Here is a 56,728-nt window from a genome sequence, read left to right as displayed (position 1 = left end):
TTTTCTTGTGGGATAATTCCCTGAAAATAAGTGCTTTCTATTTCCGTATTCAGTTGTAAGCGGTCATTTGCAGAAGCGTATCAGCAGCTCATCTAAATCCTCGGTCTGTTTATTCTCGGCAATCAAGATGTTCCGCCATTCCGCCAAGGCTCGGATAATGAGCCGCAGTTCAAAATCGTCCACCTTGATTTTAATCTTCCTCATAGATATACTCCCTCATAACGACCTCCTCCGCACGGCTGCGGATGTTATTCATCAGCCCGACCCACTTCATCATCTCGTAGGCTTTCATCTGTTCGGTCACGCCCTCACGCTCGGCGTACTGCCTGGCTAACCGGGAAAAGAGCGCCTCGCAGTCCTCGTCTACACTGTGCAGATACGCATTCAGCGTCCCGCTTGTCCTCAGACTCGCCAGCAGAGCCTTGTGGCATTTCTGTAAGTAACGGAACTTTGCACGACCGAAGCGCCCGAGTTCATAATACTTTTCTTCGGGAAGTGCCAAGTCCGGCAGATAGTAATCTCCGCAGAGCGTATAGCTGATACCTGTCTTTTCGTCTGTGATATGCTTTTCCAGTTCCAAAAAAAATCCCTCCTGTCAGATACATTGTACCCGATAGGAGGGATGTGTGCGAATGTGCGCCGCACAAAAGAACTTGTTGAATTCTGCAAACTGGGAGTTGTCTCACTTACTGCACTGTAATTACTACAGTACTAGTGGACAAAGCATATTCCGACGCATCTGGGAAATTTCCCTTGTCTTCTTCATAAGCTTTTCGATCAGCCTCAAAATAGGCTTCCTCTCCATGGCTATCAAGAATTGACAAGTCGATTTTAAAAGATTCTTCATCATTTACATTACCAATTACCAAAAATCCATCTTGTATACTACCACCGCCGGAACCGATTTCGCTAGCACGCTCCTGCGAAAAAGTATCTATAAACGCATAACTCTCATACAAGCAAAGCTCTTCACTATTTTCTCCAATGTAATCCACAAAACAGAAGAAATCAGGATGAAAGGCATCGCGTTCTCCAACTCGCGTAAATGACGTAAAGACGAAATCCCCATCTTGTGAGACACTTTTCTGATACCCATCATTGCTTTCTCTTGAATATTTTTTTGCATAAGAAGCATCTTTATCGAGCAGTGTACCTTTGTAACTACTGTAGGTATAATTTGACAAGTTGATAACGGAAAATGTATCATAGTTTTCCTCAATTACTTGTTTCCTGCCGGCAGTTAATGCAAGAGTAGTAATTACCGCATAAATTAGCAAGGCTAGAATAATTACTGTTCGAATTACATTTGGAATGTCAATCATGCGCTTTCCTTTTATTTCTCCGCTTGCAATTCTTGCATTGATATGCCGAGAATAAAGCACATAGTACACAGTTACTGCAACAAAGGATATGACTGAAATCAAAACAATGATTAGTATAATACTGAACATATCTTTCCCTCCTTAAATGCCATAATATTCTTTGAATCGACAGTAATAGGTTCTTGTGACATCAACGACGGTACCATTTTTTAATGTTAGATAAAACTTTTGCCCCAAGGTAGGCCGAATCTTTTTTATAGCATTTCTGGCAATTATCACTGAATTGCTAATCCGAATGAATTTTTCTGCAGGAAGCATTCTCTCCAGCTCATACAACCGGATCTTCGTAGAATACTTTTGATTTCCAACATAGACAAATACCAATTTCCCCAGTGTTTCCACATATAAGATATCTTCGATAGGCGCAAGAATATAGTCCTCGTCTTTACGGCAGAGAATCTCACCCTCGCTGTAATTATCTTCTGTTAATATCAAATCGGCATCGTCACAGATTTCTACGCCCAAACCCAGAAGGGTTTTTCGTACCGTTTCTCGCCTATTAGTGTTCAGCTTAAGTCTTACTCGCATATCTTTCAACCTCTCTCGAAAACAAGTATATAGACAGAATCGTGTAAAATCAATCAAATCGGAATACTATGCATTTATTAAGGAATGAATTGCACAAAAAAGTCCGGCTCACAAATGTGAGCTAGACTTTTTGCGATCTACTCAGTATGATATCAAAACTCATATTTCTGCTTCAGATCCACAAATCCGAATTATTTTTCATCTCATTAGGCTTATAAACTTCGATTAGTCGTTCTAGTTTAAGAACATTATACCACAGATTTGTAACTTTTTCTACTTGCAAGTTCGAAATGTTACTTTCAAATTACCACGGTAAAAATTCTCAACGATACATTTTGAATTATTACATCCTTCCTTAATGCCATAATTCGATATTGTCATCTTTATAACTGTGTTTCATTGGCGAACTCGTCCATGAGGAAATGCACCGGCACGGGCAGGCTCCCGCCGTGTTTCCGGTCAGCCGAGTAGAACAGCTCCTGAAAGGTGCTGGCGTACAGAAGGCTCACCAGGAAGTTGAAGCTGGCATCGTTGTCCGGGATCAGCGCAAAGAGCGCCACTTTTTTCTCTCCCATGCTGGACAAATTCAGTTCATCCGTAGCAGTCAAGGCCGCAACCGAGGAGAGGTTGAACTTCTCCAGTCTGGATGCCAGAGTGATCTGGATGGATTTCAGCGTCTTGGCCGAGCCGGAACGATAGTCCTTGTAATACTTCACCGCGATGTGATCGGGCGAGCGCATTTCCAGCCGGTCAAACAGCTCATCCAGCGGAGATTGGTAGGAATCATCATCCTCCCGCACCTCACCGGCCCGAAGCATTTCCATGACCATCGGAAAGTTTTTCTCGTCCTCCGGCGCTTCGTACCAGAGGTAAAAGACAAGCGCCAGAAGGAGCATGGAAGCCGCCGTATCCCAGAAAGGGTCGTTGGACTGGCTGCCTTTTGGCGTGGTGGCCTTAAAAAGATTCGTTACCATCTTCTGCACATCGTTGTCGTTTTTCAGATAGGAGAAGGGATTGTAACAATGGCTTTTCTCCATGTTCAAAAGGTCAACGATGCGGATTTCATAGCCCTGCCGTTCCAGCAGAGTACCGCAGTCCCGGAGCAGTTCCCCCTTACAATCCAACACAAAATACGAGGTATTGGCTTGGCACAGGTTGACTTTCGCATAGAACCGGCTCTTTCCTGCGCCGCTGCCGCCTACCACCAGGGTGTTCAGATTGCGGCGGTGCTTCCTGCCGTCCAGCCCCATGCGGACGTGCTGGGTGAAGATACGGTTTTGAAACGGGTCTTTGGCCCGGTACTTCTTGTTCACGGCTCTGGCGTCGCCCCATTTAGCCGAACCGTGTTCTTCGCCCCGCCTGTAATTGCGCCGGGACGAGAGATAAATCCCGATCCCCAGCCCATAGGCGGCAATAAAAATGAGGACAGTTTTTACACTGTCCTCACACCACATCAGTTTGAATGGATTGTTCATTGCCGCAGGCAAACCGTTCATAATCTCCGCAAGGCCACCGGAAACAGACGGCGCAATCAGAAGGGCAAACCAGATGACCGGGATCAGCCCCAGCGCATAGAGCCAAGGACCACCCGTCCTGTTATCTGGCTTCATCCCGACGCTTCGCTTTCTTGTCTTTTTGTGCAGGGGCGTCAATGGTTTTCAGCAGCACATCCTCCACCGGGCCGGGGTCGCGCTGTTCCTCCAGCATATCGTTGCGCAGTTCATTGAGCGCGCGGATCATGATACCATGCTCATAGCTGTCCAGCGTGAGTACGACTTTATCCTGTCTTTCCATCACTCAAACCTCCTTTACCGTTCCGGTTCCTTCTGTTTGGTGTCGCGGGTCAGCCCCATCGCTCTGGCCATGCGCCCGTTCAACGACTTGAAGGTTTCCCGCATATCACTGAGGGCTGCCGGGACATCCTCTCTGGGGTCTTGGCCCTTGAAAACGCTGTTCAGACGGGCAATGTCATAGCCTTTGGCCTCAATGCCGTATCGCTTGCAGAGCATATAGCTGACGGCGTAGGCTTTGTAGCCGTCCGCTTCTCTGGAATACCCTTCGTTGCTTCTGGCAAGCTGGACATTGGCAATCTCCAGCGAAACACAGCGGAAGATGTCCGGCGCGTCCATTCCTTTCTTGACCAGGATGGCGTTCTGTTCCTCAGAGAACACAGCGCCGCGTCCCTGGGGCAGTTCGTCCACCGCCCGGATTTGCACCGGAGAGCTGGCGATCAGCCCTTTCAAAAGCAGCCGGTCATCATAGGCAACCTGGGGCTGGTGCTGTCCCTGTGCCGAAGTCTGGGAAATGTCATAGACCTCCTTGGCATAGAAGTTCTGGCCGATGGAGCCGTCATCCCTCCGGTACGCTTTGCCCGGTTCCAGAATGATAATGGGCAGACGCTTTTCCTCCTCCAGAATCTCAATGCCCTGGGTACTCCATTCCTTGTAGCCGCCCACACGCTGCGCCTGGGGGCATTGTGCGCCGATCAGAAGGGCGTTACGGGCAGAGTGAAACGGGAATCGGCTCTGGATGTCCAGATACGCCTCCATGTTTCCTTTGCCGTCCGCAAAGTCGGCAAAAATCTTGTCCAGAGAAGCATAGGCTTCCTTGCGCTGCTTCTCCTTGCGGATCTGCCACCACTGGCGCTTGGGGCGTTCCTTCTGTTCCTCCCGCTTCTGGGGTGCGGCCTCCTTTTGAGGCTGCTGTTCAAACAGATCGTCAAAGTTGTTCATAAGCGTTTACCTCTCTTTCGATTTGGGTTTCTTTTTGGGTTTGGGCGGCTGGTGCCGGGTGGTTTTCTGCGCCGGTTTCTTGGATACAGAAGGTTCCTCTGCCTTTGTCACTTCTGCCTCCTTCTTCCGCTGGGCCTGAATGTCCCGCAGCTCCTGGCGGACAGACGGTTTCTCCGGCCCGTCAGAAGTACCCCTTGCGGACTTGCTGCTGCTCTCGGAGATAGGCGCGGACGGATGGGATTTTTCCGCCGCCGGGGTAAAAGAATCCGTTTTCTCCGCCGCAGGGTGTTCCGGCTCTGCCTTTTCCTTTTGGGCAGGTTTCTCCATCAGTTCGTCCAACAGTTTATCGTCCTGGCTCTTTTCCGGGGCGGCCTGCTCCGGCGCTGCCGGTTCGCTGCCGCGCTGTTCGCGGGATTTCTGGATGTCCTCCTTGATGGACGCCGTATCCACCACGGTGAGATTGAACTTCTCCACGATCCGATTGGCTCTGGCCGCATCATCCTCGAATACCAGAATGTCGATGGTGTTGTCATCCTTTTTGACCGGGATGGGCGCATAGAGAATCCCGTAGCCTTTGGCCTGCCGCGCAAACTCCGGGGCATCTTCTTTCTTGATGGTGTAGACTGTCATGGGGCGCTTTTCCCGCAGCATGGTTTCAATGCGGGCTTTGCCTTTGGTCTTTTTCTGGTCTTTCAAAACCGTGTACAGGGCGGCGGCAAGATTCTTTGCAGCAGAACCGCTGATCTTGAGGGCAAATTCGGCACCCTCCAGGCTCATCCGTACAACCTGTTCCGCCGCATCGCCTGAGCTATACATAGAAAATCATCTCCTTCCTGGAATACCCGCACGGCCTTGTTCCGGCCCCTGACGGGTTCCTTGTTCCGTCCGCGCTTCCTCGCGGGCGGCCTTGATCTTTTCCTTGATGGAAAGGGAGCGTACTGCTATATCCTCACATAATCTCACCTCCCTTCGCAGTTCCTTGATCCGCCCGGAAAGGACGGCAATTTCCGCTTTGATCTGCTCCTGCTGTTCAGGGGCAGACAATACCTCTTTGGTACGCAGCCTGCGGTACAGGGCTTTTCGCTGCTCAATGTCCGCGTTCATTTCCGACTCCGCACCTGTCCGATGGGCGGTAAGCTGTTCCAGCGTGTCAATGTGGTGACGGGACAGCAGCCGCGCTTCATCGGTCAATTCTTTTGCCCGGATCAAATCCTCCCGGCAAGCGTGGGATACCTGTCGGGGCTGCCAGTTTTGCTTTTTTGGAAACACTCCCAGCAGGTAGCAGTAATGAAAATAGAGGGCGCGAAAACCTGTCACTTTTCTGGCCTGCTTCAAATCGCCGTGAAGCCTGCACCGCTGTGGCTGCGGCCTGTGTGTCCTTTGAGGATGGCTCTGTGCCAGTATCCGCCTGCGGATACTTTCCAGGGAATATTCCTCTCCCAGATTGCGGCACAGCTTTCTGCCGTTCTCTCTGCCGGGTGCGCGCAGGGTAATGTCCTTACCCACCTTGATGTCGTAACCCATCTGTTTCAGATGATAAAAAAACTGCCGTTCCGTCATTGACTGACGAATGGCAGTATCCACATCTGCTTTGAGAAGGCTCAGATAGGTGGGGCGGCCTTCCTGTTCGGCCCTCCACGCTCCATAGTGCTGGGACTTCCCTCGCTGGGGATTTTCAATTACGGACAACCCATACTCCCGACACAGCCGGTCAGATTCCCGCTGCATATCATAGTAGTCCTTCTCGGTGCGGTGATACTTAATGCCGTCCACAAAGGACACGGTGTTGACCACAAAATGATTGTGCAGGTGATTGGACTTATCCAGATGGGTAGCAACCACCACCTGATATTTTTCACCCCACAGTTTTTTGGCCAGCTTCAGCCCGATCTCATGGGCGGTCTGTGGGTCGGCCTCTCCGGGGGCAAAGCTCTGATAGCCATGATAGGCCACCGTGCCGTCCTCCTTGCCGAACCGCTTTTTGACGGCGATCATCTCATCGCGGGCAGTAGAGGGGCTGCAATTCACCCCGGACACAAACCGCTGCATGATGGCGGTTCCTTCGTCATCGGCTGCGACTTTTTCTGTCTTTTGCTCTTGGACGGCGTATTCGATGACATCCGTGAGGCCCTGGGCGTCGCGCCCCTCCATATCCGGCTTTTCATAGACGGCGGGGTTTTCAGTCTTATCCGGGTTCTCTACATAGATGACCACCTTTCCCAGCCAGCCGCCCACCCGCCAGATGGATGTTGTGGCCATAATCTTACTCCATCGGTCTGGGCAGAATCACAGCTTTGGTGATGTCCCGGACAAGCTGATCAAACTTCCGCATTTCTTCATCATAGCGCCGCTCATCAATGACACCCAGCACATGAGCTTTCTGGGCAATCTGGTTGAGGTTGTTTCCTACGCCGTGCAGCTCCCGCATGAAGTCAAAGTAGTCCGGGGGCGGTGCATCCTGGGGAACTACGCCGCTGATAAGGTGACGCAGATACGCCTCGCGGGAAAGCCTGCTCTTTTTCACGCGCTTGTTCAGGGCCTCGGCCTCCTTGCGGTTGAGGCGCACCTTGATTTCGATATTACGATTGCTCATCGTTATCCTCCTTCCTGATATGGTTGATCTGCACCAGGCACATGAGGGTGACGCCGCTCAGGCTGCCCAGCAGAAAACCGATGACAAAAAACAATCCTTCCATGAAAACCTCCATTCTGCAAAAGGGGTATTAGGGGGCGTTCCCCCTAACAAGCTGCCGTTTGTCCCCAAACGGCGATGCTTGCTGGTACATACACATTCCATTCCCCTGCGGGGAATCCTTCACGGCTAAAAAAGAATCTCACCGCTCGCCCCGGTCACGGCTCCGGTCTTTGGTGCGGAATGTCACGTCCTTGAAGTGGTCGGCATCCAGGATATAGTCGCCGTTCTTCCAGTTGTCTGAGGCGATCTGCTGCGCCTCCTCGCGGCTCTCCGCTTCCACCGCGATGGTCATTTCCAGCGTTTCGGTGATGGTCACTTCATACTCTCTCATCGTTCATGCTCCTTTCCGTTGCTGCACCGAATGGGAATCCCAAGCCGGTGACAAAGGGTGTCATTCACGTCCTTACCGGTGGGCGGCGGGCGGTTTTTTACCTCGTATTCTTTGGGAATGACCGCTATGATCGCCTTCGTTGCCAACCTGCCGGGGCCATCGTTGTCCAGATGCAGATAGATGGTTTTAATGGACGGATGATCCTCCAGAAACCGGGTGAGAGCAACGGGCAGCTTGCTTTCCGCCAGCACCTTTTTCGGCTGATAGATCCCAGCCAGGGATAGTAGATTGTGCCGCTTCCAGTCAATGCCGTCCAGCTTGCAGAGGGTCGCATAGGACATGACATCAATGGCGGATTCACACAGGTGTACCGCTGGATTATCCACGCAGGCGGGCAGGGCAAAGGAATAGTGTTTATCGCTACCGCTCAAGTCACCGTGGAAACGCCCTTCACCGATCCCGCGCAGACAGCCGAACCGTGCTTTTCCGTCCTTGTCAAAGCCTACGAAAACGACATTGCTGTGGCCCTTGTTCCGGCTTTCATAAAGCCTTCCAGTCTGGATGCAGTAGTCGATCACCCCTGGGTCGATTCCTCTTTTTTTGAGGTAGTCCACCATAGCCCGGTTATCGGGCGCGGCCTGCGGTAGAAGCAGATGCTTTGGCTTTTCCTCTTTAGGAGCAGGCACAAAAGAAGGCGGCTTGATTGCCGCCCTTCCGGTGATGGTTTCCATCGCGTCCATAAACGAATAGCCATTGACCTTAATGAGATAGTCCAGGGCGCTGTATCCGCCGATTCCACGGGAGAACCAGCACCACTTGCCGTTGGAAATCCGCAGGCTGTCATGGGTCTTGGTGCAGTAGACATTGCCGGACACATGGACAAGTTCTTGCGGTTCGCAGGTTTGCAGGTAGGTGAGCAAGTCCACCTGCCGCGCTCGTTCAATCGTTTCCGAGTCGTAATAAGGCATAAAAATAGCCCCCTTTCCATAGCCGTAGATTTGCCGTCCGCTTGGGATGGCTGACTATGTAAAGGGGGCTGGCATGAAAAAAAGCCGACTGGATTTCTCCAATCGGCTTTGCTGTTTCCATATTGATTATTCTTTTTTGAATGCCTCGATTTTCTCCAGATAGGAGAAACAATCCGTGTGGCCTCGGAAGTAGATGTGCTTGCGCTCCATGTTGTCGGCCCGCAAATACAGCCGGAAATACTGATTTAAGATTTGATGTTCCTGAGCGGTAAGCTGTACCTCACCGTCCCCCTCCAGCAGCTTCTCGATGAAATGGTGCTGGTGTTTCAGTTCGCTCATCTGCTGTTTGAGGTCGGCATATTCCTGATCGGTGGCAGCCAGCTCAAGAACCATATTGCTGTCGCTCTCATCGTATTCTTCTGAGATGCGCTCTATCATCGGAATATATTGATCGCTCATTCACGCTCACCTCGTTTCCGTTTTTATTATACTATACCCACACAAAAAAATAATATCAAATGTGCGATTTCATTCTTTTTCTGCAAGGTTCAGAACCGGCTTTCCTGTACGCAAAGCATATTTTATTGTATCAAAGGCTCCACCAAAATCGCGATAAACATAGGCTAGAATTTTATCTGCCTGATCTACCATCCAACGATTTCTTTTTTTGATGGCTGCCTTATAGTGGACTCCCATCAAATCCATCGGAATGATAATATCATCAAACCTGGATTCGTAGTAATCCTTATCCCGGTTAATCTGATTGGTCATGTAGGGAAGCACCAGATTTAGGCGAATATTCAAATGTGGATACTTCTTTTTCACTCTCCAGACGGCTGCCTCACACATTATATCAAAATCACCCATGCCGCCGGAATAAAATACATACTCATCTTCTGTCTGTACTATGTCCGATAAAGCCTTGTCTATCTCTTGCTTGACAGAAGATAAGAACACCTCCCGATGACCGGCAAAAGTGCATACGGTCATGAAAATCACCTATTTCCATAATCACTTGGTTTATAGCCGTATATCACGGATATAGATTATTATAATGCGTTCTCTCCGTGGTTACAATATGCTTATGCAAATTATTGAAGCGAAGGGGGCGCGATATGGAACTTGATTATAAAGCAATTGGCAAACGAATCAAGATTGCCCGTATCAAGGCAGATTTAACGCAGGAGCGCCTTGCCGAACTCATTGACATCTCTCCGACACATCTGAGTAACATTGAAACCGGCACCACCCGCGTTAGCCTGAACACCATTATCAGCATTGCAAATGCACTGTCCGTTACCGGTGACGATCTTCTCTGCGACAATATCATTATGGCGAAAGTGCAGTTTGAAAAGGATATTGCGCTGTTGTTGGAAGATTGTGACGAGTATGAAATCCGCATCATCAAGGATATGATCGGTTCTTTGAAAGATACCCTGCGTCGGGATGCAAACCTCCGCACAGCAGACAGAAAAACGCACTAAAACAACAATGGCATCATAAAACCTCCTTATATAGCCAACAATTTGTTCCGACGGGAACCGGCTATATAAGGGGGGCTTTTTTATTATGTACGCACCGATTGGGGTAGTTCCAATCGGTGCTGGGAGAGCTTATCGCTCCAGACCTACAACCTTTCTCACGGGTGGTTCTTCGCCCTCATCGGGAGCCTCGTCGATCAGCGTTTTGTCCTTCTCATCCATATTAAGCAGGATGTTCAATTCTTTCAAACGTGCGGTTTTCTCTGTCAGCTCGTCCTCACGGGCAAATGGTGTGGCCAGTTCGGTGCGGGCATTTTCAAGCTGTACTTTGGCTTCCTCCAGTTTGGCCCGTTCCGCGTCAAGATTTCCTGCCAGATTCTCCAGCGCGTTGTCCAGGCGGGTGATGTTGCCGAACACATCCGCACCCAGCGTCACCGTATGGGACAGGGTACCTTTCAGAGTGATGCGGTACTCGTTGCTCATCCCGTCATAGGCCAGCACCATAGAGAAGCCCTGGTACTGCCCCAGAAGGACAGCATCGGAGCCGGTCATCTTCGTGCAGACGTCGATGATCGCCTTGCCTGCATCCTCTTTTTCGGCATAGTGTTTGCCCTCCACCTCCATGCCGCAGAATCCCTCCTGCGCTTTTGGATGGGCTTTCGCCAGCTCCACATCTTTTTCATAGCCTGCAATTCTCTCTGTCAATCGGGTAATCTCTGCCGGATATTTGCGGTGTACCAATTCCTCCAAAGCATACACCTGATTCAAGTGGCTGGCCTTGAGCATATTCAGCCTTGCCACCTCCATATCCAGATTGCATTTTTCGATAATAAGTGGGTTGCCGGTGGCCAGCGCCTTGATTTCAGAATAGCTCAGGGCGGTTTCGTCCACATCATCCGCCACGCGGACAGGTGCTTTGCTGGTCATGATCTGAGCAATAAATTTCTGCTTGTTCTCGACGAGCTGGTACAAATAAGCATCAAATGTTCCCTCGGTTACATAGCGGAATATCTCCACCTCCTCATTTTCGTTGCCTTGACGGACAATTCTTCCAAGCCGCTGCTGAAGATCGCTGGGCCTCCAGGGGCAATCCAGATCATGCAGGGCAATCAATCTATCCTGGACGTTGGTTCCGGCACCCATTTTCTGTGTGCTTCCCATGAGAACGCGCACCTGACCGGATCGTACCTTTGCAAAAAGCTCTTTCTTTTTGGCCTCCGAGTCCGCTGTGTGGATAAAGGCAATCTCATCCTCTGGGATGCCAGCGTCCAACAGCTTCTTTTTTAGGTCGTCGTAAACACTAAACGAGCCGTCCGTGGTAGGAGTAGACAGGTCACAGAACACAAGCTGGGTGGAGCGTTTTTCTTTCGTCTGTTCCCAGATACGGTAGACATTGCGGGCGCAGACAGCTACCTTGCCGTCCGGGTCATCCGGGGCCAGCGGCTGAATGAGCCGCATATCCAGGGCCAGCTTTCTGCCGTCATTGGTGATGCGGAGCATATTGTCCACATGGGGATCGACGCCGCCACCACGGATTTTTTCCGCCCGTTCCGCCAGCCCTTTTATCATCTCCTGTTGGATTTCCGAAGGTTTGATAACTTCGGTGTGGAAGTTGGCTTTTGGTACGGGAAGGTGCAACATATCCGCTGTCTGAATATCGGCTACCTGTTTAAATACGCTCATAAGTTCCGGTAAGTTGTAAAACTTTGCGAACCGGGTCTTCTCCCTTGTGAGTGAGATTATCGTTCTAAACTGCGCTGACGCTTGCGGTAAAGTTCCAGAGCCTGAACGATGGTATCCTCGATCTTCTGCGCGGGCGTCCCCGGCGCAAAATACTTACTGATCCGATCTTTCGGGATTTTGATTTGTTCTTTTTGATTTGGCTTTTCCTCCTTCATAATGGCGACAAGGGCATCTTTGGCAAGCCGTTCATCGCCGGTCTTGGCTTCGGACATCTGCCGCATTTTGATTGCCTGAGCATGGGACGGCGTGCAGTCCATTTCTTCCATGATGGCAAACAGGTCTGCCTGTTCTTCTTTTCGCAGGTAGGACAGTTCCACCGCAGGACGCATGGCGATTTGCAGCACTTCCGGCTCTCGCAAAACGGAATTATCCACCAGTTCCAGAATATCCGGGATAAGGTGGGTAAGGCGGATATATCTACGAATTTGATCTTTACTTTCGCCTACCTGTTCAGCCAGCAAATCCCTTGATTTCACTCCCTTTAACTTGTGCGCCAGTGGCTCACAAGTTAAATCCGTCCTCTGACCCTGACGTTTCATGGCGTCCAGCTTCATCTTGTAGGCAAATGCCTTTTCTGAGGGCAAAATCTGCTCTCGTTGCAGGTTGGAATCCACCATGATGATCGTGGCTTCATCATCGGTGAGGTTTCGCACAATACAGGGGATTTCCGGGAGCTGCGCCAGTTCCGCTGCCATTTTCCTGCGGTGTCCGGCCACCATTTCATAGCCGCCGCCCTGCTTGGGGCGTACCAGCGCAGGAACCAACACCCCGTATTGCTTGACACTCTCCGCCATTTCCTGCATGGCTGCATCCATCCGCACTTTGAAAGGGTGATCGGGGAAATCGCTGATCTCTGAGGGGTTCAGGTTGACAACTTTCTCCAGTCTGGCCTCCGCACGGCTCTCCTCGGTGGAAAAGAGGTCATCGACTGAGGGCAGATTGAAGTTTAGCGCGTTGTTTCTCGCCATCCGCCTGCACCTCCTTTGAAAATTCCGCATAAGCCTGAGCTACCTTGCTGCCATTGTCATAGGCATAGATACTCTTGCCAGCGGCGCTGATTTCTGCGGCTTTGATGGCAACAGGAATCTCGGAATGATAGATTTTCAAGACGCTCCCATAGCTCTGCCGCAAGGTTTCGGCTGTCTGCTTGGCCAGATTGGTGCGCCCATCCACAAGGGTCAGCAGTACGCCATCCACTTTGAGGGACGGGTTGATCTGCCGCTTGACCTTGCCGATGGTTCGCATGAGCTGGGTCATTCCTTTGGCCGGGAGATAGTGGGCCTGCACCGGGATAATCACGCTGTCCGCCGCCGCCAGCGCATTGATCGTAATCATACCGAGGGACGGCATACAGTCGATCAGAACCGTGTCATAGTTCTTCTTGACTTCATTGACATAGGTTCGCAGCGTGAACTCCCGGCTCATGGCGTTTACCAAGCTCATTTCCATAGCCGACAGCTCAATGTTGGCTGGCATAAGGTCAACACCCTCTTTGTGGTGCAGGATGCCCTCGTCCACAGAAAATGGCTCGTCGCGGATCACCTTCTCCATGATGGTTGCAAGGGTGGTGGGCAAGCTGTCCTGATCCTGCCAGCCCAGGCAAGTGGTGAGGTCGCCCTGGGGGTCTGCGTCAATGAGCAGAACCTTTTGCCCCAGGCGGGCCAGACCAATGCCCAGATTCACCGTTGTGGTGGTTTTGCCTGTTCCGCCTTTCTGGTTTGCCAATGCGATGACGCGGCCATCCTTCGGGCGGCTTCTCTGTTCCGGCATTTTCATGTCCTCCTTTTTAATAGATTTAGCTGCCCGTTGGCAAGACGGACAGCTATGTATGCGGTAAAATGGGCATAAAAAAAGCCGTCTACTCTATGAAAGAATAAACGGCTTGATTCAGTCGGCACAATATGTAGTTTTCAAATTCTCTTGACAGGGGCGCACATGACTTTGAGCAAAAGATCATCCACGCAGCCAGTGTCCCGATTTTCCCGCAGCAGGGTGTTACGCAGATGATTCAGGCTCTGGATCACGATGCTGTTTTCGGCAGGGGTGAGGGTTATCTTGAATTTATGTTTCCTCATAGTGCAGTCCTCCTTTTCGCCTTCATTGTATCTGCTTAAAGACGTGTGGCGCAAATGTGCGAGTATTCACCAGCTTTAAGGGTATTGGACGCCATGAGCAAGAAAAGATAAACCGGATTCGATTTGGTCAAATCCTGACAAATCAGGCCAGCCCTTTCAAAAGAAAAACCATAAAGAAAGGCTCCTAAAATGAGGGGCAAATGACAGGGCAAAAGCACCTCGAAAACGGCTCGATTTTGGCTCTCGGTTGCCCCATTTTTTAATCATAATGGGGTCAAAAAAGGCTGGTTGCCCCATTTTTAATCAAGAAAAACAGGGTCAGAACAGTTCAAATCCTGCCAGAAACAGACAAAGGACAACAGAAGATGTGAAATAGAAAAACCCCGAAAAACCGCAGTTTTTCGGGGTTTTTGAGCATCTTTGAACCAGTTTGAAGTGCTGATTAGCGCTTGCTGAACTGGGGAGCGCGACGAGCGGCTTTGAGGCCGTACTTCTTTCTCTCTTTCATTCTCGGATCTCTTGTCAGATATCCGGCTTTTTTGAGAACTGGTCTGAAATCATCGTCTGCCTGAAGCAGTGCTCTGGCAATTCCGTGACGGATTGCACCAGCCTGTCCGGTGTAACCGCCGCCATGAACATTTACTAATACATCAAACTTATCAGCTGTCTCTGTTGCCACTAATGGCTGACGAACGATAACTTTTAATGTCTCTAATCCTAAATACTCATCAATATCTCTTTTATTAATTGTAATCTTACCTGTTCCAGGTACTAAATATACTCTTGCGATAGATTTTTTTCTTCTTCCGGTTCCGTAGAATTTTGAATTAGCCAATGTTTTTTACCTCCTACTAAAATGTTAATACTTCTGGTTTCTGAGCTTCATGCTTGTGCTCCGGTCCAGCGTATACGTGAAGTTTACCGATCATTGCTCTTCCTAAAGGTCCCTTGGGAAGCATACCCTTAACTGCAAGCTCGATTACTTTTTCAGGTTTCTTTGCTAACATTTCTCTTAATGTAGTTTCTTTCATTCCGCCTACATAGTCTGAATGGTGGTAATAAACTTTCTGATCTAATTTTTTACCTGTAACATTGATCTTGTCAGCGTTTACAACGATTACATAATCGCCTGTATCGATATGAGGAGTATAGATTGGTTTATTCTTTCCTCTTAATACCTTAGCAATTTCAGATGCGAGACGGCCTAATGTCTGTCCATCAGCGTCTACTACATACCATTTTCTTTCAACCTTATCTGGATTAGCCATATAACTGTTCATGGTTTTACCTCCTGTTTTACATATGGATTCAATAATTTTCTAACTTAAAATCTATAATGTAAAATACCTTCGCCGGGGCAGGGACCGGGTATTTTCGCACTACGTCACATTGAAATATTATATTATACTCACCCACGTGTGTCAACAGGTTTTTTGTTTTTTTGCCACATTTTCTGCTAAATTTACCCAGAGAGACCTGTGAGGTGCCCCTGTTCCAGGTCAGCAAGGTGATATCATAACCTGTCTGGGATTTTCAGCCTCTGGTTTCGTCACTAAAATAACGTACTCCAACCAATGTCAGCCCCCGGGCAGGCGCTGTATTGCCGGCCATCTTCCGGTCCCGGGCCTCAAGTATCTCCTTTACATACTCCGGCGGATACTTTCCACATCCCACTTCCATCAGAGTTCCTGCAATAATACGCACCATATTATAGAGGAATCCCATTCCTGTCACCCGGATAATAATCTCATCGCCGTTCTTTTGTATGGTCAGACCGGTAACATTGCGCACTGTAGTTTTCACCTGTGCGCCGGTACCGCAGAAGCTCTTAAAGTCATGCTCACCAATGAGATGTTCTGCTGCTTTTCTCATCTGTTCCACATCCAGGGGAACATACGTAAAATGAGAATAAAACCGTTCCGTTGGTATCGGAAACCTCCGGTTGAGGATTCGGTACTCATACGTCTTTTCACTTTTCTGGTATCTGGGATGAAAATCCAGAGGGACTTCCTTTGATTCCTGAATCCGGATATCCTCAGGCAGTCTCTGATTCAGTGCGTAGGAAACCTTCTCCCCCGGCATTCTGCTGTTAGTATCAAATACCGCTGCATTTCCCAGGGCGTGTACCCCCGCATCTGTCCGGCTGGCTCCCAAGACAGAGACAGGCTCTTTCAGCAGTTCACTCAGATGCCGCTCCAAGACCTCCTGTATGGTAACCCCGTTAGGCTGTACCTGCCATCCGCAGTACTTAGTCCCGTCGTATGCGACTACAATCATAACACGCTTCATAAACTACCTCCCCAGGATCCGGATTACTATACTCCCCGCCAGATAGAGAAGCATAATTCCGTATGCGGCCAGATCCCTGGATGCATATCTTAGCGGTTTCATCTGCGTTCTGCCCTCGCCCCCGTGGTAGCATCTGGCTTCCATAGCCATGGCCAGATCATTGGCCCGGCGGAACGCCGAGATAAACAGGGGGACCAGGAGGGGAATCAGCGCCTTTGCCTTCTTGATCAGGTTTCCGCTCTCAAAGTCTGCCCCTCTGGCAATCTGCGCCTTCATGATCTTGTCCGTCTCCTCCATAAGGATGGGAATAAAGCGCAGGGCAATGGACATCATCATGGCAATCTCGTGAACAGGGACCTTAATCTTTGCAAGCGGCCTCATAAGCTTCTCCAGTCCGTCTGTCAGCTGGTTAGGCGTCGTTGTAAGTGTCATGACAGAAGAGCCGATAATCAGATAAATCAGCCGTATTGCCATCTTTCCCGCCTGCAGACACCCTGCATCTGTTATTTTAAAGATCCAGAACTGCACCAGGATGTTTCCCGGTGTAAGAAACAGATTAAAAGCTACTGTAATCAAAAGAATCATAAAGATGGGCTTAAGCCCCTTTACCATAAATCCAAAGGGCACCTTGGATATTAGAATCATTGCCCCTAAAAATGCAGTAGCCAGCACATATCCCTCCCACTTGTTGGAGACAAAAAGGGATACCAGAAAAATCAGTGTTCCGATAAATTTTACCCGGGGATCCAATCTGTGCAGAATGGAATCTGCGGGATAATATTGTCCAATTGTTATATCTCTTATCATAATGCTCTACTTTCCCAACGCCTTTAATATACTTACCCGGGCTTCTTCCACCGTGGTCGCCGTTTCATCTACCGGTATGCCCTTTTCTTTCAGTGCATGCATAATATAGGTAATCTGGGGAGCTGCAAGTCCCATTCCTTCTAATTCTCTGTAATGGGAAAATACTTCCTTGGGCGCATCGTCAAACGCAACCTTCCCCTTGTTCATAACAATAATCCGTTCAACATATTTGGCTATGTCTTCCATGCTGTGGGATACCAGTATAATAGTAATCCCCCGCACACTGTGAAGTTCTGCAATCTGATCCAGAATCTCATCTCTCCCCTTGGGATCCAGCCCTGCCGTAGGTTCGTCCAGGACCAGTACATCGGGGTTCATTGCCAGTACCCCGGCGATGGCCGTCCTCCGTTTCTGCCCCCCGGACAGTTCAAAAGGCGAGCTGCTGTAGAATTCCTCCCCCAGCCCTACCTGTACAAGTGCCTCTTTTGCCCTTTCTTTTGCCTCTTCCGGGGACAGTCCCTGATTCTTTGGCCCGAAACAAACATCTTCCAGCACACTTTCCTCAAACAGCTGATGCTCCGGGTACTGAAAAACCAGCCCAACACGGCTTCTCAGAGATTTCAGGGGATAATTCTCCCCCCATATATTTTCTCCGTTGTACAGTACAAGTCCTCCCGTGGGTTTCATCAGACCGTTAAAATGCTGAATCAAGGTTGACTTACCGCTGCCTGTATGACCGATAATTCCCACAAACTGCCCGTCCTGGATCTCCAGATTCACATCCTCCAGGGCATGCATCTCATATACAGTACCCGGACTGTAGGTATAGGTTACGTGTTCTAACTTAATTGACATATCGCATTCACCAACTCATCTATTGTTAAAATTCCTTCTGGTATCTGAAGCCCTGACTTCCTAAGTTCATGGGCAAGAAGCGTGACCTGGGGGACATCCAGACGGTAGCTTTTTAATGTATCCACCTGGGAAAATATCTCTCTTGGAGTACCCTGCATTACAATACTGCCCTTATCCATAACTATGACCCGGTCAGCAAAGATTACCTCCTCCATATAGTGAGTAATCAGTATTACGGTAACCCCTTCTTTTTTATTAAGCTCTCTGACTGCCTGCAGGACCTCCTTTCTTCCGTTGGGATCCAGCATCGCCGTAGGCTCGTCCAGGACAATACATTTTGGCCGCATAGCTACCACTCCGGCGATGGCCACTCTCTGCTTCTGCCCCCCGGACAGCTTATTCGGAGAATGATGACGGTAAGCAGTCATTCCCACTGCATTCAGACTTTCATCCACCCGTCTCCAGATATCTTCTGTGGGAACTCCCATATTTTCCGGCCCAAAGCCTACATCCTCCTCCACAACCGTCCCGATAATCTGGTTGTCCGGATTCTGAAATACCATGCCTGCTTTCTGACGAATCTTCCAGAGTTCCTCTTCATTCTCTGTATTCATATGATCCACCCATACAGTTCCCTCCGTGGGTATAAGCAGGCCGTTTATATGCTTTGCAAGAGTAGACTTGCCGGAGCCGTTGTGTCCCAGAACAGCAATAAACTGCCCCGCCTCAACGTCCAGATCCACCTGGTCAATGGCTCTGCTTGTCTCCTCCACCTTTCCCTCATCGTTATATTTCAAATAATCAAACACCAGTTTGCTGGCTTTAATAATACCCATATTAATTCCTCATCTGCTTCTAGGATAAACTTCACTTTATTGTATCCGATTTGCTCTCCCTTTACAAGTGATTTGCACATTCACTGTAATGATTCCCAGGCTGACACAGGCAAGTGCCGCAATATTCTTAAGGGTAAATGCATTTTCCCCAAGAAATACAGAAGACAATAAAATACCGAAGACAGGGATCGTAAACCCATAAATGGATACCTGCCCAACCGAATTATATTTTAACAAAAGCGTCCATACCGAAAATGCGGCGCTGGAGATAAACGCCATATAAAACAATAAAAGTATACCGGGAAGAGTAAATTCCTTTACCTCCCCACCCAGCACCAGACCGAACCCGATCAGAATCAGCCCTCCTGTAAGCAGCTGATAAGCAGTGATAGTAAACGCGTTGTCCCTGTGGGCAAAAGTTTTTACATACACTGCAGCCATTCCGTAAGCCAGACAGGAGATGAGCATAAATCCCTCCCCTGAAAAGGAAAACCCGCCTCCCAGGCCGCCTTTTGAGTAATTTATAATAACAACGCCTGCAAATCCCAGAATACAGCCGAATCCCTTTTTCAGATTCATCCTTTCGTTCCTAATAAAAAAATGCGCCAGAAGAATCGAAAAGAAAGAATTGGACGCAGATAAAATGGCGCCTTTTACCCCGGTAATGTTGGCCAGCGCAAGATAAAAAAATACGTACTGCATTGTTGTCTGTATCAGTCCCAGTACAGCAACCTTTCCCCAAATCTCTTTTTTGGGAAGAGGCAGCTTTCGGGCAGATCCTGCAGCTATCAGCCAGGTCATCACCCCCGCCAGGGTAAAACGATAACCAGCAAAAAGTATCTGGCTCCCTGTGTCATCCCCCGCAATCTGAAACAGCCGGTACCCGTTTTTCACACAGGGGTATGCGCTCCCCCACAGCAGTGTGCAGAACAGAGCCAGAAAACAGATCCCCCAAGGTTTTGTCAGGATGGCAGTATTTCTTTTTTCCATAGTTCCCCTTCTTTCATAAATCCAAGTTTTCGGGCCAGTGCCTCAGAGGCCTGATTCTCTCTGTCAATCCGGCAGAAAAGTTCCTTTATCTCCCGCTCCCGGGCAGCTTCTATGGCTATCCGGCAGGCCTCCCAGCCATACCCCTGCCTTTGAAAGGAAGGACCTATCATATATCCCATTTCAACTCCCATGATGCCCTCTTCCTCCTGGCGGCCGGGTTCAAATCCCACCTGGCCTATGATCTCTCCCGTATCTTTTTTTATAACAGTCCAAAATCCCATGTCACACAGATGATACATATATTCTCTGTAGGAAGGAAATGCCTCCAGTTCTTCTTCCGCACTTTCTTTCATCCGGCATCCCCAGTCTGCCATTCCCGGCTCCTGATACATCTTCCACAGGACCGGAATATCTGCTTCTGTCATCTCCCTGACAGTTACCCTTCACGTTTCCCCGATAACCACTGGCTCCTTTCGGCTTCTGTGATGTACTTTTTCCATAAATCCGCCGTCTATCTCTTCATACCCTTCCACTATGATCTCCGCAGTACTCAGATCCTGTTCCCCTGAGTCAGGATTATAGTATCCCACACAGCAGATCCCTGCGGCTTTGGCAGCACGGCAGCCATTTGTGGAATCTTCCACAACAATACATTCCTCAGGAGAAAGCCCCAGCAGTTCTGCAGTCCGCAGGAAGATATCCGGTGCAGGCTTGGGATTCCTGACACTCTCACCGCTGCAGAGCACCTGAAAGTATGACTGCAGTTCCAGAGACCGAACCACATCCCGAATATAAGGTTCCGGTGACGAGGAAGCTATGGCCAGCCGGTATCCCCCTTGCTTAAGACGTTTGAGAAGTTCCGGCACCCCTTCAATCAGAGGGTATCCTCTCTCCTTCATCACCTTCCATTTGATCGCTTCATGTTCTTCCATCAGCTTTCTGTCATTCCGGTCTACCCCATAGGCCTCACTGAGAAGATCCATGAGAAATCCGGCTGTAGATCCGATACACGGTTTATATATCTCATAGGAAAGATCAACTTTTCTCTCCTTCATTGTCATTTTCCAGATTTCATAATGCACCGGCTCCGAATTAATCAGAACTCCGTCCATATCAAATATAATCCCTTTCAGCATACATTCTCTCCTGCAGTTTATTCTATAATAAAACCGCTTTTCCTCTGTTTTCTCCAGAGGAAAAGCGGCCCTTTTAATTTCTCACTGTCACTCTACGGTTTCACAATCCTTCTTCTCTTCCAGAATAGAATCCATAAGCTCCCAGATCTCGTCTCTTCCCTGTTTTGTCGCAGAAGAAAACGGAATAACCTGGGTCCCCGGAACCAATTCCAGTCCCTGGCGTAACATTTTAATATGCTTTTGTATCTGGCTTCTCTTTAATTTATCCAGCTTAGTGGCAATGATAATCGGCTGATACCCGTTGTAGCGAATCCATTCGTACATGGTTTTATCATTCTTAGAAGGCTCGTGCCGGATGTCTATCAGCAGAAAAACTGCTTTTAACATCTTTGAGCTGTGCAGATACCGTTCAATCAGATGCCCCCATTTTTCTTTCTCAGCCTGGGACACTTTCGCATATCCGTATCCCGGAAGATCCACCAGGTACATACTCTCATTTACATTATAGAAATTAATGGTCTGTGTCTTACCCGGCTGGGAACTGGTTCTGGCCAGTGCCTTCCGGTTCATCAGCGCATTAATCAAAGATGATTTTCCCACATTGGACTTCCCGGCAAACGCTATTTCCGGGCGGTCATTTTCAGGCAGACTGCTTGTCACACCGCAGACAATATCCAGGGATACATTTTTTATTACCATTTTTTCCTCCGTTTTCCGGACTGCTAGTCTTCTTTTCCTGCCAGGGCAATATCCAGAACCTGGCTCATAGTATCCACATAGGCGATGTCCAGGCCCTGAGTAATCTCCTGACTCATCTCTTCTACATCCGGCTTATTCTGTGCCGGCACTACTACTTTCTTAATTCTGGCATTTTTAGCTGCAAGCAGCTTTTCCTTTAGTCCTCCAATCGGCAGAACCCTTCCTCTGAGCGTGATCTCACCGGTCATAGCCACATCGGCCTTCACCGGTGTTCCTGTAATCGCTGATATCATAGCAGTCGCCATCGTGATACCCGCGGAAGGACCGTCCTTTGGAACCGCGCCCTCCGGTATGTGGATATGTAAATCATTCTTCTGGAAGAATTCAGGTTCTATCTTATACTCTGGAGCGATAGAACGGATGTAACTGATCCCCGCCTGGGCAGACTCTTTCATCACATCTCCCAGCTGCCCTGTAAGAAGAAATTCTCCTGTCCCCGGCATCAGGTTTACTTCTATCTGGAGGGTATCCCCTCCTACACTAGTCCATGCCAGACCTCTGACAATACCAACCTCGTCTGTCTTATTTTTCATCTGATACGTATACACCGGTTTGCCCAGATACGTATCCAGATTCTTCACAGTAACTGAGACCTTGTTCTCACCTCTCTCCAGGATCTCCCGGGCTGTCTTTCTGCAGATCTCACCGATCTTTCTCTCCAGACTTCGGACCCCCGCCTCTTTTGTATACCCATGTATTATCTCTTTCAAAGCTTTGTCTGTGAGAGACAGCTGGCTTTTATTCAGACCATGAGCTTTTATCTGTTTGGGAATCAGGTGTTCCTTTGCAATATGCTCTTTTTCATTCTCCGTATAGCTGGTGACTTCTATAATCTCCATCCGGTCCAGCAGCGGCTTAGGTATCGTCTGCATATCATTGGCTGTAGCAATAAAAAGCACTTCGGAGAGATCCAGGGGAATCTCTACATAGTGATCCCTGAACTTATTATTCTGTTCGGAGTCAAGCACCTCCAAAAGCGCAGATGAGGTATCCCCTTTATAATCACTGCTGACTTTATCAATCTCGTCCAGGAGCATAAGCGGATTTTTCACTCCCGCCTGCTGCATTCCAGAAGCAATCCTTCCCGGCATCGCCCCTACATAGGTTCTCCTGTGTCCCCGTATCTCAGCTTCGTCTCTCACGCCGCCCAGGCAGATACGCACATACTCCTTGTCCAGCGCTCTGGCTACTGACTTAGCAATTGACGTCTTACCGGTTCCGGGAGGCCCCACCAGACAGAGAATGGGACTTTCTCCCTTCTGCGTCAGAGTGCGGACCGCAAGAAACTCCATGATACGCTCTTTTACCTTTTCCAAGCCATAATGGTCAGCCTCAAGAATCTCATTTGCTTTCTTAAGATCCCGGTTATCCTCAGACGCCTTATCCCAGGGAAGGCTCAGAAGTGTCTCAATGTACCCTCTCATCACCGTACTCTCGGCAGCGCCGCTGTTCATATTTTTAAACCGGTCTATCTCTTTTATTATCTTTTCCCGGATCTCTTCGGATGCCTGAAGCTTCCTGGCTTCCTCCAGAAATTGCTCCGCATCCGTCTGGGTGTGATCTTCCCCCAGCTCCTCCCGGATCAGTTTAAGCTGTTCCCTTAATATATATTCTCTCTGATTCTTGTCAATCCGCTCTTTGACCTTTGTCTGAAGGTCTATGCGGATCTCCATGATCTGAATTTCATTCGAGAGCACTAGGCCCAGCGCCTCGTACCGGTCCTCCAGAGAAATTCCCTCAAGAATTCTCTGGCGGTCAGTATAAGGCAGGGGAAGGTGGATAGCAATCTGATCCACCAGTCTTTCTATGTCTTCCATCTCCAGCAGCTGCGCTGCCAGCTCTTTGCTAATCTTGGGATTCTCGGTACAGTATGTGATAAATAATTCCTTCAGGTTTCTGAGCATGGCCTCTTTCGCATTATCGCTTAGCGCTGTCAAATCCTGCTGGTCAAAGGCTGCAACTTCTGCTTCCAGATATTTATCATTGTTCTCTAATCCGAGGATCTCTGCCCGTTCTAACCCCTCTACAAGGATCCGCAGGGTATTCTTTGGTGCTTTTACTACCTGCTTAATTTCAGCAATGGTTCCGATCTTGTATAAATCTGCCATTCCCGGGTCTTCTGCCTCCGGGTCTCTCTGGGTAACCAGATATATTACCTGATCCTTCATCATCGCTGTCTCTACTGCTTTAATAGATTTGTCCCGGCTGATATCGAAGTGGACAATCATACCGGGAAGAATCGTGGTTCCTCTAAGGGCGATAGCGGGTAATATTCTCATTAAGTCACTCATTCTCGCACTTCCTATTCTTAAGCGGTTTCGCCTTTTCCTCTTTTCTTTGCGGAAACGGCCCTTCTGGGCGTAGGTGCTCCCTCTCCCCTTGTAATTTCAGGCTCTCCGTTTCCTTCCACTACCTCTTTTGTAATAATGCAGGAACGGATGGTATCGTCCGATGGAGCCGAATACATGATATCCATCATTGTATTCTCCATAATTGCGCGGAGTCCTCTGGCTCCTGTCTTCCGTTCCATGGACTTCTCAGCAATTGCCCGAAGGGCCTCCTCCTTGAAGTCCAGTTCCACTCCGTCCAGCTCAAACAGTTTTTTGTACTGGCGCACCAGAGAATTCTTAGGCTCCTTTAAAATCTTCAGCAGAGCCTCCTCATCCAGCATATCCAGAGAGACAACTACCGGCACACGGCCGACAAACTCGGGAATCATACCGAATTTTACGAAGTCCTGGGGCATTGCCTGCTTCAAAAGCTCTCCCACATTCTGTTTTTCTCCTGTGCGTATCTCTGCGTTAAATCCTATGGATTTGGTATCTTTTCTGGAATCAATAATCTTATCCAGCCCCTCAAAAGCACCGCCGCAGATAAATAAGATATTTGTGGTATCGATCTGGATAAAGTCCTGATGAGGGTGTTTCCTTCCTCCCTGGGGCGGTACATTCGCTACCGTACCTTCCAGAATCTTGAGAAGCGCCTGCTGCACGCCTTCCCCGGAAACATCTCTTGTAATAGAAGCATTCTCAGATTTTCTTGTTATCTTGTCAATCTCGTCTATATAAATAATTCCGTACTGGGCACGCTCAATATCGTACTCTGCAGCCTGGATAATTTTCAACAGAATGTTTTCCACATCCTCTCCCACATACCCTGCTTCTGTGAGGCTGGTGGCATCTGCAATTGCAAAAGGCACATTCAGAAGCTTAGCCAGGGTCTGCGCAAGAAGTGTTTTTCCCGAACCAGTAGGTCCCAGCATCAGAATATTACTCTTCTGAAGCTCCACATCCGTGCTTTTACCTGCCAAAACTCTTTTATAGTGATTATATACAGCAACAGAAAGTACTTTTTTAGCATCCTCCTGTCCGATTACATATTCATCTAAAAATTCTTTTATCTCCTGTGGTTTCAGCAGATTGATGGATGTGTCATCCACCTCGTCATACATCTCGAACTCTTCATCAATAATCTCTGAGCAGATTTCAATGCACTCGTCGCAGATATACGCTCCGTTTGGACCTGCAATTAGCTTTCGCACCTGTTCTTCCGGCTTCCCGCAGAAAGAACATCTGATTTTTGGTTCATTTCCCTTTATTGCCATAGTTATATCCTTTCTCCAGTCTGGCATACCTGTGGGTTAAGAGCTACATAAGACCCCCGCTACTTTAGCAGGAGTCTTATCTGAATGAATTATCTGTGCTCAATCACCATATCAATCAGGCCATACGCCTTGGCTTCCTCAGAGGACATATAATTGTCTCTTTCGGTATCCGCAGTAATAACCTCAATTGGTTGTCCTGTATTGGCAGCCAGAATAGTATTCAATTTCTTCTTGATCTTCAAGATATGTTCCGCCACAATCTCGATCTCAGTTGCCTGTCCCTGTGCTCCGCCCGAGGGCTGATGGATCATAATCTCGGCATTGGGCAGCGCCATACGTTTGCCTTTGGCTCCCCCTGCAAGCAGAAAGGCTCCCATACTTGCAGCCATACCGATACAAATGGTAGATACATCACTCTTAATATAGTTCATCGTATCATATATAGCCAGTCCTGCGGTTACGGACCCTCCGGGACTGTTAATATACAGCTGAATATCCTTTCCCGGATCTTCTGATTCCAAAAAAAGGAGCTGGGCAACTACCAGGCTGGCAGTCACATCGTTTACTTCTTCGCCTAAAAAGATGATTCTTTCTTTTAATAGTCTGGAATAGATGTCGTAGTTTCTCTCTCCCCTGCTCGTCTGTTCAATGACATATGGTACTAAACTCATGAGAACTCCTCCTATTCATATTCAACACGCTTTTAAACCTCTTTTGCAGCCTCGGCAATTAATGTTACGGCCTCCTGAACAGCCATATCTTTCTTCATCTGTTCTTTCTCGTAATCTCCCATTAATTCCTTTAATTTATCAGCTTCCATCTTGTACATCTCAGCCATTTTCTGAATCTCTTCATCTAACTTTTCATCTGGGATCTGGATGTCTTCCACTTCAGCAATTTTCTCTAATACCAGTCTGCTCTGGATACGCTTTAATGCCTGCGGTCTCATCTGCTCCTGAAGCTTTTCGGCATCCAGGCCTGTAAACTGGAAGTACTGTTCAATAGAAAGTCCCTGTGACTGGATTCTTCTTGCAAAATCATCCACCATGTTGCGAATCTGGTTCTGTACCATTGGCTCAGGAATCTCCATAGAAGCATTTTCAATTGCCTTATCTACTACGGCATCCTCTTTTGCGCGTTTTGCAGCTTCCTCTTTCTGTACTGCAAGCTTTGCTTTAATATCATTTTTGTACTCTTCCAGAGTGTCGAACTCGGATACATCTTTAGCAAACTCATCGTCTAATTCAGGAAGCTCTTTTACCTTAATAGACTTCACAGTGCATTTAAATACAGCTGCTTTTCCCTTTAACTCTTCTGCGTGATAATCTTCCGGGAAAGTAACGTTAACTTCCATCTCTTTCCCAAGCTCAGCCCCTACCAGCTGCTCCTCAAATCCAGGAATAAATGCGCCGGATCCAATGGTCAGAGGATAGTCCTCTCCTTTGCCTCCCTCGAAAGGAACGCCGTCCACAGAGCCGTCAAAATCAATGGTTGTAATATCTCCATTCTCCACAGTCCTGTCATCTACATCGATAGTTCTGGAGTTGTTCTCCTGCTCTTTCTTTAATTCAGCTTCGATTTCTTCTTCTTTTACTTCTAAATCAGCCTTCTCTACTTCCAGGCCTTTGTAATCTCCCAATGTCACTTCCGGCTTCACAGCCACTTCTGCTGTAAAGATAAATGGCTTTCCTTTTTCCAGCTGTGTTACATCGATTTCCGGCTGTGATACCACATCCAGTTCACTCTCTTCCACTGCTTTGGAATATGCTTCCGGGATCAGGGCATTGGCAGCATCTTCATAGAAAATACCTGCGCCGTACATCTTTTCAATCATAACACGAGGAGCTTTACCTTTACGGAAACCAGGGATACTGATCTTGTTTTTATTCTTAAGATATGCGCCCTGAATTGCTTTTTCTAACTCTTCAGCAGAAACCTCAACCGTCAGTTTCGCCATGTTCTTTTCTAACTTTTCTACCTGTAAACTCATTTTTAAACAATTCCTCCTTAATTCTATGTGATACGCTTAAAAAGGGGCTTCCAGTATGGCAGCCCCTTTTTTTCGTTACACTTTCCCATACTTACAGTCATTAAAACAGTATAGCACAAGCTTTTCAAAAACGCCAGTATTTTTTCAGACCTAATCGGGAAATTTTTATGAATACTTCTGCCGGAAGCCAGGCAGCTCCCAGTCCTCTATATTGTCCGTCAGCTTTGCATGTCTGCGCAGAACCGCGTACAGCTCTGCATTAGTAGCAGCAATATAGGGATGCACATAGAAAATATTAGCCAGCTGCAGGGTTACTGTCCCCAGCAGGATCCACAAAATGAAGGACAGATCCAGGACAAAAGTATTCCATTTCTGTCCATCCATCATAATTCTGCTCAATTCAAAAGCTCTTCTTCTGTCAATTTTAGGATTCTCACTGAGTATATAGGGTACCATGCGGTACTCATAGCTTTTCACAATACCCGGAACTACCAGAAGCAGGGTCCACAATGCAGTGAACAGGTCTACGCAGAACATGGTTGCCGCAATATTTCCATAGCTGTTTGCAAATCCATATGTAATTTCTCCTACCCGTGTTTCCTGCTGTCGGTTTTTCATGAAATATCTGGTGCATCCCACTTTCAGAGGGTTCCCGATTAATATCCTGAAACAAATCATCAGCACCGAAAATACCAGTGGGACGGCATACAGTATAACTATAAACGGGGCTTTGATAAATTTGGAGACCATCTTCCCCACCGCCCCCATTTTCTCCAGGGGACTTAGTGTCTCGTCTGCCAGCCCCTTGGCGCTGTCAATAAAGGAGTTGTGAAACAGGCTGCTCACAATGCCGGTCGTTCTCTCTGCCTCTCCCCGGAAATGTTCTGCGGCCGTCTCCTGCCTGTGCTGTGCACCTCCTGCGGAGCCAGAATTGTTTCCGAATTCATTTGTAAAAAGAAAAGCTGCAAGGCATACCACGACAGCCCCCCAGTAAAACCGGGAAAATGACTTTTTTGCTCTGCTTTTTAATTCTAATCTCGTCCACATACCACTGTCATTCCTTTACATGTCCATAAATAATGGATTCCTTAATTTCCTGTGCCTTCTCCTCACCAGCCAGCATTCCCGCCAGAGCAAGTGCAAAAGGTATTGCTGTCCCAACCCCTCTGCTTGTAATTATATTTCCGTCTACGGCGACTCTCTCCGTAGTTACAGACGCCCCGCGCAGCCGGTTTTCAAATCCGGGGTAGCAGGCGGCCCTTTTTCCCTCCAACAATCCCAAATCTCCCAGGATACTGGGCGCTGCACAGATAGCACCAATTATTTTCCCTTCCTTATAAAAGTTGCTCAGCTGCCCGGTAAGCAGGCTGCATGCTCCAAGGTTCTTTGTTCCGGGCATGCCTCCCGGCAGTACCAGCATATCCATCTTCGAAAAATCTACACGTTCTATCGTACAGTCTGCTTCTACTTTTATTCCATGAGCCCCTTCTACGGAAAGTCTTCCATGAACGGAAGCCATACAGACATCCTGATCTGCCCTTCTCAGAATATCTACTACCGTCAGGCCTTCAACCTCTTCAAAACCATCTGCCAGGCATACGCATACTTTTGCCATCTGTTTGTCCTCCTTACTTTTTCCACTATTCTATCACGGTGCCGGATAATTGGCAACCGGCGCACTTTCTGTTATACTGGTCAAAAAGCAGAAAAGAGGGATCTAATTTGGAAATAGAAAGAAAATACCTGATACACCACTGTCCGCTTTCCCTGGATCAGTACTCCAGCCACCGGATACAGCAGGCTTATCTGTGCACGGACCCCGTGGTGCGCGTGCGCAGGCAGGACGATTCTTATATCCTTACCTATAAGTCCAAAGGCCAGATGGTTCGGGAAGAATACAATCTCCCCCTGAATCAGGCCGCCTATGAACATCTGCTGCAAAAAGCAGACGGCATTGTTTTAACAAAGACAAGATATGTCATCCCCCTGGATGAGGTTCTAACCATTGAGCTGGATCAGTTTGATGCCCCTTACGAGACTCTGTGCCTGGCAGAGGTAGAATTCCCCTCTGTGGAAATGGCAGAAGCTTTTCTGCCGCCGCCCTGGTTCGGGGAAGACGTAACATTTTCCGGCAAATACCATAACAGCTATCTGAGTGCCCCCGATTCACCCCTTTAATAAAGGATAGGTACCCCCTCACGGGTACCTATCCTTTTTCTGCCAGCCTCCTCTGAATTTGTTCCATGGTCTGCTTTTTCATCCTGTCGGCTTCCTCTTCGGATATCCAGGTTTCCTTTTTCGCCACAGACTCCACGATCTTTCCATAGCAAATTGATATCTTCAAAAATGTAAATGACAAGACTCTTAAAAAAATGTTCTTACTTTTCCTCCATTTAATACCTAATTCCATCAAGCGATACATACGACTCTCCCCTTCCTCAATCTTCTTACGTTCCAATACACCTTTATTCTGTAGAATTATGCTGTTTCTCCTGCTAATTATTACATTTTAGGATTCATTTTGTTGCATTAAAAGAAATCTGCTTTTATTCTTGATACAATTGCTCCTAGATTCCATACTTAACTGGAAGATTTTAGGAGGCTATTATGGATTTTCAAACTAACCTGCGCTGTCTACGCAAAGCAAAAGGACTTACCCAACAGGAGATGGCAGATATCTTCAATCTCCAGCGCCAATCTTATTGTAATTATGAAAATGGGCACCGAATGCCGCCTATGGACTTGCTAGTAGCTATGGCCGATTTCTTCTCTGTATCTTTGGACGTTCTTGTAAGAGGAACCGTGGCTCTGGAGGACCAGCATAACCCTACATTACCCGTACTCACCCGGGAAACTATTTATATTTTGACCGCTTACCAGAAGCTTCCTCCGTCCACTCGAAAAGAATTGATCGATTACCTTACTTTTAAATTAGAACGTCTCTCCGATTAATACTTATTTTATCATCTGTGGAATTAATTTGCAATATAATATATTGCAATTGCATATTTCGACAAACATTGCGTATTTTCTACTTTTTCTTTTTTTTATAGACAATATATCTCATAATATATTATAATGTGACTATCTTAATACTGTTGGAGGGATCTATATTGAAGAACAAGAAGAAGAAAAAGATGATGGCCCAAACTGCATTATTATTTGTGCAGCAATGGAAGGGGGTCTGTTAGATGGAAGCGTTACAAATGCCCCACTTTGGATGGTGGAGTATTCTGCCTCCCCTGATCGCAATTATTCTGGCGTTGATTACCAAAGAGGTTCTTTCCTCTCTGATCATTGGTATCCTTGCCGGCGCTCTAATCTACAGCCACGGAAACCCGATTACCACATTAGTCAACACGTTTACTATTATGGGTGATAAGATCGGCGGAAATGCAAACATCCTTATCTTTTTAGGACTCCTGGGGGCTATCGTTGTTCTGGTAACCAGGGCAGGAGGATCTGCCGCCTATGGGCAATGGGCGATTCATCACATTAAAACAAGAAGAGGCGCAAGTTTGGCCACCGCCGCCCTGGGATGTCTAATATTTATTGACGATTATTTTAACTGTCTCACTGTAGGGACGGTTATGCGGCCGGTTACAGACGAGCACAGGATCTCCCGGGCCAAACTGTCCTACCTGCTGGACGCGACTGCGGCTCCGATCTGCATCATTGCTCCGGTATCCAGCTGGGGAGCATCGGTTGCCACTTATATCTCAGATGCCACCGGGGGCAACGGAATGACTACCTTCGTCAAAATCATTCCTTATAACCTTTATGCACTGGCTACCATTCTTATGATTGTCATTATCTGCACGACACGAATTAACTTCGGCCCAATGGCCAGATTTGAAAAAAACGCCATTGAAAAAGGAGATTTATTCTCCAGTGATGATACCATAAGCGGTGCTGAGGTACAAAAGGGCAATTCCAAAGGAAAAGTAATTGACCTGGTTATTCCAATACTGGCTTTAATTGTTTTTACGGTCCTGGCTATGGTATATACCGGGGGGGGCTTTACCGGCGAAGCTTCCTTTACAGAGTCCTTCGGTAATTGTGACTCCTCCCTGTCTCTTGTACTGGGAAGTTTTTGTGCGCTGATCGTAACTTTCCTGCTGTTCATACCCAGAAAAGTACTGAATTTCACTGAATTTATGGGCGGTATAACGGAAGGGATTAAGTCTATGGTTCCGTCCTTTACGATTTTAATTTTAGCCTGGACCATCGGCGGTGTGTGCAGCAGTGATTATCTTAACACCGGAGGTTTTATCGGAAATATGGTAAATGATTCTTCCTTCCCTGTGTTCATTCTTCCGGCCATTATCTTCCTGGTAGCGGCATTCCTGGGGTTTGCAACCGGGACCTCCTGGGGAACCATGGCTCTTTTGATACCCATCGGAGCTGCCATCTGTACCCCGTCCAATACCGCACACCTGCTGTTCCCTGTATTGGGAGGCATTCTTGCCGGTGCAGTTTACGGAGACCATATTTCTCCTATCTCTGACACCACGATACTCTCATCCACAGGAGCCGGATGCAACCACATTGACCATGTATCCACACAGCTAGTTTACGCATCTATCGTAACTGCCTGCGCCTTCGTGGGCTACCTGGTAATGGGGGTTCTGAACAGCCCGTATATTCCTTTACTTGTTACTTTTATTCTGTTAATCGCTACCCTGTTTGTATGCGATAAGATTGGCAAAAAGAAATATCCTATTGATTATTCTTCCGTAAAATAAACTGATAAAAGGTGGACAGTTATCTGTCCACCTTTTATCAGTCTCCCATTAAAAAACCATATTTCAGAGGGTCATCCTTATCTATAATGACCTGATTGATCCCGGTAATATACGCACTTCCTGTAATTTTAGGTACTATCGCATCATAGGGACCTACCTTCGTTGTCTCAACCGCTTTTCCCCTGAAAAGAGAACCGGTGATACTCTCATAGATGAAATCTTCGTTCAGCCCCAGTCTTCCCTTGGAATAAAGGGCTGCTACCTTAGCACTTGTGCCTGTACCGCAGGGGGAACGGTCCGCCTGCGCGGCCCCAAAGATTACTACATTCTTCAGATTAGCTTCTTCCTGTGAGGAATCGCCATAAAACTCTACCAAATCCACAGAATTAATATCCAGCTCCGGATGTTGAATCTCCATAGTGGCATTGATCTTATTCAAAAGTGCCATTCCCAGATCCTGAAACTCTCGGAGGTTCTCCGGAACAATATCAAGGCCCAGCTTGTCTGCATTTACAAGAGCAAAAAAACTTCCTCCGAAAGAAATATCGAAGGTAATCGGGCCGTATCCTTCAATCTCCGCTGTCACAGCCTCTTTATATAAGAATGCCGGCACATTACGAATAGTTACTTCCACTGCCTTTCCATTCTCAACTTTAATGCTTGTGCGGATTAATCCCGCAGGTGCTTCCAATGTGACCTCCGTATAAGGCTCTTTCACTTCCACCATGCCAGTCTCAACTAAAACTGTGGCAGTTCCGATGCTTCCGTGGCCACACATATTCAGACATCCGCCGCTGTCCATAAAAATGACGCCATAATCTGCTTCCGGATGTACCGGCTTCGTAATCACTGCTCCAAACATATCTCTGTGCCCTCTGGGCTCCAGCATAAGTGCTGTACGGTATTTGTCATAATTTTTTTCTAAGAATTTCTTCTTCTCGATCATCGTCTTTCCTTCCAGTTCCGGAAAGCCTTCCACTACGATTCTCGTAGGTTCTCCCATGGTATGAGAGTCAATTGTTGTAAAAGAAGTTTCAATTCCTGGTATTTTGGATATCCAATCCATAATGTGCCTCCCTCTTACAAAAAGGACATCGAGAAGATTCGACTTTTCGACATCCTTTGTCTTGGACCGTATTCTATACTATAGTCTATATTATGTTTGCTAAACAGCCATTTGTCAATAGTTTTTTCACCTTTTCCAAAGGGTTTTTTTATACTTTTTTTAGAATATTCTTACATGTTTTTTTGTCGTTTTTTTTTGCTTGACACTTTAGGTTTTACATGCTATACTTACGAAGTATTTTGAATTAAGATTGATTTCACATAGTTATGTAATCATTTTTTGATTTACATTACTATGTGTTTTTTTGTTTTAGGATAAATATAATAATAATTTTAAGGAGGTATCTTTCATGAATAAAGGTACAGTAAAATGGTTTAACTCAACTAAGGGATATGGTTTCATCACTAACAACGAGACAAACGAAGAAGTGTTTGTACACTTTTCAGGACTTGCCATGGACGGATTCAAAACACTGGAAGACGGACAGTCTGTAACATTTGATATTACAGAAGGACAGCGCGGTTTACAGGCAGTTAATGTTTGCGTTGCCTAAGTACAGGTAATTGTAAGGGCAGTCATAATTACAGGCCAACGGTACTATGCTTTTTTGAAGCATAAATACCGTTGGCCTTTTTATTTGATGTAGAAAAATGAAGCACAAAAAAACCCTTGAATTAACAAGGGTTTTAGTAAGCAGATAAGGGGAGTCGAACCCCCCTCTCCAGCTTGGGAAGCTAGCATTCTACCGATGAACCATATCTGCATTGACATTTATTATTATAACGCATTTTGCAGAATAGTCAATGGTTAGTTTTTACTATTCTTCCCCTTCTTTCACAATTTCCTCTAAAACCCTGATTAAATCGTGAAGATTATTAATCTGAACATTCTTTTCAAGTATTATATTTTTCAGGTCTACAGACAAAGTCTCAAACTTATCCCTGACCTGGGGTGCCACATAAGACATTTTATCACCTAATCCTTTCTAACATTATTCCCCGCCTGGTCCGTCCTTTCTGGGACGATCGTCTTTTTCTCCGGGGACCAAATCCATTTCCTTTGGAAACTCCGTTACGATTTCCTGTGGATTGCTGCGGTGACAGTCAGTTCCGCCCTGTTCCGGTACCAGATTTATCTCCATCATAATATTCTCCTTTCACTCAGCCAGCCATTGCTGTGCCTTGATACATTTAGTATGTGCAGGATATTTCATTCTATGTTAGGAAAAGAATACAACCCGGGCAGCATATACTGTAAAAAGTCATCTCTCTGCTTGGCAGAGGAAAAGAAGGGTATGTTGTTTAAAAATATCATTATATCAATTTTGGCGGTTATTGCCATGATGCAGACAAATTTCTTTCACCCCAGCACAAATATCCAGGCAGTGGTCACTCCCATTATCTGGTACTTTATTATCGCAGGTACACTTACCTGGCTGGATCTTCAGCGTCTTGCCAGGAAAGAGCGGGAAAAAAACGCCTCAGAAAACCCAGAAAATAAAAAATAGTTCTTTTATTTTTTTAATACCTGTGCTATAATATACAAGCATCGGACTTACGATGGCAATGGGGCATTGGCGCAGCTGGGAGCGCGCCACACTGGCAGTGTGGAGGTCACGGGTTCGAATCCCGTATGCTCCATGTAAATACAGCATTGAATAAAGCTTTCTGCAAAATAAGAAACCGTCCATACTGGGCGGTTTAATTTTTTTGCTATTCCCCTTGCAGAAGAATGGTATTTTGCTTCTGTCACACTTTCTCCCCTTACTCAATATACTATACCAGGAAAGATTTACGGGGGACTGTAATGCATAAAAGGTTAATTGCTATTGTTACTTTGATGGTAACGGTATTAGCTGCTCTAGGCGGATGCCAGAAAGACACTTCTGCAGATAAAGAGGAAAAACTCACAAAAGTTACATTAAATGAAGTTGCTCATTCCATATTCTATGCGCCTCAGTATGTGGCCATTGAGGAGGGATATTTTGAAGAAGAAGGAATTGATTTGGAACTGGTGACAGGTTTTGGCGCGGATAAGACTATGACCGCTGTACTGTCCGGGGAAGCAGATATTGGTTTCATGGGGGCTGAAGCTTCCATCTACGCTTACCAGGAAGGCGCCAACGACCCGGTTGTAAACTTTGCCCAGCTTACACAGCGTGCAGGAAATTTCCTGGTGGCCAGAGAGAAGATGGATAATTTCCAGTGGTCTGATATTAAGGGTAAAAACGTCTTAGGGGGGAGAAAAGGCGGAATGCCGGAAATGGTATTTGAATATGTACTCCGCCAGAATAATATCGATCCCCAAAAGGATGTTGCCATTGATCAGAGTATCGACTTTGGCTCTACTGCAGCGGCCTTCTCAGGAGGACAGGGAGATTTCACAGTTGAGTTCGAGCCCAGCGCCACTGCCCTGGAAAAAGAGGGAAAGGGCTATGTAGTAGCTTCTGTGGGGGTAGATTCCGGTTATGTTCCCTACACGGCATACAGTGCTAAAAACAGCTTTATGGAAAAGAACCCGGAAATTATTCAGAGTTTTACCAATGCACTCCAGAAAGGAATGGTTTATGTCCAGACACATACACCGGAAGAGATTGCCAAGGTAATTGCCCCTCAGTTTGAAGAGACAGACCTGGATACGATTACAACTATTGTGAAACGGTATTATGATCAGGATACCTGGAAAGACAATCTGATTTTTGAGCAGTCCAGTCTGGATCTTCTTCAGGATATTTTGGAAAGCTCAGGTGAACTGGATGCCAGAGTAGACTATAATGATTTGGTTAACACTTCCTTTGCAGAAAAGGCAGCAAAATAGTCAGCGTCCACACTTCATCATCTTTTGCATGCCCTCCGTTCAAATAATGCACGGAGGGCTATTTTTACGCTGTTATCAGTCATTTTTTGCAGGATTTTATTTTATCTCTTTCTTTTTTTGGTATTTTAATAAATATTTAATTGATATTTTTCAAAATGCTAAGTATAATATGTACTATCACTATCTGTTTCGAGATACAGTGACGGTTATCAGAAAGAAACCTTACATTACTTCTTGTGTACTTTCTCAGGGGCTTCTTTCCTTAAAGATTTGCATTTAACGGCATCTTAGTTCTTACATACCCCAAACAATATGCACAGACAATAATGAAATATCCTGAATGTTCTACGGGCAATACTCCTGACCGCCTCGAACTGATTCAATCCTGGGGGGAATGAATCAAATTGCAGGGCGCCGGCAGCAAAGGATGTAGTAGACCTGCAGGGATATTTTTTGATATAGAAAAAAATAATATAAAAGTATGATGGGGTGTAAACTCATGGGCAGCTGCCGGTGATGGTTTACATAATCTAAGGAGGAGAAACATGAATCAAGTAGCAAAAACGAAAGATTTCCGTAAAGTAATGGTGGCAAACCGTGGGGAAATCGCTATCCGCATCTTCCGGGCATGCTATGACCTGGGATTGAACACTGTAGCAGTGTACTCAAAGGAGGACGAATACAACATCTTTCGGGTGAAAGCCGATGAATCCTATATGATCGGCGAAAATAAAAGCCCCCTGGGCGCTTACCTGGATATTGATCTGATGATTGATATCGCAAAAAAGCACCACGTTGATGCCATTCATCCGGGTTACGGATTTTTATCAGAAAACGCCGCTTTCGCCAGAGCATGCGAGGATAACGGAATAGAATTTATAGGACCGCCGTCTGACGTCCTGGCACAGATGGGAGATAAATTAAGCGCCAAAGAAATCGCTAAGCGCTGCCAGGTTCCGACTATACCAGGTTCCAAGGTTCCTCTGGCGAATGCAGAGGATGCCGCAAAAAGGGCTGTGTCCTACGGCTTTCCTGTGATATTAAAAGCCTCCGCCGGGGGCGGGGGAAGAGGCATGCGCCGGTGCGATACCGAGCAGGAAGTGATTGACACCTTCCCGCTGGTCCAGAGTGAAGCCTTAAAAGCATTTGGATGCGGGGATATTTTTATAGAGAAATTCTTGGAAGAACCAAAACATATTGAGGTGCAGATCCTTGCGGATAAGCACGGAAATGTGGTACATCTGTTTGAGCGTGACTGCTCGCTTCAGCGCAGATACCAGAAGGTGGTGGAGTTTACTCCGGCACTTACGCTGAGCAGTGAAAAGAGAGAAGAAATCTGCGGTGACGCAGTCAAAATAGCAAAAGAAGTGGGCTATGTGAACGCCGGTACCGTGGAATTCCTGGTGGATAAACAGGGAAATCATTATTTTATTGAAATGAATCCCCGGATACAGGTAGAGCACACAGTTACCGAGATGATTACAGACATTGACATCGTTCGGGCTCAGATCCTGATCGCCGAGGGAAAGACACTGGCTGAACCGGAGATTGGCATTACCAGTCAGAAGGATGTGAAGGGCCACGGATATGCGATCCAGTGTCGGATCACAACCGAAGATCCTCAGAATAATTTTGCTCCCGATACAGGCAAAATTACGGCCTATCGTACAGGCGGTGGTTTTGGAGTCCGTTTAGACGGGGGCAACACTTACGCAGGGGCTGAGATAACGCCTTACTATGACAGTCTTCTGGTAAAGATAACCACTCATGACAGTACCTTTGAGGGAGCCTGCAACAAAGCCTTGCGCGCATTGAATGAAACCCGTATCCGCGGGGTAAAAACCAATATCGGCTTCATTGATAATATCCTGATACACCCAATGTTCCGCGCTGGAAAATGTCATACAAAATTTATCGATGAAACACCTGAATTATTTATCATCAGAGACTCCAAAGACCGGGCAACCAAGATGCTGAAATACATAGGAAATATCGTAGTCAATGATCCCACAGCGGGACAGCGTATGTACGATACTCCCCGGTTTCCGAAGCTGACCGGGGAGAAGAAGCCGGGATTGAAGCAGCTCCTGGATACCAAGGGTCCTGACGCTGTAAAGCAATGGGTTCTTGACCAGAAAAAGCTCCTGCTCACTGATACAACCATGAGAGATGCCCATCAGTCCCTTCTGGCGACCCGGGTTCGGACAAGGGATATGGTAAAGGGAGCTGACGCTACCGCAGAAGCTCTGGCGGATGCATTTTCCCTGGAAATGTGGGGAGGCGCTACTTTTGACGTGGCGTACCGCTTTCTGAAAGAGTCCCCCTGGGAACGTCTGGATATGCTCCGTGAAAAAATACCTAACATCCCCTTCCAGATGCTTCTGCGGGGAGCCAACGCTGTAGGCTATACCAATTATCCGGATAATCTGATTCGGGAATTTATCAAAGAATCGGCGCGCAGCGGCATAGACGTCTTTCGTGTGTTTGACTCTCTGAACTGGGTGCCCGGAATGGAAGTTGCTCTGGACGAGGTATTAAACCAGAATAAAATCGCCGAAGCCACCATCTGTTATACGGGAGATGTGGGGAATCCAAAAGATGATAAATACACGTTAAATTATTATGTAAACCTTGCAAAACGGCTTGAAAAAACAGGAGCTCACACACTTTGCATCAAGGATATGGCCGGACTGCTGAAGCCTTATTCCGGATATAAACTGGTAAAAACCCTAAAAGAGGAAATTGGACTTCCCATACACCTGCACACCCATGATACCAGCGGAAACCAGATCGCTACCCTGCTCATGGCCGCAGAAGCTGGTGTGGATATCGCAGACGTTGCCATTTCCAGCATGTCCTCTCTCACCAGTCAGCCCTCTATGAATTCTCTGGTAGCTGCCCTGGAGGGGCAGGAACGTGATACCGGCCTGAGTCTTGACCGGCTGCAGGGATTGTCTGACTACTGGTGCGATGTAAGAGATCGGTATGGCGCTTTTGAGGGCGGCATCAAATATCCCGCCACAGATATTTATGAGTACGAGATTCCAGGAGGCCAATATACCAATCTGAAGCCTCAGGTAGAAAGTCTGGGACTCGGACACCGTTTTGACGAGGTCAAAAAGATGTATAAGACGGTAGATACTATGCTGGGAGGTCTGGTAAAGGTAACGCCGTCCTCTAAAATGGTAGGTGACCTGGCAATCTTTATGGTTCAAAATGACCTGACTCCGGAAACCATTGCAGAGAGAGGGGAAACTCTGAATTTCCCAGACTCCGTTGTCAGCTACTTCAAGGGGATGATGGGCCAGCCCGAATGGGGATTCCCTGAAGATCTCCAGCGGGTGGTCCTAAAAGGTGAAGAGCCAATCTCCTGCCGTCCGGGAGAACTGCTTCCGCCCATGGACTTCGAAGCCGCCAGAAAGCGGTTGGAAGAATTTATCCCTTCTCCCAACTGGAGAATGGTAATCAGCTGGTGCTTCTATCCCAAGGTTGTGGAAGACTTCCTGAAGAACCGCAAGGAGTACGGCTATATCACCCGGCTGGGCAGCCATGTATTCTTCCATGGCCTGGCAGAGGGTGAAACCAACAAAGTAAACATTGAAGACGGAAAGACTCTTGTAATTAAATATCTGGGCAAAGGCGATGCAAATCCGGACGGAACCCGGAATGTAATGTTTGAGTTGAACGGGATACGCAGAGAAGTTGCGGTCACCGATCGGAGTGCTAAGGTTACCGTAGAGTCTATCCCAATGGCTGATCCCTCTGATCTCAGCCACGTAGGCGCCTCTATTCCGGGTCTCGTCAGTCAGGTACATGTAAAACCCGGAGACAAGGTTACCAAAAATCAGGTTCTGGCTGTGGTAGAGGCCATGAAGATGGAGACCAATGTAGCCGCCCTGATGGACGGAGTTGTAGATCAGGTATACGTCAAAGAAGGCAAAGAAATCAAAGCCGGAGAGTTGTTGATGACCATCCGGTAAAGATAAGAGACGGGCTTCACAGGGAAGAAGCCCGTCTCTTACTTTTTTCTGCGGATTGTTCCCAGGAACAGTCCAATCAGCAGCAGACAGAACAATACAAATCCCAGGAAACTTACCCAGGGCATTCCCAGTATCTGAGGCCTGATGTCTGTCAGACAGAATAGCCCTGAGCCAATAAACAGCGCAGCTGCCAGGATCCCCCACACCAGGCGGTCTGCTGATCTCTGAAATACTTCCTGCATCTTTCTGCTGTCCACAAGATCCAGATTCAGCTTTGTCTGGCCATTCTTCGTTATATTCAGAAGATCTGAGAGCTGTGCGGGAATCTCCATATACTTATCCAGTGATGTATACAAAAGACGCCCTTTATGCCTGAGTTCCTTTTTCAGATCCATCTCACGGAACAGCAGGGAAGACATATAGTTGGTGAGGATCTGGAGTATATTCACCTCCGGTGCACAGGCACTCAGGGTGCCCTCCATGGTAATCATGCTCCTTCCCAGCAGGGTGATATCCGTATTAATGGCTATGTGATGCTCTTTTACAAGATCCAGAAGCTTTTCAATCAGTTCACCCAGTCTCATATTGCCAAAATCCATAGTCATATATTTGCTCACAATATCATCAATGTCTGTATAGAGCCTTGCGTGATTCACCCGCTCCTTCGCCTCACCGAGCGCCAGGAGAACATTCTTCAGCTCATACATATCATTCTTCAGCAAAGCCATAATAGCCCGTTTCAGAAGCATCTTATTGTGCTCGGACAGATGTCCTGCCATTCCCAGATCCAGCCATGCCACCTGTCCGTCGGAGATCCAAAGGTTCCCCGGATGTGGATCCGCATGGAAAAAGCCGTCCTCGAGAATCTGCTTGCAGTAATTCTCCGCTGCTTTTCTTCCGATCTCCTCCATGTCATAGCCCAGCTCCGTCAGACGGTCTGTCTGATCTATCTGTACGCCTCCGATATAATTCATGGTCAGAAGCTTAGGAGTTGTATACTCATGATATACCCGGGGAGATGTGACGTAAACAATATCCTTCTGATTCTCATAAAACAAGTCACAGTTGCCCGCCTCACGCATAAAATCCATCTCTTCCTGAGAAGTTTTCCAGAGCTCCTGAATAATCATTTTGAAATCAATCAGCTCTCCGGTTCCCATGGTGACTTTCAGGATTCTCACCGCCCGCATCATCAGTTCAATATCATTTGCCATAATTTCCTTTATGGCCGGGCGCTGCACCTTTAGCACAACCTTGTCCCCGTTTTTGAGACGCCCTGGATGTACCTGGGCAATAGAAGCAGAGCCGAGAGGCTCTGGAGAAATTTCAGAAAACAATTCCTCCGCAGGCCTTCCCAGCTCTTTTTCAATGACATCTTTAATTGTCTCAAATGGAAGGGGCTTTACCTGTGTCCGAAGTCTTGTCAATTCTCTACAGTAAGCCTCCGGAAGCATGTCTGACCGCATGGACATAATTTGTCCCAGCTTTACATACGTAGGCCCCAGCTCCTCAAGAATCTCCCTCAGTTTTACAGGGGTCAGCCCTTTTGTTAAATGATGCTTCTTCAGCACACAGAGTATTTCGCTCAGCCGGCCGCTGGAAGTCTCCATGTCTATTCCTCTTCCTGTTTCTCTTCCTCTGCTTCTGCTTCTTCTTCCGTCTCTTCGCATCCGCAGTCATCACCTTTTGCTTCCTCTGCCTCCTGTCTTTCCAGGTTGGCAATCTTTTCTTTTAATTCGTCTAACTCTTCTTTTGTCATATGATCCACAGCTTTCATGGCATCTCTGTATTCCTTTACGATGTTAACTGTGACATGATCATTTACTTTCTCTTTGGCGCTGCGTTTCAGCTCTTCGTTGAGAACCTTTCCCTGTTCAACTGTAATCTCACCTTTTTTTACCAGGGTATCCACAATCTCCTTAGCAGATTCCGCGGTAGTAGCCACTGCGCCTACTCCTGCCAAAAATATTTTCTTTAATCCTTCGCCTATCTCCATAAGGACCTTCCTTTCTTTTTCTAAAATTCCGAAAGTTTCTTCGTATGATACTTCTATAGTATAACATATTATCAGACGATTTCCCCATTTATAGAAAGATTTTATCAATAATTTATGATTCTTACCAATCTATAATCTATTTCCAGCACTGGGTGTTTTTAATCCCCAGCTTGTCAGGATGGAACTGCGGATCCTTTCCTTCTTTTTTCTGTCTGGTATAATCGTTCATGACTTTCATAGATATCCTGCTCAGAAGAAGAATACTTCCGATATTCACAATAGCCATCAGCCCCATGAGCACATCGGCCAGATTCCAGACGGTATCGAAATTGGCCTGTGCACCTACAAATACCACGCCCACCACAATTATGCGGAAGACGAAAAGCAGGCCCTTACTGTCTTTGATGAATTTCAGATTTGACTCTGCGTAGCAGTAATTCCCGATGAGCGAGCTGAACGCAAACAGGAAAATAGATACTGTAATAAAGTGAATTCCCCACACCCCTACCTCGGCATTCACAGCCTGCTGGACATAGGGCATGCCGGTGAGTTCTTGATTGCCCGTCCCAAAGTTCAGCAGCATCATTGCCGTAGTGGTGCAGATTAAAATAGTATCTATAAATACAGAAAGCATCTGTACCATTCCCTGTTTCGCAGGATGGGAAACATCTGCTGTTGCCCCTGCGTTGGGGGCAGATCCCATACCTGCCTCATTAGAAAAAAGCCCCCTTTTGATCCCATACATTACACAGGAACCTGCAAAACCTCCTGCAATGGATTTGAAATCAAAAGCGCCGGCGAATATTTCCCCAAATATGTCCGGAAGCTTCCCCAGATTGGTACAGGTAATATAAAGCCCTAAAACAATATAAAGAAGCGCCATCACGGGTACTATTCCCGAGGTAATAATACCGATTCTCTGAACGCCTCCAAAAATCACCAGAGCGGTAGCCGCCGCCAGGATCAGCCCTATGATCATGGGTACGCTGCTATTGGCATAATCCTCCACATAATACTCAAAGGCTGAGCTCACATTAAAGGACTGAAGGGCGTTGAATCCAAAGGCAAAGCACGCAATAAGTAAGATTGAAAAAATGATTCCCAGCCAACGCTGCCCCAGTGCATACTGAATATAGTAGGCAGGACCGCCCCGGAATACCTCCCCGTCTCTCTCTTTATAGACCTGGGCCAGTGTACTCTCTACAAAGGCAGAGGCGCTTCCCACTATGGCCATCACCCACATCCAGAAAATCGCCCCCGCACCTCCCATGGAGAGCGCTGTGGCAACTCCTGCGATATTTCCCGTCCCCACTCTGGAGGCGGTTGAGATCATTAATGCCTGAAACGAAGAAACTCCTGTCTTTTCCTTTTTCTTCTCTGTCAGAACACGGATTGCCTCCGGAAATAACCGTATCTGAACAAATTTGGTACGAATCGTAAAATATACTCCGCTGATCACCAGCAGGGCGATCAGGATATAACCATACAAAAAATCATTTGCCTGGGCAATCCACTGATTTATTACATCCAACATTCTTTTTCCTCCTGATACCTATATCGATTTGCTGTCTGCCCCTCATTTTCTCCCGATTTTGGCACAGCATCTTTTGTATTGTATTATAAATCCTGGAGAATAACAACCATATTAGTACAATATCCTCCCATTTCCAACAGTTTTATCTGTGATAACTGTTTTTTATCCCTCTCTCCTGTGCTATAATAAACAAAGAGTGCTGCCTTATTATGGCATCCAATCAGGGAGGTAATTATGGATTACAGAACATATTTAAGAAACTACCCGGACAAGGATGGCTGGTTCGGTTCCTATGGCGGGGCATTTTTGACCGATGAGTTAAAACCCGCATTTGAAGAGATCTCAGATGCCTATCAGACCATCTGCCATTCTTCCCAGTTTATCAGTGAGCTCAGAAGAATCCGCCGGGAATTCCAGGGACGTCCAACCCCGGTATATCACTGTGAACGGCTTTCCAAAATGTATGGAAACTGCCAGATTTATCTAAAAAGGGAAGATCTGAACCACACGGGAGCCCATAAGCTCAACCACTGTATGGGAGAAGGACTTCTGGCCAAATTTATGGGGAAAAAGCGTCTGATTGCAGAAACCGGTGCCGGCCAGCATGGCGTTGCCCTTGCTACAGCTGCTGCTTTCTTCGGCTTAGAATGCGAGATCCATATGGGTGAAGTGGACATTGCCAAGCAAGCCCCCAATGTTACCCGAATGAAGATTCTGGGCGCCAATGTCGTTCCTGTGACGCATGGCTTAAAAACCTTAAAAGAGGCCGTGGATTCTGCCTTTGCATCTTATGCAAAGAATTATAAAGACTCTATTTACTGCATCGGCTCCGCATTAGGGCCTCACCCCTTTCCTCTCATGGTTCGGGACTTCCAGGCGGTTGTAGGGGATGAAGCCAGAGATCAATTTAAAGAAATGACCGGGCTGCTTCCCGATGTGGTATGCGCCTGTGTGGGCGGGGGCAGCAATTCCATCGGAATGTTTGTGCCTTTCTTAGAAGATCCTGTGGATATTGTGGGAATCGAACCTCTGGGACGGGGTTCCCATCTGGGAGACCACGCTGCCTCTATGACCTATGGGGAAAAGGGTATTATGCATGGGTTTGAAAGCATAATGCTGAAGGATGAAAAGGGAGAGCCTGCTCCGGTTTATTCCATCGCCAGCGGACTGGATTATCCCTCTGTAGGTCCTGAACATGCATTCCTCCATGATCTGGGAAGAGTTCAATATACAACTGTGGATGACAATGACGCCATGAAGGCATTCTTTGAGCTATCCCGCTATGAGGGTATTATCCCCGCAATTGAAAGTTCTCATGCAGTAGCCTATGCCACCAAAAAGGCTCAGGAAATGGGACAGGGTTCCATCCTTGTCTGCTTAAGCGGCAGGGGGGACAAGGATCTTGATTATGTAGTAGAACATTACGGATACGGAGAACAGTTTCTATCCAAATAGACAGACTTGGAGGGATTACCCTCCCATCTGCATTTCACAGAAAAAAGAGGAGCCACCGAAGTTGGCTCCTCTTTTTTCTATTCTGCAATCCCCATCAGATCGCAGAGGGACAGCAGGTAAATCTGCCCCGCATTTTTCACATCCTCGATATCCACGGTTTCATTATAGGAATGAATTCCTACCGTGTTGGACGGGCCGTACTGAATGGTTGGGATGTCTTTCACACGGTAGTCCCTTGCATCACTGGATGCCCACTGATACGCAGGCAGCACTTCATCCTTCCAAAGCGCCTCCGCATGTTTCTTAATTGCTTCTACAATAGGGGCATCAATCTCTGTATAGTTTCCAAAGGTCTGGAAATCCAGCTCGTACTCTACGCCTGTAACGCCGCTCTTTTCAATGACCTTTTTCACACAGTCTTCTATCTCTTTGGCACCTACTCCAATAGGAAGGCGCAGATCCACGGTCACCTCACAGTAATCCGGCACCATATTGGGCCGGGTTCCACCTTTGATCATCCCCACATTGGCAGATACATGGTCAATCACATCCCCTGTGCCGGCTCCGTTTTTCTGATCTGCAATCAGCTTAGAGTTGATCAGGGCCTGGGCCTGGCTTTCTTTATAGCAGCCCCCGATCTCCCTGAGCATATTTATATTCTCCAGCACTTTTATAAGCTTCAGGATGGCATTCTCTCCTTTAAAGCCGGCCAGACTTCCATGGGCAGATTTTCCGTAGGATTTTAATACCAGATCCACTCTTCCCTTTTGTCCTATCTCAATGGTGTTGTGGCCTGTAGGCTCCGCCACCAGACAGGCATCTGCGTTTTCCGCATATCCGTTGGCACACAGCCACTTAGTGCCGAACTGGCCGCCGCTTTCCTCGTCAGACACAATATGAAGACGAATGTTTCCGTTCAATTCCGCCCCGGATTCTACCAGAATCTTCATTGCAAACAAGACTCCGGCAACGCCGGCTTTCATATCAGAGGTTCCCCTTCCAAGGATACACTTATCTGTGATCTCTCCGGAGAAAGGCTCAAAATCCCACTGTGCCCTGTCCCCTGCCGGAACCACATCGACATGTCCGTTCAAAATAACGCTGAAGCCCTCATCTTTTCCGATCTTGGCTACTACACAGGGAAAGTCAGGGTTGCATCCCACTTCCTCACAGGGAATACCCGCCTCGCTCAGATAATTTTTGACAAAATCAATCACGCCTCTCTGACTGCCTATGGGATTCTCACTTGGAATTTTAATCAAATCCGAGGTGAGCTTTATGAGTTCATCCAGTTTGCTTTTTGCCAGTTCCAATACTTCATCTCTTGATTTACAGCTCATGTTCCACACACTTCCTTTTCATAATTTGGCTTCTTTATTTATCATCGAATAAAAAGCAGGCTACACGGTGTCCGTCACCCACGTCTTTTAGCTGCGGAGCATCCGTTTTGCATCGTTCCATACATTTCGGGCAGCGCTTTGCCAGAGGACATCCTTTCTGCTCTCCAATAGGACTTGGAATTTCACCGGAAAGAACAATACGCTCTCTTTTTTCAAAGGGAGATTCCGGAGGAATCGCAGATAGCAATGCCTGTGTATAAGGATGCAGCGGATTCTCGTAAATGCTGTTGGCATCGCAGAGTTCTACAATTCTTCCCAGATACATGATGGCAATTCTATCACTGATGTGTTTGATTACACTCAGGTCATGAGAGATAAACACATACGTCAGGTTATATTCATTCTGCAGCTGGTTAAATAAGTTCAGCACCTGTGCCTGAATGGATACATCCAGAGCTGAAACCGGCTCATCACAAACAATCAGCTTTGGATTCAGTGCCAGGGCTCTGGCCACGTTAATACGCTGCCTCTGCCCTCCGGAGAACTCGTGGGGATAGCGGTGTACGTGCTGCACATCCAGTCCCACAGTCTGAAGAAGCTCCAGAGCTTTCCTGCTCCTTTCCGCTTTATCGGTAACTACCTTATGAACAATCATTGGCTCTTCTACCAGTTTTCCCGCTGTCATACGGGGATCCAGAGAAGAAAACGGGTCCTGGAATACCATCTGAATATCTCTTTTTAGGTTCTTCAGCTCCTCTTTTTTCAGTTCAAAGATATTCCGGCCATTGTACTCCACACTGCCCGCTGTCGCTTTGTGCAGCTGAACCAGGCATTTTCCGAACGTCGATTTGCCGCAGCCAGACTCCCCGATGATACCCAGGGTTTCTCCCTCATAGATATCTACAGATACATCTGTCAGCGCGTGAAGAATCTGAGGCTGTTCCCCGAACTTCTGTGCTCTGATCTTGAATTCTTTGGTGAGATTCCTAACCTTTAGTATCACTTTCTTATCACTCATCGCGGTTTTCCTCTCCTCTCACCAGTTTATTCTCTTTGTTCTGCCTGTGGCAGGCCACAAAATGTCCCGGTTCCACTTCCACCAGCTCCGGCACCTCCTTGCCGCACCTCTCTGTAGCGTAGGGACATCTGTTATAGAAATTACAGCATTTACCTGTCAGACGCAGATCCGGGGGGACACCCGGTATGGTATTGAGCTCGCCTTTTACCGTATCGCTCAGCTTAGGCATGGAATCAAGCAGCCCCCAGGTATAGGGGTGCAGAGGCTGTGCATAGAGTGTTTTCGTATCCGCATACTCTACCGTCTTGCCTGCATAGAGAACCATAACCGTATCGCACATCTTCCAGACAACTCCCAGGTTATGGGTAATCAGGAGAATAGAGGTATCCATCTCATCCTGGAGTTCCTGCAGAAGTTCCAGAACCTGTGCCTGCACTGTTACGTCAAGAGCCGTGGTAGGCTCATCTGCAATTACCATTTTCGGCTTGCAGCATACGGCCATTGCAATGATAACTCGCTGGCACATTCCTCCGGACAGCTCATAGGGATAGGATTCCATCCGTTTTTCCGGCTGTGGGATCCCAACTTTCTTAAGAGCCTCTACTGCCATCTTTCTGGCTTTTTCTTTGGATACATCCTGATGGGCACAGATCATTTCTACCATCTGATTGCCTATCTTAAATACCGGATCCAGAGAAGTCATAGGGTCCTGGAAGATAACCGCTATATCCTTCCCTCTGAAGTTCAGCAGTTCTTTTTTGTTCAGCTTTATAATATCTTTTCCTTCAAAGTCGATGGTGCCCTCCACTATCCTTCCGATTTTTGGAGGGAGAAGACGGATGATCGACGAAGCAGTTACACTTTTGCCGGATCCGGATTCTCCTACGATGCCCATGGTCTCACCTTTTTTCAGAGTAAAGCTCACACCGTCTACCGCCTTGGACACACCGCTGGCCGTGAAGAAATACGTCTTTAAATCTTTAACTGTTAGTAAATTTTCACTCATATTTTCGTCCTCACTGTTCTTTGCTTTCTGTTTTCCTGTTACTTCTTCATCTTAGGATCCAGCACGTCACGGACGCCGTCACCAAAAAGGTTGAATCCCAGTACGGTGATAAGGATGAAAATACCTGATATAGTTGCAATATGCGGAGCTGTATTCAGACAGTCCTTTCCAGCTCTTAATATATTTCCCCAGGATGCGGTTGGCTGTGAAATCCCCAGTCCCAGGAAGCTTAAGGTTGCCTCTGATATAATAGCTCCTGCTACATTGAGCGTAGCATATACGATAATAGGAGAAATGGTGTTCGGAAGAATGTGGCGGAAGAGCATTCTTATGTTAGATACGCCCAGCACCCGCCCGGCATTGCAGTACTCTTCGTTTTTTACAATATGTACCTGTCCCCGGACGACTCGGGCGAAGCTGGGTACATTTCCAATACCTATGGCCAGAATTACGTTTGGCAGTCCTGACCCCAGAATTGTCATGAGAATAATAGCCAGAAGCACAAAGGGAAATGCCAGCATACCATCCATAAGGCGCATAACAACTGCATCCACGGCGCCTCCCAGATATCCGGAAAGCAGACCCAGGAGGATCCCGATGATCGCGCCTACTATGGTGCCTCCGATAGCCGCAATCAGTGAAACTCTGGCGCCGTATACAATCCGGGAAAATAAATCACGTCCAAACTCATCGGTCCCGAAAATATGTCCCTTCTCCCCAAAGCTCAGATAAGTCTCAGAGGGCTTAATCGCATTGGGATCGTGGGTTGCGATCAGGGGGGCTAAAATGGCCATCAGCATCATAAATACTACGATTACAAGCCCGATCATAGCTGTCTTATTTCTTCTCAATTTGTTCCAGACATTATTGGCCCTTCTCTCTCGCTTAATGAGCTGAGAATGGGCTTCTGCGCCTAAAACCTCTGCGGTTGCCGTATTTTTCTGCTTTGCCATTTAGTTGCCTCCTTTCCCGCTTTCATAGCTTACCCTTGGATTGATTACTGTATATACAATATCCACAATCAGGTTAATCACTACAAACACGATTGCTGTAAACAGGACAACACCCTGTATCAGTGCGTAGTCTCTGTTATCAATGGCACTTACAATTAAAGTACCCATTCCCGGCCAGGAGAAGATACTTTCTGTGAGAATAGCCCCTGTAAACGCAGATGCCAGCTGAAGGCCAAGAACAGTAACAATGGGGGGAAGCGCGTTCTTCAGCGCATGCTTCCAGATTACCACCCCTTCTCTCAAGCCTCTGGCCCTGAGCGCTTTCACCGCATCATTATTCACTACCTCCAGCATACTGGAGCGGGTAATTCTGGCAAAGGTCGCCATAGGGATAGTTGACAGACAGAAGCAGGGCAGGATCATGTGACTTACAACATCCCAGACACCCTTGGCCATGCTGCCCATACCCATCGCCGGGAGCCAGCCCAGATTAACACTGAATACCAGCACCAGCATGAGGCCCAGCCAAAAAATAGGCATAGAGACACCAATGAGGGCAAGTACCATAAAGATATAGTCCAGAATGGAATACTGCCTCACCGCAGATACGATACCCACAATCATCCCCAGTACCAGCGCAATTAATAAGCTGGTAAGGGTGATCACCAGTGTATTGGGAATCCTCTCTTTAATTAGCTCCACCACTGACTGGTTGTAAGAGTAGGATCTGCCGAAATCTCCTTTTAAAATTTGCTTCAGATAAATAACGTACTGCTCCCCCTTGCTCTTATTGAGTCCCAGTTCTTCCTCCAACTGCTCCACAGATTCTTTCGGCGCCTGGGGGCCTAACATAGTAAGAGCAGGATTTCCCGGAATCATACGGGTCAGGATAAAAGTAAAGGTTACTACAATCAGCAGGGTGGGAATACTTTGCAGAATTCTTTTTACAATTGTCTTTAACACTAATTTTCACCACCGTTTCTTTTGTTGTTTATTATGCGAAAAAGACGGACGTAGTGAAACTACGTCCCTCTTTATCGTCGATAATCTCTCTAAATTATTGTACTACCCAGACATTCTCCTCAGCTGTACAAAGTTTGATTGTACCATCAGCTCTCTGATTGAAGTCCTGCACCTTAGGATTGATCCCCAGGCACTCTGCCGGGTTGCCGTAGAAGATACCAGGATTATCATCTGTAATGATTTTCAGAGCTTTCTTGTACATCTCAGCACGCTTCGCCTGATCTGTCTCAATCAATGCATCAGATAATAACTGATCTACTTCCGGGTTGCTGTATCCCTGGCCGTTTCCAAGAGTTCCGATAGCGGAGGTTGCAAACATCTTGTCAAAGAAGAAGTATGGATCTGGATACCAGGACCAGGCCATAGCAAATACATCTGCTTTTCCGGATGCTGCTGTCTCACTGAAGGTACCCCACTCTACCGTGTTAATCTTCAGTTCAACGCCGATTGCCTGCCAGTAGGACTGCAGTATCGTTGCAGCTTTCTGACGGAAAGTTTCATTTGTAATATACATATTTAAGGTTATGCCATCGCCGTAACCTGCTTCTTCCAGCAGCTTCTTGGCTCCATCCGGATCGTAGGACGGAACATCTGCTTCTACAGATTCGTCATAGCCCCAGGATGCTCTCGGAAGAGGAAGACAAGCCGCTTCGCCTTCGCCGTACTGGTATACACCGGCAGCCAGTTCTTTGTAGTCAACTGCCTTGATTAAGGCTTCTCTTACCTTTGCATCTGCAGTGGGTCCATTTACCATGTTAAAGTAAGCGTATCCGATCTGAATACCTGCCATTTTTTCCAGGTTCACAGTTTCGTCTTCAGCAACGATCTTTACAGTCTCTCCGGTAAGCTGTGTGGCAATATCCACATCGCCGGTTCTCAGAGCGTTTACTTCCTGGTTGGCATCTGTGATTACTTTAAAGATTACAGTATCCAGGTTCGGCTCACCAATAAAATACTTTTCGTTCTTTTTCAGCGTTGTCTGCTGATCCAGTTCAAACTTTTCCATAGCATATGGGCCTGTACCAACTAAGTGGTTGCCGAACTCTTCGCCCCAGCCTTCCACTTCTTCCTTCGGTACAATTGCATTTCCTGCATTGGTCAGAGCGGTAAGGAATACTGCGCTGGGAGCTTTCAATGTTGCTTTTACATGGGTTTCATCGATGGCTTCTGCATGATCCAGCATGTCCAGACGGTTCATAGCGGATTCCTGAGCAGAACGATTCATATTATATGCCACGTCCTCTGCAGTCATCAGTCTTCCGTCCTGGTATTCTCCCGGCTGGAAGTATACATCATCGCGGATGGTAAATGTATATTCCATACCGTCATCGCTGATGCTCCACTCTGTTGCCAGGGAGGGCAGAATCTCTTTTAATTCTTTGTCATATGTTACAACTGTGTCGCACACCTGATAAATAATCTGTGCTTCGTATGTACCCGTATACTTTACAGGGTCCAGATTTTTGGGGGAGGATGTCAGTGCAATCTTCAGTTCTCCACCCTTTGTCACTTCTTCCGGTACTTCGATTGTCGCCTCTTTATTCACAATCTCTGTACTCTCGCCGCTGCTTTCTTCGGTTGCAGCGCTGTCGTCCTTGGTGGCGGAATCATCGCTTTTTTTATTACCACAGCCAGTGAAAGCGGTCATCACCATAGCACCTGCAAGGACGAGTGCTATCCATTTCTTCTTCATACTTACCTTTCCTCCTTAAGAAATTCTCACAATAATTTTCGAACCTTCCCTCCCACCTGATAAATGCTCGGTATAAACTGCTGAAATATGCAGGATAGGAATTTTCAACTTTCATTGTTCTTAAAATTATACATTGTGATTTCATAGAAATCAAGCATTTTCACCTAAATATGAATAATTTAGACTTTGTCCTGTGAAATTTTTCCTGTTTTTTTTATTTCCGTTAACATTTAAACCATGATTTTCACAAAGTATATTGACATTTTATGTCACTTCTGTAAACTTAGATTAGTACTATTAACGCCGTTTCCGGTTTTTCAGTGTATGAAAATCTGCCGGCCACGGAACGTACAAGGAGGACAATGATGGTATTAAAGCAAGTATTAGAAGTATTCGAATTAATGGACAAGCCTCAGGCAAACGGAAAAGAAATTATTGAACTGCTGAAAGAAAGAGGGGCCACAGAGGTCTCTATGGAAACAGTCGTGGGCGAACGCGGCACTACTGACAGTATTAAGATTCTCATCGCAGGATCCGAAGGAAAGACTGCAGGAGGAACGGCACCCACGCTGGGAATCATCGGCCGTCTGGGCGGTCTGGGCGCCCGCCCTACGATGACCGGCTTTGTCTCCGACGGTGACGGAGCTCTTGCAGCTGTGGCTGCAGGTCTGAAGTTAGCTGAGATGCATACCAACGGGGATATCTTAAAAGGAGATGTTATTGTCTCCACACATATCTGTCCGGATGCACCCACTCAGGACCACAAACCGGTTCCCTTTATGAATTCCCCTATTGATATGGCTACCTGCAACGCAAAGGATGTGGATCCCCGGATGGATGCCATTGTATCTATCGATACCACCAAGGGAAATAAAGTAATTAATGTAAATGGTTTTGCTATCTCACCTACCGTAAAAGAGGGCTATATTCTGAAAACCAGCGCAGATCTCCTGGATATCATGACCCGTGTGACAGGAAAGCTTCCCGCAGTCTTTCCCCTGGCTCAGCAGGATATTACCCCCTACGGCAATAATGTTTATCACCTGAACAGTGTGCTGCAGCCCACCACAGCCACCGATGCCCCCGTGGTAGGAGTTGCCATCACTACGGAACAGCCCGTGGCAGGCTGTGCTACCGGAGCAAGCCATCCCATGGATGTAGAGAGCGCCGCACGCTTTGCCATAGAAGTCGCCAAATCCTACGGCCAGGGAGAGTGTTCCTTCTATGATGAAGAAGAATACAACTATCTCCTGAAGCTCTACGGAGATCTGAAAGTATTCCAGACCTTTGGCAACATGGACAAATAATGCACAGCGCGGTAATCCTATGAAAAAGACAATAAAAGTAGGGGCTGTTACTATAGGGCAGGCTCCCCGTGTGGATATTACCGGGGACATTCGCCCCATGCTTGCCCCGCATATAGAATTAATTGAATACGGTGCTCTGGATCCCTTTAGTTTTGATGAGGCCAATGCCCGGTTTGCACCGGGCGAAGGGGAATCTGTTCTGGTTTCCCGCATGCGGGACGGCAGGCAGGTAACCATGTCAGAAGAGGCAGTGATCCCCCTGGTTCAGGACTGCATACGGCGTGCGGAGAGAGAAGGGGCGGAGGCAACTGTCTTGCTGTGCACTGGAAAATTCCCCGAGTTTTCCCACAGTAAGCTTTTAATCACCCCCCAGCCCATCCTGCATGCTCTGGTACAAAAGCTGTCGCCGGATAAGCCCATTGGACTTTTTGTACCGGATTCGTCTCAGATTGCCCAGGTGAAGGAATGGTTTTCTGCCAGCGGCATTGCTTTTGAACCAGTGGTAGCCTCTCCGTATAAAGAGGCTGAGCTTATGGGGCAGCGGGCAATGGCTTTAAAGGGAAAAGACCTGGCTTTTGTTCTTCTGGACTGTATGGGGTACGGATGCGGGATGAAGGAGGATATCTATGCCTCCTGCCAGCTGCCTGTGATACTTCCCAGAACCTATATTGCACGGCTGCTGAATGAATTGTTTGCATAAAAAAGGAATGGAGGCCTATACAAGTCTCCATTCCTTTTTTTATGCATTCAGAGGATATCTCTCTGTAAGCTCTTTCACAATTGCTTTTGCTTTCTCTTTATTGTCCGGACACTGAATCATCAAAGATACTGCCTCAGCTATCTGGTCCATATCTGCCTCCTGCAGACCTCTGGCTGTCACAGCTGCCGTTCCCAGACGGACGCCGCTGGTTACAAACGGTGACTCCGGATCATTTGGTATGGCATTTTTATTGCAGGTGATATTTGCCTCGTCCAGTAATTTCTCCATTGCCTTTCCGGTGATACCGGTTCCCCGCAGATCTACCAGCATGAGATGGTTGTCAGTTCCCCCTGACACAATATGGATGCCTCTCTTTAGCAGCCCTTCGCAGAGTGCTTTGGCATTCTTCACAATGTTCTGCTGGTATTCTTTATATTCCGGCTGCAGAGCTTCTTTAAAACAAACCGCTTTTGCAGCGATCACATGCATTAAAGGCCCTCCCTGAATTCCAGGGAACACAGCTTTGTTAAAATTAAACTGCTTTGCAACTTCATTGCTGCTTAAAATCATACCGCCTCTGGGTCCTCTGAGGGTTTTGTGAGTGGTTGTGGTGGTTACATGGGCGTATGGAATGGGGCTTGGATGTACACCGGCAGCTACCAGTCCAGCAATATGTGCCATATCTACCATCAGATATGCTCCCACCTCATCTGCAATCTCCCGGAAGCGTTTAAAATCTATCACCCGCGCATATGCGCTGGCCCCTGCAACAATCAGCTTTGGTTTTGCCTCAAGTGCAATCTCTCTTACTCTGTCATAGTCAATCACGCCGTCGTCATTGACTCCGTAAGGAACAACGTTAAAATATGCCCCTGACATGTTGGCCGGGCTGCCATGGGTCAGATGTCCTCCATGGGCCAGGTTCATCCCCATCACCGTATCCCCCGGCTTCAGGATCGCGAAGAATACTGCCATGTTGGCCTGGGCGCCGGAATGGGGCTGCACATTAACATACTCACATCCGAACAGCTCTCTGGCACGCTCTATTGCCAGTCTCTCTACAACATCTACATAGTCGCATCCGCCGTAATATCTCTTTCCCGGATATCCCTCGGCGTATTTATTTGTTAAAGGACTTCCCATAGCTGCCATAACAGCCTTGCTCACCCAGTTCTCGGATGCAATCAGTTCGATATGGGAATTCTGCCTGTCTACTTCTTCTTTTATCGCCTCCGCAATCTCCGTATCAACGGCCTTAATCTCATCAAATGAATACATGATGTTCCTCCTTAAATTCTCCCTTTTAGTAACAGCATCAAATTACATTATATACACTTTACTACTGCATTGCAATAAGAAAAAGACAAATATCCGTCCCACAAATACACTCTCTCTGTTTTCACCATTTTTTTGATTTTTTTCGAGGGTTTATTATAATTTTTGCACTATCGTTTCGTTTGACTATTCTAAAATAATTTGTTTTAATAGAGATAGCAATACATTCTACATAACAAAGGAGAGTTGTTCTATGAAAAACTTCGAATATTTTGCCCCTACAAAAGTAATATTCGGGAAGGATACAGAAAACCAGGTGGGAGCTCTGGTGAAAGCGCAGAACTGTAAAAAGGTTCTGGTACATTACGGCAGTGAGAGCGCCAAACGTTCCGGACTTCTGGATCGCATCTTTTCTTCTCTCACAGACGCAGGGGTGGATTATGTCAGTCTGGGCGGCGTAGTTCCCAATCCCAGATTATCTAAAGTATATGAAGGAATTGAGCTTTCTAAACAGGAAAATGTTGATTTTATATTAGCTGTGGGAGGCGGAAGTGTCATAGACTCCTCGAAAGCCATTGCCTACGGGGTCGCTAATCCTGGCACAGATGTATGGGAGTATTTCGCCAAGACGGCTCAGGCAAAGGCTTGTCTGCCCCTGGGATGCGTGCTTACAATTGCGGCGGCCGGAAGCGAGATGAGCAATTCCTGTGTAATCACAAAGGAGGACGGATGGATTAAAAGAGGCTATAACGATGACATCAGCCGCTGCCAGTTTGCTGTTATGAACCCCGAGCTTACCTATACCCTTCCTCCCTATCAGACAGCCAGTGGCTGTACAGATATTCTTATGCACACTATGGAACGTTATTTTGTCCCATTTGATACTATGGAGCTCACAGACGGCATCAGCGAGGTTTTAATGCAGACTGTAATCTGCAATGCCCGAATCCTGATGCAGGATCCTGCCAACTACAACGCCCGTGCAGAAGTCATGTGGGCGGGAAGCCTTTCTCACAACGGCCTGACCGGATGTGCTACCCTGGGAGGCGATTGGTCCTGCCATCAGCTGGAGCATGAGCTGGGAGGCATGTTTGACGTAGCCCACGGGGCAGGGCTGGCCGCTGTATGGGGCAGCTGGGCCCGCTATGTCTACAAAGAATGCCCGGAACGCTTTGCCCAGTTTGCCACAAATGTCTTCAATATCTCCTGCGACGGCAACGATTATGAAAAAACAGCCCTTGCTGGGATTGCTGCCATGGAAGACTTCTTCCGCTCCATTCAGATGCCTACATCAATTCATGAACTTGGGATTGACGTAACCGATGAACAGATTGAAGAACTCGCTTATAAATGCAGTTTCCAGGATAAGAGGACTATTGGGATGATGAAGGTGCTGAAGCGGGAGGATATGGTGGAAATTTATAAGATGGCAAGATAAATTATAGTTTTGTGTATGTAAAGTTCGAGATAAAATAGTCGGCCAGCGCAGCGTTGCAGACGGACGGATATAGGAGGGAGCACCGGGGGGACAGGGCCAGGCCAGGGGCCGGGGTATAGGGACAAGTCAGGGAGGTTAAGCGGAGTGAGCCGAAGATCCAGTCCACCAGCTGATTAACGAG

At 47.2% G+C, this 56,728-nt stretch carries 60 protein-coding genes, 2 tRNA genes and 2 pseudogenes; 13 read left to right on the top strand and 51 right to left on the bottom strand.

The features are described 5' to 3' along the window. Positions 1–63 precede the first annotated feature (63 nt). The 15 genes and pseudogenes from GKG41_RS11840 to GKG41_RS11770 form a co-directional block, all read right to left on the bottom strand. The gene (locus GKG41_RS11840) at positions 64–204 is read right to left on the bottom strand and encodes a hypothetical protein (protein ID WP_154258868.1); all 141 of its coding nucleotides are present in this window, start codon (positions 202–204) and stop codon (positions 64–66) included. Further along, positions 191–580, bottom strand: coding sequence for a TnpV protein (locus tag GKG41_RS11835; protein WP_243141033.1), 390 nt, complete (start codon positions 578–580; stop codon positions 191–193). Before GKG41_RS11835 ends, GKG41_RS11840 begins: the two co-directional genes overlap by 14 nt. Before the next feature lie 106 nt (positions 581–686). Continuing rightward, positions 687–1,451, bottom strand: a complete 765-nt coding sequence (locus tag GKG41_RS11830; RefSeq protein ID WP_154258866.1) for a hypothetical protein — start codon at positions 1,449–1,451, stop codon at positions 687–689. A gap of 12 nt (positions 1,452–1,463) precedes the next feature. Continuing rightward, positions 1,464–1,910, bottom strand: a complete 447-nt coding sequence (locus GKG41_RS11825; RefSeq protein ID WP_154258864.1) for a LytTR family DNA-binding domain-containing protein — start codon at positions 1,908–1,910, stop codon at positions 1,464–1,466. A gap of 398 nt (positions 1,911–2,308) precedes the next feature. Continuing rightward, positions 2,309–3,520, bottom strand: a pseudogene (locus GKG41_RS11820) (type IV secretory system conjugative DNA transfer family protein); the annotation flags it as partial. Next, positions 3,507–3,704, bottom strand: coding sequence for a hypothetical protein (locus tag GKG41_RS11815; protein WP_009258141.1), 198 nt, complete (start codon positions 3,702–3,704; stop codon positions 3,507–3,509). The pseudogene GKG41_RS11820 and the gene GKG41_RS11815, both read right to left, overlap by 14 nt. A 14-nt stretch (positions 3,705–3,718) precedes the next feature. Then, entirely contained in the window at positions 3,719–4,642 is a 924-nt protein-coding gene (locus tag GKG41_RS11810; protein ID WP_154258862.1) for a hypothetical protein, read from the bottom strand. A gap of 6 nt (positions 4,643–4,648) precedes the next feature. Further along, positions 4,649–5,458 carry a DUF3801 domain-containing protein gene (locus tag GKG41_RS11805; protein ID WP_021658983.1) on the bottom strand — a complete coding sequence of 270 codons (810 nt, stop codon included), beginning with the start codon at positions 5,456–5,458 and terminating at the stop codon, positions 4,649–4,651. Between the two features lie 6 nt (positions 5,459–5,464). Further along, positions 5,465–6,901, bottom strand: a complete 1,437-nt coding sequence (locus GKG41_RS11800) for a relaxase/mobilization nuclease domain-containing protein (protein WP_154258860.1) — start codon at positions 6,899–6,901, stop codon at positions 5,465–5,467. A gap of 4 nt (positions 6,902–6,905) precedes the next feature. After that, positions 6,906–7,235, bottom strand: a complete 330-nt coding sequence (gene mobC / locus GKG41_RS11795) for a plasmid mobilization relaxosome protein MobC (RefSeq protein ID WP_154258858.1) — start codon at positions 7,233–7,235, stop codon at positions 6,906–6,908. Continuing rightward, the gene (locus tag GKG41_RS11790; protein WP_154258856.1) at positions 7,222–7,338 is read right to left on the bottom strand and encodes a DUF3789 domain-containing protein; all 117 of its coding nucleotides are present in this window, start codon (positions 7,336–7,338) and stop codon (positions 7,222–7,224) included. Before GKG41_RS11790 ends, mobC begins: the two co-directional genes overlap by 14 nt. A gap of 138 nt (positions 7,339–7,476) precedes the next feature. Continuing rightward, on the bottom strand, positions 7,477–7,668 hold the full coding sequence (locus tag GKG41_RS11785) for a DpnD/PcfM family protein (protein ID WP_154258855.1): 192 nt from the start codon (positions 7,666–7,668) through the stop codon (positions 7,477–7,479). Continuing rightward, complete coding sequence (locus GKG41_RS11780; protein WP_154258853.1) at positions 7,665–8,636, bottom strand: DUF3991 and TOPRIM domain-containing protein; 972 nt, start codon at positions 8,634–8,636, stop codon at positions 7,665–7,667. The genes GKG41_RS11785 and GKG41_RS11780 overlap by 4 nt, the downstream gene beginning before the upstream one ends. A 126-nt stretch (positions 8,637–8,762) precedes the next feature. Then, on the bottom strand, positions 8,763–9,095 hold the full coding sequence (locus GKG41_RS11775; RefSeq protein ID WP_154258851.1) for a DUF6664 family protein: 333 nt from the start codon (positions 9,093–9,095) through the stop codon (positions 8,763–8,765). A 69-nt stretch (positions 9,096–9,164) separates the two neighbouring features. Continuing rightward, positions 9,165–9,626 carry an SLOG family protein gene (locus GKG41_RS11770; protein ID WP_154258849.1) on the bottom strand — a complete coding sequence of 154 codons (462 nt, stop codon included), beginning with the start codon at positions 9,624–9,626 and terminating at the stop codon, positions 9,165–9,167. 125 nt (positions 9,627–9,751) lie between these two features. On the opposite strand from GKG41_RS11770, the gene GKG41_RS11765 reads away from it, so the two are divergent. After that, on the top strand, positions 9,752–10,120 hold the full coding sequence (locus GKG41_RS11765) for a helix-turn-helix transcriptional regulator (protein ID WP_154258847.1): 369 nt from the start codon (positions 9,752–9,754) through the stop codon (positions 10,118–10,120). 129 nt (positions 10,121–10,249) lie between these two features. On the opposite strand, the gene GKG41_RS11760 is transcribed toward GKG41_RS11765, so the two are convergent. The 20 genes and pseudogenes from GKG41_RS11760 to GKG41_RS11670 all read right to left on the bottom strand — a co-directional run bounded on the left by GKG41_RS11760 (position 10,250) and on the right by GKG41_RS11670 (position 28,816). Next, the gene (locus GKG41_RS11760) at positions 10,250–11,800 is read right to left on the bottom strand and encodes a helicase C-terminal domain-containing protein (RefSeq protein ID WP_347563314.1); all 1,551 of its coding nucleotides are present in this window, start codon (positions 11,798–11,800) and stop codon (positions 10,250–10,252) included. A 56-nt stretch (positions 11,801–11,856) separates the two neighbouring features. After that, positions 11,857–12,828: a ParB/RepB/Spo0J family partition protein gene (locus GKG41_RS11755; RefSeq protein ID WP_154258845.1), complete on the bottom strand. Its 972-nt coding sequence runs from the start codon at positions 12,826–12,828 to the stop codon at positions 11,857–11,859. Then, positions 12,782–13,630: an AAA family ATPase gene (locus GKG41_RS11750; protein WP_154258843.1), complete on the bottom strand. Its 849-nt coding sequence runs from the start codon at positions 13,628–13,630 to the stop codon at positions 12,782–12,784. The genes GKG41_RS11755 and GKG41_RS11750 overlap by 47 nt, the downstream gene beginning before the upstream one ends. A gap of 140 nt (positions 13,631–13,770) precedes the next feature. Beyond that, on the bottom strand, positions 13,771–13,935 hold the full coding sequence (locus GKG41_RS23160; protein WP_173015596.1) for a hypothetical protein: 165 nt from the start codon (positions 13,933–13,935) through the stop codon (positions 13,771–13,773). Between the two features lie 442 nt (positions 13,936–14,377). Then, positions 14,378–14,770: a 30S ribosomal protein S9 gene (gene rpsI / locus GKG41_RS11745; protein WP_072854556.1), complete on the bottom strand. Its 393-nt coding sequence runs from the start codon at positions 14,768–14,770 to the stop codon at positions 14,378–14,380. 16 nt (positions 14,771–14,786) lie between these two features. Then, entirely contained in the window at positions 14,787–15,215 is a 429-nt protein-coding gene (rplM, locus tag GKG41_RS11740) for a 50S ribosomal protein L13 (RefSeq protein WP_072854555.1), read from the bottom strand. 253 nt (positions 15,216–15,468) lie between these two features. Beyond that, positions 15,469–16,224, bottom strand: a complete 756-nt coding sequence (gene truA / locus GKG41_RS11735) for a tRNA pseudouridine(38-40) synthase TruA (protein ID WP_154258841.1) — start codon at positions 16,222–16,224, stop codon at positions 15,469–15,471. Between the two features lie 3 nt (positions 16,225–16,227). Next, positions 16,228–17,031 carry an energy-coupling factor transporter transmembrane component T gene (locus tag GKG41_RS11730; RefSeq protein WP_154258839.1) on the bottom strand — a complete coding sequence of 268 codons (804 nt, stop codon included), beginning with the start codon at positions 17,029–17,031 and terminating at the stop codon, positions 16,228–16,230. A 6-nt stretch (positions 17,032–17,037) separates the two neighbouring features. Next, entirely contained in the window at positions 17,038–17,886 is an 849-nt protein-coding gene (locus tag GKG41_RS11725) for an energy-coupling factor transporter ATPase (RefSeq protein ID WP_154258837.1), read from the bottom strand. After that, positions 17,871–18,722, bottom strand: a complete 852-nt coding sequence (locus GKG41_RS11720) for an energy-coupling factor transporter ATPase (RefSeq protein WP_154258835.1) — start codon at positions 18,720–18,722, stop codon at positions 17,871–17,873. Before GKG41_RS11720 ends, GKG41_RS11725 begins: the two co-directional genes overlap by 16 nt. Before the next feature lie 36 nt (positions 18,723–18,758). Beyond that, positions 18,759–19,712, bottom strand: a complete 954-nt coding sequence (locus tag GKG41_RS11715) for a DMT family transporter (RefSeq protein ID WP_154258833.1) — start codon at positions 19,710–19,712, stop codon at positions 18,759–18,761. Beyond that, positions 19,685–20,143 (bottom strand): annotated as a pseudogene (locus GKG41_RS11710) (GNAT family N-acetyltransferase); the annotation flags it as partial. The pseudogene GKG41_RS11710 and the gene GKG41_RS11715, both read right to left, overlap by 28 nt. Before the next feature lie 12 nt (positions 20,144–20,155). Beyond that, positions 20,156–20,848 carry an HAD family hydrolase gene (locus GKG41_RS11705; protein ID WP_154258829.1) on the bottom strand — a complete coding sequence of 231 codons (693 nt, stop codon included), beginning with the start codon at positions 20,846–20,848 and terminating at the stop codon, positions 20,156–20,158. A gap of 87 nt (positions 20,849–20,935) precedes the next feature. Continuing rightward, complete coding sequence (gene yihA, locus GKG41_RS11700) at positions 20,936–21,547, bottom strand: ribosome biogenesis GTP-binding protein YihA/YsxC (protein WP_154258827.1); 612 nt, start codon at positions 21,545–21,547, stop codon at positions 20,936–20,938. A 23-nt stretch (positions 21,548–21,570) separates the two neighbouring features. Beyond that, positions 21,571–23,898, bottom strand: a complete 2,328-nt coding sequence (lon, locus tag GKG41_RS11695; RefSeq protein ID WP_154258825.1) for an endopeptidase La — start codon at positions 23,896–23,898, stop codon at positions 21,571–21,573. A 17-nt stretch (positions 23,899–23,915) separates the two neighbouring features. Next, positions 23,916–25,211 carry an ATP-dependent Clp protease ATP-binding subunit ClpX gene (clpX, locus tag GKG41_RS11690; protein ID WP_154258823.1) on the bottom strand — a complete coding sequence of 432 codons (1,296 nt, stop codon included), beginning with the start codon at positions 25,209–25,211 and terminating at the stop codon, positions 23,916–23,918. Positions 25,212–25,300: 89 nt separating this feature from the next. Then, entirely contained in the window at positions 25,301–25,882 is a 582-nt protein-coding gene (gene clpP / locus GKG41_RS11685; RefSeq protein WP_072854545.1) for an ATP-dependent Clp endopeptidase proteolytic subunit ClpP, read from the bottom strand. 32 nt (positions 25,883–25,914) lie between these two features. Beyond that, a complete protein-coding gene (gene tig / locus GKG41_RS11680) occupies positions 25,915–27,201 on the bottom strand; it encodes a trigger factor (protein WP_154258821.1) in 1,287 nt (428 codons plus the stop codon). A gap of 165 nt (positions 27,202–27,366) precedes the next feature. Beyond that, positions 27,367–28,248, bottom strand: coding sequence for a DUF975 family protein (locus tag GKG41_RS11675; RefSeq protein WP_154258819.1), 882 nt, complete (start codon positions 28,246–28,248; stop codon positions 27,367–27,369). 7 nt (positions 28,249–28,255) lie between these two features. Beyond that, positions 28,256–28,816: a DJ-1 family glyoxalase III gene (locus GKG41_RS11670; RefSeq protein ID WP_154258817.1), complete on the bottom strand. Its 561-nt coding sequence runs from the start codon at positions 28,814–28,816 to the stop codon at positions 28,256–28,258. Between the two features lie 107 nt (positions 28,817–28,923). Between GKG41_RS11670 and GKG41_RS11665 the strand changes: the two genes are divergently transcribed. After that, entirely contained in the window at positions 28,924–29,379 is a 456-nt protein-coding gene (locus tag GKG41_RS11665) for a CYTH domain-containing protein (protein WP_154258815.1), read from the top strand. 28 nt (positions 29,380–29,407) lie between these two features. Here the strand turns inward: GKG41_RS11665 and GKG41_RS11660 are convergent, their stop codons facing one another. Beyond that, positions 29,408–29,623, bottom strand: a complete 216-nt coding sequence (locus GKG41_RS11660) for a hypothetical protein (RefSeq protein ID WP_154258813.1) — start codon at positions 29,621–29,623, stop codon at positions 29,408–29,410. Positions 29,624–29,808: 185 nt separating this feature from the next. On the opposite strand from GKG41_RS11660, the gene GKG41_RS11655 reads away from it, so the two are divergent. Then, complete coding sequence (locus tag GKG41_RS11655; RefSeq protein ID WP_072854539.1) at positions 29,809–30,153, top strand: helix-turn-helix transcriptional regulator; 345 nt, start codon at positions 29,809–29,811, stop codon at positions 30,151–30,153. A gap of 239 nt (positions 30,154–30,392) precedes the next feature. Beyond that, a complete protein-coding gene (locus tag GKG41_RS11650; protein ID WP_154258811.1) occupies positions 30,393–31,946 on the top strand; it encodes a Na+/H+ antiporter NhaC family protein in 1,554 nt (517 codons plus the stop codon). Positions 31,947–31,983: 37 nt separating this feature from the next. Here GKG41_RS11650 and GKG41_RS11645 read toward each other — a convergent pair whose 3' ends face one another. Next, a complete protein-coding gene (locus tag GKG41_RS11645; RefSeq protein ID WP_154258809.1) occupies positions 31,984–33,012 on the bottom strand; it encodes a proline racemase family protein in 1,029 nt (342 codons plus the stop codon). Between the two features lie 349 nt (positions 33,013–33,361). On the opposite strand from GKG41_RS11645, the gene GKG41_RS11640 reads away from it, so the two are divergent. Further along, positions 33,362–33,565, top strand: coding sequence for a cold-shock protein (locus GKG41_RS11640; RefSeq protein WP_154258807.1), 204 nt, complete (start codon positions 33,362–33,364; stop codon positions 33,563–33,565). Positions 33,566–33,704: 139 nt separating this feature from the next. Here GKG41_RS11640 and GKG41_RS11635 read toward each other — a convergent pair. The 3 genes from GKG41_RS11635 to GKG41_RS11630 form a co-directional block, all read right to left on the bottom strand. Next, positions 33,705–33,775: transfer RNA gene (locus GKG41_RS11635), tRNA-Gly, on the bottom strand. Between the two features lie 54 nt (positions 33,776–33,829). Next, positions 33,830–33,979: a hypothetical protein gene (locus GKG41_RS23155; RefSeq protein WP_167594285.1), complete on the bottom strand. Its 150-nt coding sequence runs from the start codon at positions 33,977–33,979 to the stop codon at positions 33,830–33,832. Positions 33,980–34,003: 24 nt separating this feature from the next. Then, entirely contained in the window at positions 34,004–34,156 is a 153-nt protein-coding gene (locus GKG41_RS11630) for a hypothetical protein (RefSeq protein WP_154258805.1), read from the bottom strand. 72 nt (positions 34,157–34,228) lie between these two features. Here GKG41_RS11630 and GKG41_RS11625 point away from each other — a divergent pair, with 72 nt between their 5' ends. The 4 genes from GKG41_RS11625 (at position 34,229) to GKG41_RS11610 (ending at position 39,809) form a co-directional block, all read left to right on the top strand. Continuing rightward, positions 34,229–34,519 (top strand): hypothetical protein, encoded by a 291-nt coding sequence (locus GKG41_RS11625; RefSeq protein WP_154258803.1) that lies wholly within the window; start codon positions 34,229–34,231, stop codon positions 34,517–34,519. A 60-nt stretch (positions 34,520–34,579) separates the two neighbouring features. Further along, a tRNA-Ala gene (locus tag GKG41_RS11620) sits at positions 34,580–34,652 on the top strand. Between the two features lie 166 nt (positions 34,653–34,818). Continuing rightward, on the top strand, positions 34,819–35,829 hold the full coding sequence (locus tag GKG41_RS11615; protein ID WP_154258801.1) for an ABC transporter substrate-binding protein: 1,011 nt from the start codon (positions 34,819–34,821) through the stop codon (positions 35,827–35,829). A gap of 545 nt (positions 35,830–36,374) precedes the next feature. Further along, positions 36,375–39,809: a pyruvate carboxylase gene (locus GKG41_RS11610; protein ID WP_154258799.1), complete on the top strand. Its 3,435-nt coding sequence runs from the start codon at positions 36,375–36,377 to the stop codon at positions 39,807–39,809. Positions 39,810–39,847: 38 nt separating this feature from the next. Here the strand turns inward: GKG41_RS11610 and GKG41_RS11605 are convergent, their stop codons facing one another. Genes GKG41_RS11605 through GKG41_RS11595 form a run of 3 tightly spaced genes read right to left on the bottom strand, consistent with a single transcriptional unit; the run spans position 39,848 to position 43,339 of the window. Further along, positions 39,848–41,419, bottom strand: coding sequence for an AarF/UbiB family protein (locus tag GKG41_RS11605; RefSeq protein ID WP_154258798.1), 1,572 nt, complete (start codon positions 41,417–41,419; stop codon positions 39,848–39,850). A gap of 2 nt (positions 41,420–41,421) precedes the next feature. Next, positions 41,422–41,913 carry a phasin family protein gene (locus tag GKG41_RS11600; RefSeq protein WP_347563313.1) on the bottom strand — a complete coding sequence of 164 codons (492 nt, stop codon included), beginning with the start codon at positions 41,911–41,913 and terminating at the stop codon, positions 41,422–41,424. A 28-nt stretch (positions 41,914–41,941) separates the two neighbouring features. Further along, on the bottom strand, positions 41,942–43,339 hold the full coding sequence (locus GKG41_RS11595; protein ID WP_154258794.1) for an alanine/glycine:cation symporter family protein: 1,398 nt from the start codon (positions 43,337–43,339) through the stop codon (positions 41,942–41,944). Positions 43,340–43,573: 234 nt separating this feature from the next. Here GKG41_RS11595 and trpB point away from each other — a divergent pair, with 234 nt between their 5' ends. Then, positions 43,574–44,794 carry a tryptophan synthase subunit beta gene (gene trpB / locus GKG41_RS11590; RefSeq protein WP_154258792.1) on the top strand — a complete coding sequence of 407 codons (1,221 nt, stop codon included), beginning with the start codon at positions 43,574–43,576 and terminating at the stop codon, positions 44,792–44,794. Between the two features lie 77 nt (positions 44,795–44,871). On the opposite strand, the gene GKG41_RS11585 is transcribed toward trpB, so the two are convergent. From GKG41_RS11585 to GKG41_RS11560, 6 genes are all read right to left on the bottom strand, one after another. Further along, positions 44,872–46,134, bottom strand: coding sequence for a M20 family metallopeptidase (locus GKG41_RS11585; protein WP_154258790.1), 1,263 nt, complete (start codon positions 46,132–46,134; stop codon positions 44,872–44,874). Between the two features lie 34 nt (positions 46,135–46,168). Then, entirely contained in the window at positions 46,169–47,152 is a 984-nt protein-coding gene (locus GKG41_RS11580; protein ID WP_154258787.1) for an oligopeptide/dipeptide ABC transporter ATP-binding protein, read from the bottom strand. Further along, the gene (locus GKG41_RS11575; RefSeq protein WP_154258785.1) at positions 47,145–48,158 is read right to left on the bottom strand and encodes an ABC transporter ATP-binding protein; all 1,014 of its coding nucleotides are present in this window, start codon (positions 48,156–48,158) and stop codon (positions 47,145–47,147) included. Before GKG41_RS11575 ends, GKG41_RS11580 begins: the two co-directional genes overlap by 8 nt. A gap of 38 nt (positions 48,159–48,196) precedes the next feature. Next, a complete protein-coding gene (locus GKG41_RS11570) occupies positions 48,197–49,111 on the bottom strand; it encodes an ABC transporter permease (RefSeq protein WP_154258783.1) in 915 nt (304 codons plus the stop codon). After that, entirely contained in the window at positions 49,112–50,074 is a 963-nt protein-coding gene (locus tag GKG41_RS11565; protein ID WP_072854748.1) for an ABC transporter permease, read from the bottom strand. 94 nt (positions 50,075–50,168) lie between these two features. Next, positions 50,169–51,827 (bottom strand): ABC transporter substrate-binding protein, encoded by a 1,659-nt coding sequence (locus GKG41_RS11560; RefSeq protein WP_154258782.1) that lies wholly within the window; start codon positions 51,825–51,827, stop codon positions 50,169–50,171. A gap of 365 nt (positions 51,828–52,192) precedes the next feature. On the opposite strand from GKG41_RS11560, the gene GKG41_RS11555 reads away from it, so the two are divergent. Together GKG41_RS11555 and GKG41_RS11550 are read left to right on the top strand one after the other, a co-directional pair. Next, positions 52,193–53,134, top strand: a complete 942-nt coding sequence (locus GKG41_RS11555) for a DUF1177 domain-containing protein (RefSeq protein ID WP_154258947.1) — start codon at positions 52,193–52,195, stop codon at positions 53,132–53,134. Positions 53,135–53,153: 19 nt separating this feature from the next. Beyond that, a complete protein-coding gene (locus GKG41_RS11550; protein ID WP_154258780.1) occupies positions 53,154–53,834 on the top strand; it encodes an AroM family protein in 681 nt (226 codons plus the stop codon). A 39-nt stretch (positions 53,835–53,873) separates the two neighbouring features. Here GKG41_RS11550 and glyA read toward each other — a convergent pair whose 3' ends face one another. Next, positions 53,874–55,112, bottom strand: coding sequence for a serine hydroxymethyltransferase (gene glyA / locus GKG41_RS11545; RefSeq protein ID WP_154258778.1), 1,239 nt, complete (start codon positions 55,110–55,112; stop codon positions 53,874–53,876). A gap of 250 nt (positions 55,113–55,362) precedes the next feature. Here glyA and GKG41_RS11540 point away from each other — a divergent pair, with 250 nt between their 5' ends. Further along, on the top strand, positions 55,363–56,547 hold the full coding sequence (locus GKG41_RS11540) for an iron-containing alcohol dehydrogenase (RefSeq protein ID WP_154258776.1): 1,185 nt from the start codon (positions 55,363–55,365) through the stop codon (positions 56,545–56,547). Position 56,548: 1 nt separating this feature from the next. Here GKG41_RS11540 and GKG41_RS23315 read toward each other — a convergent pair. Further along, the coding region (locus tag GKG41_RS23315) for a hypothetical protein (RefSeq protein WP_206671805.1) at positions 56,549–56,728 on the bottom strand (180 nt) is incomplete at its 5' end.

The sequence above is a fragment of the Lactonifactor sp. BIOML-A5 genome (assembly GCF_009677585.1).
Lineage (GTDB): Bacteria > Bacillota > Clostridia > Lachnospirales > Lachnospiraceae > Lactonifactor.
Note: the sequence above shows the minus strand (reverse complement) of the source record. Positions and strands in the feature narration are given on the sequence as shown.

Excerpts from the sequence above, each read along its gene's own strand:
- truA (WP_154258841.1), bottom strand. The coding sequence starts at position 16,224 with ATGAAGCGTGTTATGATTGTAGTCGCATACGACGGGACTAAGTACTGC.
- GKG41_RS11560 (WP_154258782.1), bottom strand. The coding sequence starts at position 51,827 with ATGAAGAAGAAATGGATAGCACTCGTCCTTGCAGGTGCTATGGTGATG.
- GKG41_RS11660 (WP_154258813.1), bottom strand. The coding sequence starts at position 29,623 with ATGTATCGCTTGATGGAATTAGGTATTAAATGGAGGAAAAGTAAGAAC.
- GKG41_RS11825 (WP_154258864.1), bottom strand. The coding sequence starts at position 1,910 with ATGCGAGTAAGACTTAAGCTGAACACTAATAGGCGAGAAACGGTACGA.
- GKG41_RS11840 (WP_154258868.1), bottom strand. The coding sequence starts at position 204 with ATGAGGAAGATTAAAATCAAGGTGGACGATTTTGAACTGCGGCTCATT.
- GKG41_RS11805 (WP_021658983.1), bottom strand. The coding sequence starts at position 5,458 with ATGTATAGCTCAGGCGATGCGGCGGAACAGGTTGTACGGATGAGCCTG.
- GKG41_RS23155 (WP_167594285.1), bottom strand. The coding sequence starts at position 33,979 with ATGTCTTATGTGGCACCCCAGGTCAGGGATAAGTTTGAGACTTTGTCT.
- GKG41_RS11655 (WP_072854539.1), top strand. The coding sequence starts at position 29,809 with ATGGATTTTCAAACTAACCTGCGCTGTCTACGCAAAGCAAAAGGACTT.
- GKG41_RS11640 (WP_154258807.1), top strand. The coding sequence starts at position 33,362 with ATGAATAAAGGTACAGTAAAATGGTTTAACTCAACTAAGGGATATGGT.
- GKG41_RS11585 (WP_154258790.1), bottom strand. The coding sequence starts at position 46,134 with ATGAGCTGTAAATCAAGAGATGAAGTATTGGAACTGGCAAAAAGCAAA.
- GKG41_RS11715 (WP_154258833.1), bottom strand. The coding sequence starts at position 19,712 with ATGGAAAAAAGAAATACTGCCATCCTGACAAAACCTTGGGGGATCTGT.
- GKG41_RS11800 (WP_154258860.1), bottom strand. The coding sequence starts at position 6,901 with ATGGCCACAACATCCATCTGGCGGGTGGGCGGCTGGCTGGGAAAGGTG.
- GKG41_RS11630 (WP_154258805.1), bottom strand. The coding sequence starts at position 34,156 with ATGATGGAGATAAATCTGGTACCGGAACAGGGCGGAACTGACTGTCAC.
- GKG41_RS11815 (WP_009258141.1), bottom strand. The coding sequence starts at position 3,704 with ATGGAAAGACAGGATAAAGTCGTACTCACGCTGGACAGCTATGAGCAT.
- lon (WP_154258825.1), bottom strand. The coding sequence starts at position 23,898 with ATGAGTGACTTAATGAGAATATTACCCGCTATCGCCCTTAGAGGAACC.
- GKG41_RS11770 (WP_154258849.1), bottom strand. The coding sequence starts at position 9,626 with ATGACCGTATGCACTTTTGCCGGTCATCGGGAGGTGTTCTTATCTTCT.
- GKG41_RS11550 (WP_154258780.1), top strand. The coding sequence starts at position 53,154 with ATGAAAAAGACAATAAAAGTAGGGGCTGTTACTATAGGGCAGGCTCCC.
- GKG41_RS11540 (WP_154258776.1), top strand. The coding sequence starts at position 55,363 with ATGAAAAACTTCGAATATTTTGCCCCTACAAAAGTAATATTCGGGAAG.
- GKG41_RS11775 (WP_154258851.1), bottom strand. The coding sequence starts at position 9,095 with ATGAGCGATCAATATATTCCGATGATAGAGCGCATCTCAGAAGAATAC.
- GKG41_RS23160 (WP_173015596.1), bottom strand. The coding sequence starts at position 13,935 with ATGAGGAAACATAAATTCAAGATAACCCTCACCCCTGCCGAAAACAGC.
- GKG41_RS11555 (WP_154258947.1), top strand. The coding sequence starts at position 52,193 with ATGGTATTAAAGCAAGTATTAGAAGTATTCGAATTAATGGACAAGCCT.
- GKG41_RS11720 (WP_154258835.1), bottom strand. The coding sequence starts at position 18,722 with ATGGGTATTATTAAAGCCAGCAAACTGGTGTTTGATTATTTGAAATAT.
- GKG41_RS11670 (WP_154258817.1), bottom strand. The coding sequence starts at position 28,816 with ATGGCAAAAGTATGCGTATGCCTGGCAGATGGTTTTGAAGAGGTTGAA.
- GKG41_RS11705 (WP_154258829.1), bottom strand. The coding sequence starts at position 20,848 with ATGCTGAAAGGGATTATATTTGATATGGACGGAGTTCTGATTAATTCG.
- trpB (WP_154258792.1), top strand. The coding sequence starts at position 43,574 with ATGGATTACAGAACATATTTAAGAAACTACCCGGACAAGGATGGCTGG.
- GKG41_RS11830 (WP_154258866.1), bottom strand. The coding sequence starts at position 1,451 with ATGTTCAGTATTATACTAATCATTGTTTTGATTTCAGTCATATCCTTT.
- GKG41_RS11790 (WP_154258856.1), bottom strand. The coding sequence starts at position 7,338 with ATGGAAGGATTGTTTTTTGTCATCGGTTTTCTGCTGGGCAGCCTGAGC.
- mobC (WP_154258858.1), bottom strand. The coding sequence starts at position 7,235 with ATGAGCAATCGTAATATCGAAATCAAGGTGCGCCTCAACCGCAAGGAG.
- GKG41_RS11765 (WP_154258847.1), top strand. The coding sequence starts at position 9,752 with ATGGAACTTGATTATAAAGCAATTGGCAAACGAATCAAGATTGCCCGT.
- GKG41_RS11595 (WP_154258794.1), bottom strand. The coding sequence starts at position 43,339 with ATGTTGGATGTAATAAATCAGTGGATTGCCCAGGCAAATGATTTTTTG.
- GKG41_RS11755 (WP_154258845.1), bottom strand. The coding sequence starts at position 12,828 with ATGGCGAGAAACAACGCGCTAAACTTCAATCTGCCCTCAGTCGATGAC.
- rplM (WP_072854555.1), bottom strand. The coding sequence starts at position 15,215 with ATGAACAGTTATATGGCTAATCCAGATAAGGTTGAAAGAAAATGGTAT.
- GKG41_RS11610 (WP_154258799.1), top strand. The coding sequence starts at position 36,375 with ATGAATCAAGTAGCAAAAACGAAAGATTTCCGTAAAGTAATGGTGGCA.
- GKG41_RS11605 (WP_154258798.1), bottom strand. The coding sequence starts at position 41,419 with ATGGAGACTTCCAGCGGCCGGCTGAGCGAAATACTCTGTGTGCTGAAG.
- clpX (WP_154258823.1), bottom strand. The coding sequence starts at position 25,211 with ATGGCAATAAAGGGAAATGAACCAAAAATCAGATGTTCTTTCTGCGGG.
- GKG41_RS11615 (WP_154258801.1), top strand. The coding sequence starts at position 34,819 with ATGCATAAAAGGTTAATTGCTATTGTTACTTTGATGGTAACGGTATTA.
- GKG41_RS11785 (WP_154258855.1), bottom strand. The coding sequence starts at position 7,668 with ATGAGAGAGTATGAAGTGACCATCACCGAAACGCTGGAAATGACCATC.
- glyA (WP_154258778.1), bottom strand. The coding sequence starts at position 55,112 with ATGTATTCATTTGATGAGATTAAGGCCGTTGATACGGAGATTGCGGAG.
- GKG41_RS11810 (WP_154258862.1), bottom strand. The coding sequence starts at position 4,642 with ATGAACAACTTTGACGATCTGTTTGAACAGCAGCCTCAAAAGGAGGCC.
- GKG41_RS11570 (WP_154258783.1), bottom strand. The coding sequence starts at position 49,111 with ATGGCAAAGCAGAAAAATACGGCAACCGCAGAGGTTTTAGGCGCAGAA.
- GKG41_RS11575 (WP_154258785.1), bottom strand. The coding sequence starts at position 48,158 with ATGAGTGAAAATTTACTAACAGTTAAAGATTTAAAGACGTATTTCTTC.
- GKG41_RS11645 (WP_154258809.1), bottom strand. The coding sequence starts at position 33,012 with ATGGATTGGATATCCAAAATACCAGGAATTGAAACTTCTTTTACAACA.
- GKG41_RS11780 (WP_154258853.1), bottom strand. The coding sequence starts at position 8,636 with ATGCCTTATTACGACTCGGAAACGATTGAACGAGCGCGGCAGGTGGAC.
- yihA (WP_154258827.1), bottom strand. The coding sequence starts at position 21,547 with ATGGTAATAAAAAATGTATCCCTGGATATTGTCTGCGGTGTGACAAGC.
- GKG41_RS11730 (WP_154258839.1), bottom strand. The coding sequence starts at position 17,031 with ATGATAAGAGATATAACAATTGGACAATATTATCCCGCAGATTCCATT.
- GKG41_RS11675 (WP_154258819.1), bottom strand. The coding sequence starts at position 28,248 with ATGTGGACGAGATTAGAATTAAAAAGCAGAGCAAAAAAGTCATTTTCC.
- tig (WP_154258821.1), bottom strand. The coding sequence starts at position 27,201 with ATGAGTTTACAGGTAGAAAAGTTAGAAAAGAACATGGCGAAACTGACG.
- GKG41_RS11760 (WP_347563314.1), bottom strand. The coding sequence starts at position 11,800 with ATGAGCGTATTTAAACAGGTAGCCGATATTCAGACAGCGGATATGTTG.
- GKG41_RS11625 (WP_154258803.1), top strand. The coding sequence starts at position 34,229 with ATGTTAGGAAAAGAATACAACCCGGGCAGCATATACTGTAAAAAGTCA.
- clpP (WP_072854545.1), bottom strand. The coding sequence starts at position 25,882 with ATGAGTTTAGTACCATATGTCATTGAACAGACGAGCAGGGGAGAGAGA.
- GKG41_RS11750 (WP_154258843.1), bottom strand. The coding sequence starts at position 13,630 with ATGCCGGAACAGAGAAGCCGCCCGAAGGATGGCCGCGTCATCGCATTG.
- GKG41_RS11580 (WP_154258787.1), bottom strand. The coding sequence starts at position 47,152 with ATGAGTGATAAGAAAGTGATACTAAAGGTTAGGAATCTCACCAAAGAA.
- GKG41_RS11725 (WP_154258837.1), bottom strand. The coding sequence starts at position 17,886 with ATGTCAATTAAGTTAGAACACGTAACCTATACCTACAGTCCGGGTACT.
- GKG41_RS11650 (WP_154258811.1), top strand. The coding sequence starts at position 30,393 with ATGGAAGCGTTACAAATGCCCCACTTTGGATGGTGGAGTATTCTGCCT.